This is a genomic window from Psychrobacter sp. 5A.1, from assembly GCF_030407455.1.
Lineage (GTDB): Bacteria > Pseudomonadota > Gammaproteobacteria > Pseudomonadales > Moraxellaceae > Psychrobacter.
Genome location: NZ_JASDDJ010000015.1, coordinates 1 through 57,671 on the forward strand (window position 1 = coordinate 1; position 57,671 = coordinate 57,671).

47 protein-coding genes and 1 tRNA gene (1 of these 48 running past the window's edge) are annotated in these 57,671 nt (G+C 42.5%); 28 read left to right on the forward strand and 20 right to left on the reverse strand.

Annotated features, from left to right (window positions below; genetic code table 11):
* The coding region (locus QL982_RS05035; protein WP_290190191.1) for a hypothetical protein at positions 1-841 on the forward strand (841 nt) is incomplete at its 5' end.
* A 191-nt stretch (positions 842-1,032) separates the two neighbouring features.
* Here QL982_RS05035 and metH read toward each other — a convergent pair.
* Positions 1,033-4,827 carry a methionine synthase gene (gene metH, locus QL982_RS05040; protein ID WP_290165647.1) on the reverse strand — a complete coding sequence of 1,265 codons (3,795 nt, stop codon included), beginning with the start codon at positions 4,825-4,827 and terminating at the stop codon, positions 1,033-1,035.
* Between the two features lie 542 nt (positions 4,828-5,369).
* Here metH and QL982_RS05045 point away from each other — a divergent pair.
* Positions 5,370-5,927: a fasciclin domain-containing protein gene (locus QL982_RS05045; RefSeq protein WP_290165645.1), complete on the forward strand. Its 558-nt coding sequence runs from the start codon at positions 5,370-5,372 to the stop codon at positions 5,925-5,927.
* A gap of 518 nt (positions 5,928-6,445) precedes the next feature.
* Positions 6,446-7,051, forward strand: a complete 606-nt coding sequence (locus QL982_RS05050) for a fasciclin domain-containing protein (protein WP_290190192.1) — start codon at positions 6,446-6,448, stop codon at positions 7,049-7,051.
* Between the two features lie 284 nt (positions 7,052-7,335).
* On the opposite strand, the gene QL982_RS05055 is transcribed toward QL982_RS05050, so the two are convergent.
* Positions 7,336-8,883, reverse strand: coding sequence for an alanine/glycine:cation symporter family protein (locus QL982_RS05055; RefSeq protein WP_290162093.1), 1,548 nt, complete (start codon positions 8,881-8,883; stop codon positions 7,336-7,338).
* 999 nt (positions 8,884-9,882) lie between these two features.
* Between QL982_RS05055 and QL982_RS05060 the strand changes: the two genes are divergently transcribed.
* The 4 genes from QL982_RS05060 (at position 9,883) to QL982_RS05075 (ending at position 13,809) form a co-directional block, all read left to right on the forward strand.
* A complete protein-coding gene (locus QL982_RS05060; RefSeq protein WP_290162091.1) occupies positions 9,883-10,512 on the forward strand; it encodes a LemA family protein in 630 nt (209 codons plus the stop codon).
* 143 nt (positions 10,513-10,655) lie between these two features.
* Positions 10,656-11,837 carry a TPM domain-containing protein gene (locus QL982_RS05065; protein WP_290162089.1) on the forward strand — a complete coding sequence of 394 codons (1,182 nt, stop codon included), beginning with the start codon at positions 10,656-10,658 and terminating at the stop codon, positions 11,835-11,837.
* 242 nt (positions 11,838-12,079) lie between these two features.
* Entirely contained in the window at positions 12,080-12,604 is a 525-nt protein-coding gene (locus tag QL982_RS05070; protein WP_290162087.1) for a TPM domain-containing protein, read from the forward strand.
* Positions 12,605-12,810: 206 nt separating this feature from the next.
* Positions 12,811-13,809 carry an adenosine deaminase gene (locus QL982_RS05075; RefSeq protein ID WP_290162086.1) on the forward strand — a complete coding sequence of 333 codons (999 nt, stop codon included), beginning with the start codon at positions 12,811-12,813 and terminating at the stop codon, positions 13,807-13,809.
* Positions 13,810-13,915: 106 nt separating this feature from the next.
* Here QL982_RS05075 and QL982_RS05080 read toward each other — a convergent pair whose 3' ends face one another.
* Positions 13,916-14,713, reverse strand: a complete 798-nt coding sequence (locus tag QL982_RS05080) for an NAD-dependent deacylase (RefSeq protein ID WP_290162085.1) — start codon at positions 14,711-14,713, stop codon at positions 13,916-13,918.
* A 35-nt stretch (positions 14,714-14,748) separates the two neighbouring features.
* Here QL982_RS05080 and QL982_RS05085 point away from each other — a divergent pair, with 35 nt between their 5' ends.
* The 9 genes from QL982_RS05085 (at position 14,749) to QL982_RS05125 (ending at position 27,298) form a co-directional block, all read left to right on the forward strand.
* Positions 14,749-15,111: a hypothetical protein gene (locus QL982_RS05085; protein WP_290162084.1), complete on the forward strand. Its 363-nt coding sequence runs from the start codon at positions 14,749-14,751 to the stop codon at positions 15,109-15,111.
* Positions 15,112-15,972: 861 nt separating this feature from the next.
* Positions 15,973-16,362 carry a hypothetical protein gene (locus QL982_RS05090; RefSeq protein WP_290190193.1) on the forward strand — a complete coding sequence of 130 codons (390 nt, stop codon included), beginning with the start codon at positions 15,973-15,975 and terminating at the stop codon, positions 16,360-16,362.
* 49 nt (positions 16,363-16,411) lie between these two features.
* Positions 16,412-17,395: a hypothetical protein gene (locus tag QL982_RS05095; RefSeq protein ID WP_290190194.1), complete on the forward strand. Its 984-nt coding sequence runs from the start codon at positions 16,412-16,414 to the stop codon at positions 17,393-17,395.
* Positions 17,388-17,915, forward strand: a complete 528-nt coding sequence (locus tag QL982_RS05100; protein WP_290190195.1) for a hypothetical protein — start codon at positions 17,388-17,390, stop codon at positions 17,913-17,915. Before QL982_RS05095 ends, QL982_RS05100 begins: the two co-directional genes overlap by 8 nt.
* Positions 17,916-18,321: 406 nt before the next feature.
* Positions 18,322-20,688: a class I SAM-dependent DNA methyltransferase gene (locus QL982_RS05105; RefSeq protein WP_290190196.1), complete on the forward strand. Its 2,367-nt coding sequence runs from the start codon at positions 18,322-18,324 to the stop codon at positions 20,686-20,688.
* On the forward strand, positions 20,688-22,073 hold the full coding sequence (locus tag QL982_RS05110; RefSeq protein ID WP_201601828.1) for a restriction endonuclease subunit S: 1,386 nt from the start codon (positions 20,688-20,690) through the stop codon (positions 22,071-22,073). The genes QL982_RS05105 and QL982_RS05110 overlap by 1 nt, the downstream gene beginning before the upstream one ends.
* A 63-nt stretch (positions 22,074-22,136) precedes the next feature.
* Positions 22,137-22,898, forward strand: a complete 762-nt coding sequence (locus QL982_RS05115; RefSeq protein ID WP_290190197.1) for a hypothetical protein — start codon at positions 22,137-22,139, stop codon at positions 22,896-22,898.
* 167 nt (positions 22,899-23,065) lie between these two features.
* Positions 23,066-23,788, forward strand: a complete 723-nt coding sequence (locus QL982_RS05120) for a hypothetical protein (protein ID WP_201579079.1) — start codon at positions 23,066-23,068, stop codon at positions 23,786-23,788.
* Between the two features lie 216 nt (positions 23,789-24,004).
* Positions 24,005-27,298, forward strand: a complete 3,294-nt coding sequence (locus QL982_RS05125) for a DEAD/DEAH box helicase family protein (RefSeq protein WP_290190198.1) — start codon at positions 24,005-24,007, stop codon at positions 27,296-27,298.
* 999 nt (positions 27,299-28,297) lie between these two features.
* On the opposite strand, the gene QL982_RS05130 is transcribed toward QL982_RS05125, so the two are convergent.
* The 15 genes from QL982_RS05130 to QL982_RS05200 form a co-directional block, all read right to left on the reverse strand.
* Complete coding sequence (locus QL982_RS05130; protein ID WP_290190199.1) at positions 28,298-30,817, reverse strand: DUF927 domain-containing protein; 2,520 nt, start codon at positions 30,815-30,817, stop codon at positions 28,298-28,300.
* Positions 30,818-30,820: 3 nt separating this feature from the next.
* Positions 30,821-31,099 (reverse strand): AlpA family phage regulatory protein, encoded by a 279-nt coding sequence (locus QL982_RS05135; RefSeq protein WP_290190200.1) that lies wholly within the window; start codon positions 31,097-31,099, stop codon positions 30,821-30,823.
* Between the two features lie 123 nt (positions 31,100-31,222).
* Positions 31,223-32,182, reverse strand: a complete 960-nt coding sequence (locus QL982_RS05140; RefSeq protein ID WP_290190201.1) for a hypothetical protein — start codon at positions 32,180-32,182, stop codon at positions 31,223-31,225.
* A 188-nt stretch (positions 32,183-32,370) separates the two neighbouring features.
* Positions 32,371-33,831 carry a tyrosine-type recombinase/integrase gene (locus QL982_RS05145; protein ID WP_290190202.1) on the reverse strand — a complete coding sequence of 487 codons (1,461 nt, stop codon included), beginning with the start codon at positions 33,829-33,831 and terminating at the stop codon, positions 32,371-32,373.
* A gap of 252 nt (positions 33,832-34,083) precedes the next feature.
* Complete coding sequence (locus QL982_RS05150) at positions 34,084-34,905, reverse strand: site-specific integrase (protein WP_290162083.1); 822 nt, start codon at positions 34,903-34,905, stop codon at positions 34,084-34,086.
* Between the two features lie 29 nt (positions 34,906-34,934).
* Complete coding sequence (locus QL982_RS05155) at positions 34,935-36,086, reverse strand: zonular occludens toxin domain-containing protein (protein WP_290162082.1); 1,152 nt, start codon at positions 36,084-36,086, stop codon at positions 34,935-34,937.
* Positions 36,087-36,143: 57 nt separating this feature from the next.
* Positions 36,144-36,422 carry a DUF2523 family protein gene (locus QL982_RS05160; protein ID WP_290162080.1) on the reverse strand — a complete coding sequence of 93 codons (279 nt, stop codon included), beginning with the start codon at positions 36,420-36,422 and terminating at the stop codon, positions 36,144-36,146.
* A gap of 1 nt (position 36,423) precedes the next feature.
* Positions 36,424-37,782, reverse strand: coding sequence for a virulence factor TspB C-terminal domain-related protein (locus tag QL982_RS05165; protein ID WP_290162078.1), 1,359 nt, complete (start codon positions 37,780-37,782; stop codon positions 36,424-36,426).
* A 144-nt stretch (positions 37,783-37,926) separates the two neighbouring features.
* Positions 37,927-38,172, reverse strand: a complete 246-nt coding sequence (locus QL982_RS05170; RefSeq protein WP_290162077.1) for a major capsid protein — start codon at positions 38,170-38,172, stop codon at positions 37,927-37,929.
* 16 nt (positions 38,173-38,188) lie between these two features.
* Positions 38,189-38,395 (reverse strand): hypothetical protein, encoded by a 207-nt coding sequence (locus QL982_RS05175; RefSeq protein WP_290162076.1) that lies wholly within the window; start codon positions 38,393-38,395, stop codon positions 38,189-38,191.
* 6 nt (positions 38,396-38,401) lie between these two features.
* A complete protein-coding gene (locus QL982_RS05180) occupies positions 38,402-38,707 on the reverse strand; it encodes a hypothetical protein (RefSeq protein ID WP_290162074.1) in 306 nt (101 codons plus the stop codon).
* Positions 38,697-39,905, reverse strand: a complete 1,209-nt coding sequence (locus tag QL982_RS05185) for a replication initiation factor domain-containing protein (RefSeq protein ID WP_290162072.1) — start codon at positions 39,903-39,905, stop codon at positions 38,697-38,699. The genes QL982_RS05180 and QL982_RS05185 overlap by 11 nt, the downstream gene beginning before the upstream one ends.
* A gap of 62 nt (positions 39,906-39,967) precedes the next feature.
* Positions 39,968-40,231, reverse strand: coding sequence for a hypothetical protein (locus tag QL982_RS05190; protein WP_290162071.1), 264 nt, complete (start codon positions 40,229-40,231; stop codon positions 39,968-39,970).
* 465 nt (positions 40,232-40,696) lie between these two features.
* Positions 40,697-40,921: a hypothetical protein gene (locus QL982_RS05195; protein WP_290162070.1), complete on the reverse strand. Its 225-nt coding sequence runs from the start codon at positions 40,919-40,921 to the stop codon at positions 40,697-40,699.
* A 333-nt stretch (positions 40,922-41,254) separates the two neighbouring features.
* Positions 41,255-41,331 (reverse strand) — tRNA-Arg (locus QL982_RS05200).
* A 360-nt stretch (positions 41,332-41,691) separates the two neighbouring features.
* On the opposite strand from QL982_RS05200, the gene QL982_RS05205 reads away from it, so the two are divergent.
* The 4 genes from QL982_RS05205 to queF all read left to right on the forward strand — a co-directional run bounded on the left by QL982_RS05205 (position 41,692) and on the right by queF (position 45,470).
* The gene (locus QL982_RS05205) at positions 41,692-42,333 is read left to right on the forward strand and encodes a c-type cytochrome (protein WP_290162069.1); all 642 of its coding nucleotides are present in this window, start codon (positions 41,692-41,694) and stop codon (positions 42,331-42,333) included.
* Positions 42,334-42,564: 231 nt separating this feature from the next.
* Positions 42,565-43,527 carry an ABC transporter ATP-binding protein gene (locus tag QL982_RS05210; RefSeq protein ID WP_290162068.1) on the forward strand — a complete coding sequence of 321 codons (963 nt, stop codon included), beginning with the start codon at positions 42,565-42,567 and terminating at the stop codon, positions 43,525-43,527.
* A 29-nt stretch (positions 43,528-43,556) separates the two neighbouring features.
* The gene (locus QL982_RS05215; protein WP_290162103.1) at positions 43,557-44,330 is read left to right on the forward strand and encodes an ABC transporter permease; all 774 of its coding nucleotides are present in this window, start codon (positions 43,557-43,559) and stop codon (positions 44,328-44,330) included.
* Positions 44,331-44,585: 255 nt separating this feature from the next.
* On the forward strand, positions 44,586-45,470 hold the full coding sequence (queF, locus tag QL982_RS05220) for an NADPH-dependent 7-cyano-7-deazaguanine reductase QueF (protein WP_290162066.1): 885 nt from the start codon (positions 44,586-44,588) through the stop codon (positions 45,468-45,470).
* Between the two features lie 104 nt (positions 45,471-45,574).
* Here the strand turns inward: queF and QL982_RS05225 are convergent, their stop codons facing one another.
* Entirely contained in the window at positions 45,575-47,293 is a 1,719-nt protein-coding gene (locus QL982_RS05225) for a proline--tRNA ligase (protein ID WP_290162064.1), read from the reverse strand.
* Between the two features lie 754 nt (positions 47,294-48,047).
* Here QL982_RS05225 and QL982_RS05230 point away from each other — a divergent pair.
* Positions 48,048-48,797, forward strand: a complete 750-nt coding sequence (locus QL982_RS05230) for a DUF4230 domain-containing protein (RefSeq protein ID WP_290162062.1) — start codon at positions 48,048-48,050, stop codon at positions 48,795-48,797.
* Between the two features lie 23 nt (positions 48,798-48,820).
* Here the strand turns inward: QL982_RS05230 and QL982_RS05235 are convergent, their stop codons facing one another.
* A complete protein-coding gene (locus tag QL982_RS05235) occupies positions 48,821-50,455 on the reverse strand; it encodes an FAD-binding domain-containing protein (protein ID WP_290162060.1) in 1,635 nt (544 codons plus the stop codon).
* A 214-nt stretch (positions 50,456-50,669) separates the two neighbouring features.
* On the opposite strand from QL982_RS05235, the gene QL982_RS05240 reads away from it, so the two are divergent.
* The 7 genes from QL982_RS05240 to QL982_RS05270 form a co-directional block, all read left to right on the forward strand.
* Positions 50,670-51,353 carry a phosphoribosylanthranilate isomerase gene (locus tag QL982_RS05240; RefSeq protein ID WP_290162059.1) on the forward strand — a complete coding sequence of 228 codons (684 nt, stop codon included), beginning with the start codon at positions 50,670-50,672 and terminating at the stop codon, positions 51,351-51,353.
* An 86-nt stretch (positions 51,354-51,439) separates the two neighbouring features.
* Complete coding sequence (trpB, locus tag QL982_RS05245; protein WP_290162057.1) at positions 51,440-52,714, forward strand: tryptophan synthase subunit beta; 1,275 nt, start codon at positions 51,440-51,442, stop codon at positions 52,712-52,714.
* A 31-nt stretch (positions 52,715-52,745) separates the two neighbouring features.
* Positions 52,746-53,681, forward strand: a complete 936-nt coding sequence (locus QL982_RS05250; protein ID WP_290162055.1) for a hypothetical protein — start codon at positions 52,746-52,748, stop codon at positions 53,679-53,681.
* A 61-nt stretch (positions 53,682-53,742) separates the two neighbouring features.
* On the forward strand, positions 53,743-54,585 hold the full coding sequence (trpA, locus tag QL982_RS05255; RefSeq protein WP_290162053.1) for a tryptophan synthase subunit alpha: 843 nt from the start codon (positions 53,743-53,745) through the stop codon (positions 54,583-54,585).
* A 313-nt stretch (positions 54,586-54,898) separates the two neighbouring features.
* The gene (gene accD / locus QL982_RS05260) at positions 54,899-55,807 is read left to right on the forward strand and encodes an acetyl-CoA carboxylase, carboxyltransferase subunit beta (RefSeq protein WP_290162101.1); all 909 of its coding nucleotides are present in this window, start codon (positions 54,899-54,901) and stop codon (positions 55,805-55,807) included.
* A gap of 184 nt (positions 55,808-55,991) precedes the next feature.
* Positions 55,992-57,350, forward strand: a complete 1,359-nt coding sequence (locus QL982_RS05265; protein WP_290162051.1) for a folylpolyglutamate synthase/dihydrofolate synthase family protein — start codon at positions 55,992-55,994, stop codon at positions 57,348-57,350.
* Between the two features lie 248 nt (positions 57,351-57,598).
* Positions 57,599-57,671, forward strand: partial view of a LysM peptidoglycan-binding domain-containing protein gene (locus tag QL982_RS05270; RefSeq protein WP_290162048.1) — the 5' portion only. 1,169 nt of this gene lie beyond the right edge of the window; 73 of the gene's 1,242 nt are visible here — the first part of the coding sequence; it begins with the start codon at positions 57,599-57,601; its stop codon lies off the right edge, out of view.

The following is a 57,671-nucleotide window of genomic DNA, read 5'->3' on the forward strand; positions in this document are numbered from 1 at the left end:
CAAGGCTGGATGGAGAATAATTTACCTAAACTGTTCTATGATATGGGTTGTACTAGTTTTATTGTGGATTGACTATATACAGTTTGATAATCACCAGGAAATTGTTCAAAAGGGCTGGGTTTATGAAATGAATTTTTCTTATGCTCGCTCGAGTTTAATACGCATTGTCACTACAGTCGCTTCTGTTTTAATGATTAGTAGCTTTCCGTTTGCGCTCTACTTAATGTTTACTTTCGAAACCTTCATACCCATATTAATTATCTTAATAATCACTATTATATTTTTAGCACAGCTAACTGAAAAGCCTCAGACTATTTTGAAAAATATTAATTGGATAGAGCAAGGTACTGTTCAAATACAAGAAGGTCAATTAGATTTCACGCTAAGTAATAAATTACATAGCATATCTTTAGCAGATGTAAAAAGATATCAATGTCATCAATGCATTGGTACTAGGACTTCTGTTTTTGCTAAAGCTGTTAAAATTATTATAAAAATGAAAGACAGTTCTGAACTTTATTTTTATCAATCTACTAAGCTTGATGCAGATGTAGGTCCTTTATTTAATATGGGTCATGTGATTATCGCTGCCTTACCAGATAGTTTCGAAAAAATTAATAGAGGTGCATGGCTACATACTAGAAAGACAACTCATTATGCAAATATATCAACTGTACTCACTGTGTTATTTCTTATAGCTCTTGTAATCTGTTCTAAGATAGAGGTTGGTATGGCATTCGTATTATTACCCATTGTGACTACGCCCCGTTTAATGCTTTTTGTACTAAAATCTGAAAAAAACTTAAACACAAACATTGTTTATGTCAATAAAGATAAATAGTTCTTAGAGTTGTTAAATTGATTTATCATAATATCTATACTCATAATTTAAAATTTACTCCAAAATCACATCGTAACCATAAAATCACTTATATAAAGTAAATTATAACTCTATAAAAAACAGCTTACCCATATTAAGTGAGTAAGCCAAAAAATAACTATTAGGTGTCTATAATTGCATTAGCTAATCCACTACAAATTCGGATTCAGCCACTTCTCAGCAGTTTTTATATCCCAGCCTTTACGCTCAGCATAACTCTCTAACTGGTCACGACTGATTTTACCGACGTTGAAGTATTCACTATCAGGATGCGAGTAATAGAATCCGCTGACCGATGATGCAGGCCACATCGCATAGCTTTCAGTCAAAGTCGTACCGATTGCATCTACCGTACCGAGCCAGTCAAACAATTTGCCTTTTTCCGTATGCTCAGGACAAGCAGGGTAGCCAGGTGCAGGGCGGATACCGACGTATTTTTCTTTAATCATCTCATCATTAGTGAGTGACTCAGTCGGCTGATAGCCCCAATACTCTTTACGGATGAGCTGATGCAGATGCTCGGCAAATGCTTCAGCTAAACGGTCAGACAGTGCCTGTACCATGATGGCATTATAGTCATCACCTGCCGCTTTATATTGTTCAGCGAGTGTTTCTGTACCAACGATAGAGACGGTAAAGCCGCCCAAGTGATCGGTATGGGTGTCCGATGGCGAGATGAAGTCTGCCAAGCTAAAGTTCGGCTTGCCACTGGCTTTGTCGCTTTGCTGACGTAAGTGTTCAAACTGATAGGTCGGTTTGCCACCATCAGCAGGCGTATTGTCATAGACCGTAACCGTATCGGCACCAGTACGGCGCGCTGGCATCAGTTTAAAGACGCCTTTGGCCACGAGTGATTTCTCATCGATCATTTTTTGCATCAGCTCATTGGCATTATCAAATAAATCTCGTGCCGCTTCGCCAACCACATCGTCTTGCAAGATTTTCGGATACTTACCGACCAGTCCCCAAGAGATAAAGAACGGCGTCCAATCGATATATGGCAGTAGGTTGGTGATAGGGTAATCATCCAATATCACTTGGCCTAACTTATTAGGCACTGGTGGCACGTAGTTTTCCCAATCATATTGAAAGCCAATCTTGACCGAGTTCGCATAAGAGATCTTAGCCGCTTTTGGCTGACGCTTGGCCAGACGCTCACGTACCTTGGCATAATCTTCGCGTGTCTCATCGATTAGCGCTTGACGATGCTCTTTTGATAGCAGCTTGGTGACCACCCCGACCGAGCGTGAGGCGTCTGTGACGTAGATGACACCATCGTTTTGATATTGCGGCTCAACCTTGACCGCAGTATGCGCTTTAGACGTCGTTGCACCGCCGATCATGAGTGGTAGCGTCATGCCGCGCTCTTGCATTTGCTTGGCGACATAGACCATTTCATCGAGACTTGGGGTAATCAAGCCAGACAGGCCGATGATATCGACTTTTTCTGCAATGGCGGTATCGAGGATTTTTTCACAAGGGACCATCACACCCAAATCGACAATGTCGTAGCCATTACAGCCAAGTACCACGCCGACGATGTTTTTACCGATATCATGCACGTCACCTTTGACGGTCGCCATCAGGATTTTACCTTTGACTTCGCCTTCGACTTTTTCGGCTTCGATATACGGGTTTAGCCACGCAACAGATTGTTTCATCACGCGGGCAGATTTCACGACTTGCGGTAAGAACATTTTACCAGCACCGAATAAATCACCGACGATATTCATACCGTCCATGAGTGGGCCTTCGATGACTTCTAGCGGCTTGGGATATTTCTCCCACGCTTCTTTGGTATCGGCTTCGATAAAGGTGGTAATACCTTTTACTAGCGCATGGGCAATACGGGCTTCGACGGTGCCTTCACGCCAGCTCATGTCGACCGTGCTTTCTTTTTTCTTGCCACCGTCTTGATAGTTTTCAGCCGCTGTCATTAGGCGTTCAGTCGCGTCTTGACCTGTTTCGCCTTGATTGCGGTTGAGCATGACATCTTCGATAGCGTCACGCGCTTCCTTTGGAATATCATCATATAGCTCAAGCATGGCAGGGTTGACGATACCCATGGTCAGGCCATTGGTAATCGCATGAAATAGGAAAACGGAGTTGATGGCTTCACGAATCGGGTTACCACGGAAACTAAACGACACGTTAGACACACCGCCCGACACCATAGCATTGGGTAAGTTATCTGTAATCCACTTAGTGGCATTGATGAAATCAGCACCGTAGTTGTTGTGCTCAGTGATACCAGTGGCAACGGCAAAAATGTTCGGGTCAAAGATAATATCTTCAGAAGGGAAACCGACTTCGTTAACCAACACATCATAGCTGCGCTGACAGATTTGGATTTTACGCTCATAAGTATCTGCTTGACCATCTTCATCAAATGCCATGACGATAACGGCGGCACCATAGCGCATACACAGTTTGGCGCGCTCGACAAACTCAGCATGACCTTCTTTTAGTGATATAGAGTTGACGACAGATTTGCCCTGCGTGCGTTTTAGGCCTTCTTCGATGATGTCCCATTTAGAAGAGTCAATCATGAGCGGTACGCGGCTGATATCTGGCTCGCCTGATACCAAGTTGATGAAATGAATCATCGCTTGCTTGGAGTCGAGCATGCCCTCATCCATGTTGATATCGACGATCTGCGCGCCGCCTTCAACCTGATCGCGAGCGACATCGAGCGCTTCGGTATAGGCTTCCGTTTTAATCAAGCGTAAGAACTTTTTAGAGCCTGTCACGTTGGTACGTTCACCCACGTTGACGAATAAGCTGTCTGCTGTGATGGTAAATGGCTCAAGTCCAGACAAGCGGCAGGCAGGGGCGATTTCAGGAATCACACGCGGCGCATAGTTTTTCACCATATTCGCGATTTGACGGATATGTTCTGGTGTCGTACCACAACAGCCGCCTACGATGTTTAAGATACCTGCCTTTGCAAAGCCTTCTAGTAATGCTGTCGTCTCATCAGCCGTTTCATCATATTCACCAAACTCATTGGGTAGACCTGCGTTTGGATGCGCTGACACATAAGTATTGGCAATATTAGATAGCGTTTGAATGTGTGGACGCAGCGCATCGGCACCAAGCGCACAGTTGAAGCCAACCGATAATGGTTTGGCGTGGCGAATTGAGTTATAAAATGCTTCAGCCGTTTGCCCTGATAAGGTACGACCTGACGCATCAGTAATCGTACCCGAAATCATAATCGGTAATTCAAAGCCGATATCTTCAAACACGCCAGTAATGGCAAAAATCGCTGCTTTGGCATTGAGTGTATCAAAAATCGTCTCGATTAGGATAAGATCGACACCGCCTTCTATCAAGCACAAGGTCGCTTCACGATAGTTGAGTACTAATTCATCAAAGGTGATATTACGAAACGCAGGATCATTGACATCAGGTGATAGCGAGCAAGTACGTGAGGTAGGGCCTACGACACCAGCGACGAAACGAGGCTTATCAGGTGTCTTGGCAGTGAACGCATCTGCTGCACTGCGGGCAAGTTGAGCTGCCGTTTTATTTAGCTCAGGTACCAAATACTGCATATCGTAGTCGGCCATGGATAGACGCGTACCGTTGAAGCTATTGGTCTCGATGATATCCGCGCCAGCAGTCAAATGGTCGTTATGGATGTCTATAATCATTTGTGGTTGCGAGAGTACGAGCAAGTCATTATTGCCGCGCACATCTTGGTCTATATCCGCAAAACGCTCACCACGATAATCTGCTTCTTCTAATTTATAGGTTTGAATCTGCGTACCCATCGCCCCGTCTAACATCAAAATTCTTGAGGCCATTTGCTCAGTGATACGTGCTCGCGCAGTTCGTTGCTGCTCTTCAAAAGGGAATACAGCAGGTGGCGTCAGTATAAAGTCATCAGCAGATTGTGATGAGTGAGAAGTGGCATCAGTGTTTGAAGTCATTGTTTGAGTCATAGGTGTGCTGCTTATATCGTAATTATTAAAAAAAGAAGGAATAACAAACAAGTAGGGTGCAGCGTCTCATAAAGAGACCCGCAAATTCACTTTATTTTAGCATGAAACGTTTGCCATATAGGGATACTGCATATTCCTCTTTGGCAATAGATAAACCAGAGACGTGCTAAGTAACAAATTAGAATATGAGAGTCTATTTCATAAAATAGATTGGCACAAATGAATATCATTTCGCTCATCGATTACATAAAGCTTTTCTTTTGCAAATGAAAGCCAACGCTTATGCTCAGAAGTCAGACAGAATTTACACCCATACCACAAAAAGTTGCGCAAAGGCCAATTGATAAAGATTACTCACATGTTAATTTAATTTTAGAAATACAAAGGCTTTGTAAGACTTACTTATAAATATAGGCTCATTTATTAGGGCGTGTTCTGGTTCAAATAAACGGCATGTCCTAGCAGGCAGACGGCTCTGTAAAACAGCAATATTATTATCGAAAATACCATCATTGAAAAACATCATCATTAAGGAAAACACTATGAAACTTACTAAGATTGCTACCATCGGTACACTGGCGATTTCAATTGCGGGACTAAGTGCTTGTAATAATATGATGCCAGCAAAAAGCGCAGATATGAAGGCGCCGACCCACAGCCAAAAGAGTATGGCTAAGATGAATGTCGTACAGGTTGCCCAAAGCAACCCTGATTTTTCGGTGTTGGTAGAAGCCGTGCAAGCCGCTGGTTTAGCAGGTATGTTGTCTGATCCTAACGCTCACTATACGGTGTTTGCACCAACCAATGCAGCCTTTATGGAGGCATTGCAAGAGACCGGCATGACCAAAGCGCAACTGTTTGCGAATAAGCCGTTATTGACCAAAGTATTGGGATATCACGTGATCAGCAGTGATATGGCCATATATGCCAAAGATGTTAAGCCTGGTAACGTCATGACCGCTAGCAAAGACACGTTAATGGTAACTAAAGAAGGCAAGTTGATGGATGAAAACGGCCGCACAGCAAGTATCTTGAAGACCGATATCGCCGCTAATAATGGCGTTGTCCATGTCATCGATAAAGTCTTGTTGCCTAAATAAGTATTAACTGAGATTGCAAGACTAAGCAGCCATTGTTTGTAATAATTTCATTATCAGGCAATGGCTGTTTTAGGGTTTGGAGTCTTAGCAACTCAATCGTTGATTGGTCTGGCATTCATTATACAAGCAAACAATAGTATATACGTGATAGATACAGTGTCGCTACCTAAGTAAATACCAATTAAAAACTAAATAGTTAGACTGAGAGCTATCAATATAACGGGATTAAATACCATTACTAGGGCGTGTCCTCATTTTAAACGAGTGTCCTCTAAATGGGCTAAAAACAGCTAAATTTTGCCAAATATCGTCAAATAGTTGGTCAATATCTCGATATTATCTGCACTATTTTCCTCGTTTGACGGCAATTTATCTCATTTTTATCACCATTTTTAAAATGAGAACACGCCCTAAATAATTGATAAATTTATCACTAATCGGTCGCCATTATATTTATTAACAGTTATTGGTATTAAGTAAACCTCTTAATCGATTATTTATCTCATAAGGAATTACCTATGTTAAAGAAAAACTTATTGTCTATCGCAGTCGTAACCGCAGCCATGTCATTAGCGGCATGTAACGACACTGAAACCGTGGCAGAGCCAACCGAGCCTGAAGCTACTGAAGAGATGGCAGTTGAGCCAGTCGCTGAGACTGACGCCGTCGAAGCAGAGCCAGTGGCCGAGATGGACATGGAAGCGACGCAAACCATCACTGAAATAGCCGCTGCCAATGAAAATCTAACTATCTTAACGGCTGCGCTAAAAGCCGCTGGTCTAAATACCATGCTAATGGAAGAAACCAAGCATACGGTGTTTGCCCCAACTGATGATGCCTTTGCGCCTGCATTAGAAAAGCTTGGCGTGACCAAAGAAGAGCTATTAGCAAATACAGAGTTGCTAAAGAAAGTCCTTCCTTATCATGTATTGGCCATGGAAGTGAACGCTGCTGATATCCCTTACGGTACTGAGATCGAAACAGCGAACGGCAAAACCATCACTATCAGTGAAGACAACGTAATTACTGATGCGACTGGTAACACGGCTAACATCACTGGCACAGATATCATGGCAACGAATGGTGTGGTTCATACTATCGATGCAGTATTAATGCCTGAGTAATTTATAATAATCTATCGTCTATAGTTGATAGATCAGATCGAAGAGGCCTAGCCAGTGAGCTGGGCTTTTTTGTGTCTGTGATTGTGTCTGTGACTTAATGGCTTTTAGGTCGATGGGTGAAACCTGTAAAATCGCTATTGGTAGGGTACTTGGGTTGTCCGCGGTATTCTTATAAAATTGTACGCACTATATAAACAGGCGCCACATAAAAAAGCCCGAGACGATGGTCTCGGGCTTTTCGCATTCAATTAGTAAGATTGAGCAAGCATCACATTAAAAATATATTACACATTATCTTTATGTAGTGGATCTGCTTTCATGCTTTTTTGCTGTGCTAAATGACGCTCTTCCCAATACGGTGCGTTTTTGATACCGAATTTAGCAGGATCAAAGCTATAGCGTGTTACACCAGCTTTACGCTGAGCTTCATAGTCTTTAAGCATGGTAAGTGTTGGACGAGCCACGATGAAGATGACCAAGATACCAACAATGTTAAGCCAAGCCATAAGACCAACACCGATATCACCGATTGCCCAGATGTAACCAGCTGAGTTTAGACCACCGTAAGCAACCATCGCCATGATCAATATTTTTACTAAGAATAGCCCTGTTTTATTTGCACCGCGACCGAGGAAGCGAGTCAAGTAAGCCACGTTTACTTCAGCGATGTAGTAGTAAGCCAAAATCGTCGTAAAGGCAAAGAAGAATACAGCGATTGCGATAAAGACATTACCAAACGTACCGTATACAGATTCCATTGCCATTTGCGTAAAGGCAGGGGCATTGATTTCAGTAGCAGCGGCGACGTTCTGTACGATGAACTGACCATCTGGTAATGTACCTTGAATGTTGTACATGCCAGTAGACAAAATCATGAATGCAGTCGCAGAACAAACCAGTAATGTATCAACATATACTGAGAATGCCTGAACCAGACCTTGCTGTGATGGATGCTCAACTTCAGCAGCAGCAGCAGCGTGAGGACCTGTACCCTGACCAGCTTCGTTAGAGTAAATACCACGTTTTACACCCCAACCGATTGCCGCACCAAAACCTGCTTGTGCAGTGAATGCATCACCAACGATCATACCAAATACATCTGGGATCAAACTGAAGTTGCTGAACATGATAATTAAGGCTAAAGCAATATAGCCTAATGCCATGAAAGGTACGGCAAACTCAGTAAAGGTTGCAATACGCTTAATACCACCAAAGATGATGATACCTAGCACGACTAGGATGATGGCTAAGCCGACCAAACGCATAGAGCCAACTTCTAGGCCTGCAACGTTCATGATAGTACCTTCGCCCATTACCTGTGCGAATGCATTGATAACACCGTTTGCCTGTACACCTGGTAAGAACATACCACATGATAAAATAGAAGCGATTGCGAAGAGGATGCCGTACCACTTTTGGCCAAGTGCGCGCTCAAAGTAGTAAGCAGGGCCGCCGCGATATTCGCCAGTCACCACATCTTTTTCTTTATAGATCTGTGCAAGAGTAGACTCAACGTAGGCAGTAGATGCACCTAGGAAGGCCACGATCCACATCCAGAATACAGCACCTGGGCCACCGAAGCCGATAGCAGCAGCTACCCCAGCGATGTTACCCATACCCACACGACCTGCGAGTGAGACGGCAAGTGCCTGAAATGATGAGATACCTTGAGCACTAGACTTACCAGTGAATAGTAATTTGACCATCTCACCGAATAGGCGTACTTGTACGAAGCGCGTCATAATGGAATAGAACAGACCAGCTCCCAAGCAAAGATAGATCAGTGCTGGGCTCCATATAATTCCATTTACTAAGTTAACTAAACTTTCCATATTTATATCCCTAGTACTGTCTCAAGGTGGCGCTGTCTGCTAAAAGTAAACTAACTGGTTAACTTACTGATTTAAGTTAAGCAGTTAAATTCTCTGTATCGACCCATGTGTACCTTTTGAGTCTCATACGTGCTTGGCCACCAAGAATGGACTGTTGTTGTCTGTATTTATCCGCCTGAGTCCGTCAGTAATGTCGACTATTTGCACAGTGCTTATCATTGACAATATTCAGATCAGTTGCGTTTACTATTATTCTACAACCTCAATGACTGCGGTCTTCTATCATCCTATGATAAGTTCAGATGAATCGTAAGTTGACCCGCGGATAAAACAGGCGGTTATATAATTAAATGTCCATCACTATGATGGCATTCAATTTGCTATAAGCTGTCTTGAATGAAAGCATAATTGGTATGACGAGTTGAAGCTATTGAGCGAATATTTGACAGTTGATTGATGTTTTCATGTAGAAATCAACGGTTCGCTAATACTAATCAAACTATAAGTCCACTACCAAATGTATTCAAACCGTACGGCTACGTAACTGCAATTTGCCATATTTTTGTACTAATTACTAGAAATTTCTTTATCAGCGATAGATATATTCATATTTTATTCAGCATATAGGTGTGCAATACTTAGAAAACCTATAAATAATTGTTTGCAATTACACAATATTTTAGATAACTGCACTGTCTGGTTCGATTTTTGTTTCATTTTTATAGTGATATAAACAAGTTACCGTTTAGGCGGTGCGGTTGTGTTTTGGTAACGTTCAATTGTAAAAGAGCGCCTATCACGCCATTATTAGCACAAGATTTTTTAGGTCATATTCTTCATGATACAAGCAATGTCATGCATTTGGTATCATATTAATAGAAGTAAGCCTAGATATAAGGTATATAGAGTGCATGACTGGCGTATGAATACTGAACGAGAAAAGCTAAAAATTATTAAAAACGTGTTACTAGATATTTATCATTATTAGGAGAAACAACGATGACGCGTAAATCTATTATCAAGCCGATGTTGCTAGCCGCTTTATTGACAACTTCTACCGTTGGTCTAAGCGGCTGTGGATACAACAACCTGCAGGCACAAGATGAGCAAGTGACGGCTTCATGGTCAGAAGTGGTCAACCAATATCAGCGTCGTTCTGATTTGGTGCCAAACTTGGTCAAAGTCGTACAGCAATATGCCGAGCAAGAGCAGGAGGTCTTCACCCAAGTGGCGGAGGCTCGCTCACGTGCTGGCGGTATCACCGTGACAGCAGAGGTGCTCAATGATCCAGAAGCGATGGAACGTTATGCGGCAGCGCAAGAGCAAATGACAGGCGCACTGTCACGTTTGATGGCGGTGTCTGAGCGTTATCCCGATCTAAAATCAGATGGACTGTTTCAGGATTTGCAAGCGCAGTTAGAAGGTACTGAAAACCGTATCGCTGTTGCGCGTAACCGCTATATCCAAGAAGTGCAGGGATACAACACAACAGTGCGCCAGTTCCCAACCAATATCACAGCCAAAGTATTTGGCATGGATACCAAGCCAAACTTTAGTGTGGCCAATGAAGCCGCGATTTCAACCGCACCAAGTGTTGATTTTGGTGACTCTAAAGAAGCGGCAGAGTAGAGCTTGTTGGAGATATACAAAAATAGAGTGGTATATGCCGCTCTATATATTTAGCGGATGACGTAATGAAGGTTGGTTAGCGCCTATAAATTAGTTAGCGCCTATAAATTTGTAAAAATGTCATTTAAGGTGGTATAGATTAGATGAATCATTCAAAAGCAGTCTTATCAGCATTACTATTTACACTCAGTGTCAGTGGCGCGTCAGTGCTGCATGCTGCGTCCAATGTCGATGATGAAAGTAGTGCTATTGCGACAGATAGCCCCTCGAATCTACAAAATCGTAGTGTCGAAGAGTTGGTGGCGATTGCCAAGGCAGGTGAGTCCAATGAAACAATCAAGGATGCCGTATTAAATAACGATGCTATCAATGGCGCAATCCTAGGCAATGATGCAATCAACCAAAGCACCGCCAATTATAAAACTGAGGCCAATGTTCAAGCAACAGCACAGCCACCTGTACGCTCAAGTGCCGAGGGTGTCGATGCTGATAAATTGATACTTAACGAACCCGTGGTTGATCAGGCCAATATTCTAAATCCACAAGAAAAGCTACGTTTAGAGTCGCAGCTGAGAGGCATTTATCAGCAAGGCTTAGCACAAGCAGCAGTGGTTATCGTTCCGACCACTAATGGTGTACCAATATTTGATTATGCATTGCAAGTTGCAGAGAAGTGGGAATTGGGCGATGAAGCTATCGATGATGGCCTACTGATGGTGGTCGCGGTCAATGACCGTGATATGTATATCTTAACGGGTTACGGGCTAGAAGGGGTGTTGCCAGATGCTGCGCTCAACCGTATCATTCGTGAAGATATCACGCCGTTATTCAAACAAAACAACTATGGTGCTGGAATACTGGCTGGCATTGGTGCGCTCAACACGCGTCTGACCGCTGATCCTGAGGTCTTGGCTCGTGCTGATGAGCAAGCTGCAGAGCGCACTGCTCAACAAGGCTCAAATGAGCTACCATCACCTACTTTCTTATTTATTATGGCATTGGTATTTGGTGGTGTTATTACCAGTATCTTTGGGCGCGTGTTTGGTTCTACTATAACCGCTGGTGGTTTTTTTGTGGGATCATTAGCCTTGGGTGGCAGCTTCATTATGACATCTATTATGACGATATTTATATGGCTGTTTTTGATATTTGCTAGTGGTGGCGGAGGCGGTAAAGGCGGCGGTAAACGTAGACGCAGAGGCGGCATGGTATTCTTGCCGGGTATGGGCGGAGGCAGCAGCAGTGGCGGTGGTGGTTTCGGAGGTGGTGGCTTTGGCGGCGGTGGCGGTGGTTTTGGTGGTGGCGGCGCAGGTGGATCGTGGTAAACGCTCAATAGGCCCTAGGGCGTGTCCTCATTTTAAAAATGGTGATAAAAATGAGATAAATTGCCGTCAAACGAGGAAAATAGTGCAGATAATATCGGGATATTGACCAACTATTTGACGATGTTTGGCAAGATTTAGCTATTTTTAGCCCATTTAGATAACTATCGATTGAATTGAGGACACGCCCTAATAAAATAACTCTAAATAACCATCGAACATGACGTACTTGAGGAAATAATACAATGGTAGAAAACAACGCTTCAAACCCCAGTTTTGCCCGCTGGTGGCGTCAGGTTTTGTTTGTCCCTTTATTGCATAGTAAGTGGCTGACATCAGAATCCAAGGCACGATTAACAGACGCCGTGACACGAGCCGAGCGTGGGCACCGTGGTGAGGTGTTTTTGATCGTAGAAAACCATCTGCCTATCCAAGCAGCCTATCGCATGGACTGCCGTGAGCGTGCGATTGATTTGTTTAGTGAATATCGCGTTTGGGATACTGAAGAAAACACAGGTGTCTTGATTTATGTCAATGTATGCGAGCGTAAACTAGAGATTGTCGCAGACCGAGGTATCAGCGCTCACGTTAGTCCCACGGTATGGAATGCAATGTGCGAAAAAGCCGTATCTGGTATCGCTACCCAAAAGACAGAAGCGAGCTTGGCTGAACTGCTGGATGAAGTAGGGCAGGTTATGCGCCAGTATTATCATCTTGAGCATGACCCAGAAGGCAATGAGCTGTCTGATACGGTGGTGTTTCTCAAGTAGTGTTAGCCATCGTCATCACCCCCTAATAATAAGATTATCTCCCAAAGAACGCCTTATACGGTCGCAGGGTTTTGTTTTAGGCGGTATGGTTTTGGTGTTAAAATAATGCCTTTGGAATAGACCGCACCTCATATATGCCTGGTTTTACTATCCTACTGTGCAACATTCACTAGGGCTCGTCTCGATACCACCATTATTGGAATACTATGATTGATTTGATAAAGAAGCTACCGAAGGCTGAATTGCACCTACACATTGAAGGGTCGTTAGAGCCTGAGCTCATGTTTAGATTGGCCAAAAAAAACAATGTAGAGATACCTTATAAAGACATAGAAGATGTACGTAATGCCTATAATTTCACCAATCTTCAGACCTTTTTAGATATCTACTATGCAGGTGCAAACGTCCTACTCACCAAAGATGACTTCTATGATTTAACATGGGAATACATTCTTAAGTGTGTTGAAGACAATGTCATTCATACAGAGATATTTTTTGATCCACAAACCCATACCGAACGTGGTGTACCTTTTGAAGCGGTAATCACAGGTATCAAAGAAGCGCTCGCAGATGCCAAGGAAAAATACGGCATCACTTCTTGCATTATCATGTGCTTCTTGCGTCATTTATCACAAGAAGAAGCCTTTAAAACGCTAGAAGAAGCAATGGCGTTCAAAGACGATATCATTGGTATCGGTCTTGATTCATCAGAATTGGGCAATCCGCCATCGAAATTTAAAGAGGTCTTCAAAAAAGCCAAAGACAAAGGCTTTAAATTGGTCGCTCATGCAGGCGAAGAGGCAGACTTTTCATATATCTACGAAGCATTGGATTTGTTGAATATCAATAGAATAGATCATGGTGTACAGTCTATAAAAAGCCCAGAGTTGATGCAAAGACTCAAAGATGAGCAAATGCCACTGACGGTTTGTCCAAACTCAAATATCGAGCTAAAAGTCTTTGAGACTTATAAAGAGCACAATATCAAAGAACTTCTGGATTATGGTCTAAATATCAGCGTTAACTCAGACGACCCAGCGTACTTCAAAGGGTATGTGAATCAAAACTTCATCAACCTATATGAAAACCTACCGATTACGGAAGACGATATTATTACGTTGGTAAAAAACTCATTTAGATCGGCATTTATAGATGATGAGTTAAAAGAAGCTTACTTGGCGAGAGTTGATCTTGCACTGAAATAAGCTTTAACGAGTCTGTTGTTAGTAGCAAAGGCTTAACGGTTTATATAAACCGTTAAGCCTTTTTTATTGTCTATCATCCCATAACACGTATCAGCAGTAGCCATTATCAAGCAGTCATTTCTTGTATAAGTAGCGGCAGTATCATTCCAGCCTTTTCTGCTAATGTGATATCGACAATGGTATTCGGTGTTGGATCGGGATTAATCTCAATGACTTGAGCGCCATTTTGCTTGGCCAGCTGTGCCAATCCAGCAGCAGGATAGACGAGGCTTGATGTACCAATACTAATAAAGACCTCGCAGTTAGTCGCAGCGGCTTCTGCTGTCTGCCACTCATTTACAGGCAACGCTTCACCAAACCATACAATATCTGGTCTGATATAGCCGTCGCAATGCGGGCAGGTAAGCAATGCCTCATCAAAGCTCATGGCGTTTTGGTTGTCATAGGAGGCTCTTGATTGATCTTGATAGGGTGCCTCACATTGACCGCAACGGTTACGCCACAGATGACCATGCAAATGCGTCACCGAGCTGCCAGCCTGTTCATGTAAGTCATCGACATTTTGGGTGATGAGTGTCACTTGCTGATCAGAAGTTTGTGCATGATACTGCCACTCAGCCAACGCATGATGGGCTAGATTTGGTGCTTTATCTACCACCACCTGTCTGCGCCACTGATACCATGACCACACCAGTTTGGGATCGCGAACGAAAGCCTCAGGTGTGGCCAAGTCTTCGACGCCGTAGTTTTCCCACAACCCTGTCTGCTTATCTCGAAACGTTGGGATACCGCTTTCTGCTGAAATGCCCGCCCCAGTCAAAATGCAAATACGTCGTTTTGATGCCAACAGTTTTGCGGCAAGTTTTACTTCTGCTATTAACGCTGGTGATAATTCTGCTAACATGAGCCAACCCTTGCTAATAATGGATATTTTTTCTTATGATAGACGGAATTTGGTGGCTTGTCATATTGTTTACCGTCATCGCGGCTTTATGGTTCGTGGCAAAATCACGCGGGGCAAAAGCAGGCGAAAAGCATCGTAGTGCAAAATCAAAAAAAGCAACACCGAATGATGCGCTGCAAAAAACATCAGCGTTATTAGCGCAGTATTTTCCTGATTATCGCGCCACACGCAAAACAAATCACTTGCTCGTCCGTAAGCAAGGTAAGAAAATTGCAATGATTACGATTGATAAGAAGGTTGCCGAGAGTCAGCGCCGCTTGGGCGATGTACCTGTCATTAATTACCACCGGGTACCCAGCCGTGCTCAGTTGACTGCCAATTTGCAAGAGGCAGAGTAAATTTTGTTATATAGTCAATCCTCTATAAATTGGGTACGGTGTCAGTCTCGCTCAGTCTACTGTTTGTAGTCCTTTCACTCGGCTTCCTTGTATCCAAATTATACCGAACCAACTATAGGTGAGAGCCTCAGAAGTATACGGGCACAGAAAAACCGCAAACATTTGGACATGTAGGTTTGATGAGTATGGGCAGTTTAGGGTAGTGCTAAGGAAGGGTGGAGCGAGGCTGTAAATATAATGATTGGTGCGCTCGGCGGGAGTCAATCATATCGCTGCAAGCCTTTATATAGATAGCTTAGATCGATTACTGGAATATATTTAACAACAAATTTAACAACATTTTCCTATTGCTAGCCAAGACATAAGTATTTTAAACGTAAAAAAAGAAGCCTCGGCAGCTCTAGGGGATAATGACATAAACGAAACGTTTAATGCGTTCTCCGTATCTAGCCAATACCAAGGCTCCTTAAATAAACTTTATCAAATAGATAGGACAAAGGTCAATTAATAATCTAGTCTCTTCGCTGATCTAACAAATCTCACATTCAGACTTGCTGAGTAATGCTGATACCCTTAAGATGGCTAAATCATAAATATGATGGGATAACGGCTAACAACCTAATCGATAACAGGTTGTCTTGTCATACCATCCTTGTCTAACAAACAATAAGATAACTCAATAACCAAAAATTTCTCTCAAAAAGCAGCCTTTATCTGGTCTGTCGCTGATCTATTGGGTATTGCGCCACCTAGAGTGCGTATCAGAAGAGAGCAAAGCAAACGCCGTTGCTGAGATGGAGAAGTAAAATAAGCGTTCAAGTGTGGTAGTACTAGATTAAATCGAGACAAGGATGAAGTACCATGCGAATCAATATGTTCAGGTGGTTAATCATTTCAACAGCCCTATTGTTAGCTGCATGCTCTCCTACTCAAGATGATAGCTACGCTCGTCAATTTGTTTCTGGTACTGTTACAGTGCATGAAGCTTTCTGGCCCGCTGATCATAATACGCTCTACCCGTTCACTACAGATGGCGAGATCTCCTGTGTTTATTATCCAGATTTTGGCATTGAAGTGTATTTTCAACCTTTTGACTACATTGAAGACTCTGCTATCGGTACGCCGCTTAATAAGGCTGCTGCAGAATCTCTAAAAAAAGACGGTTTGACCCCAAACGTGCCTTATAGCCTTAAGAAGGGGACTGACTTGAGTGAGGCTGTAGAAGTTGGGTTGAAGGCGTGTAATGTGTAAAATCTTTGGGCCGCGTTGGTAGTAACTAAATATTTATCGGAGAATTAAAATGAAGGAAAGTATAACTAAAAACAAAACTATACGTTATAAAAAAGTTGATTTAAAAGGTGAAAAAACACTCTATGACTATATTAAAGAAGTCGTTATAGACGACTCATCAAGTTATTATAAGGTCAAAAATAGACAGCAATCAGTATCTAACGAATCTGATGATTCTATTTTCATAAATCATGTTAGTGAATATAAAAACATGATTTATGGAGAGCTAGTCATAGTTGAAATCGACAAATCACAACAATACATAGACCTAGAGGATGAAGCTAGTGAATATAAAATCAGCTCTCTATCCACGTCTCAAATAGCATCAATAAACAATGAAAACGCTGAAGAGCTCAAAAGAGAATTCGTTGATTCAGTTTTGTATTTTGGCGTTATTAAGAACCATATGGCTATTATTCAATCCAGAACTTTAACAGCCAGAACGCTTGAATCTTATCTCGATTGGTTATTGGGAGAGGCGTCAGAAGCTATGGCAGACGATTATGCTGTAATTCTAAAAGACACTCCAAATCTGGAAATAGAGCAAAAACTAAACTCTACGCCAGCTAAAACTCTAGTAATGAGTACGGATATTGACTCTGAGATCAATCAAGATAGTACTGAAAAAGCTTCTGCAAGCTACACACTTTCAGATAAAGTAGTACAAGTTTTTAAGGCAATGTTAGATGATGACCTATCAACAATGCGCTTGGAAGACGACTTAGAAGACGCCAATTTAAAAATGAAGATTGAAATGACTTATGATAGAAAGACGTCAGAAAGTGGTCAGCGGGTCATCGACAGTGTCGCAGCATCACTTAGACACTCCGATGACTATAAGATATATTTGACTGATGGTTCCTCAATTACTGCTGACCAAATGAAACTATCTGGTACAATAAGCATGCAAATTATCAAAGGAAACGTGTATCAAGCTGGGTTAAAATCTCAAATACACACATGGCTGATAGATAATGTTGATTTCAGTGAATAGTAAGAATAAAGACTTACAAGAGTTTAAAATAAATAACTCACCAAAACTGACAGTGCTTGCGCTGTCAGTACTGTCACTTGCCTCTTTAATTATAGCAATGAAAGTTAACTTTAGTTTTGATGCACCAATTTATTTCTTATTAACAGTAATGTTATTCCCTATGTCTCACCTCTTTAACTCTTATAATGCTATATTGCAAGTGAGAGCAATTGAAGGATTGAAGCCAAGTGAAATTAAGCGACTGAATCACACCATTCAGGTAAGGTCTAATAGTATTGTTAAAATCATGATGATTTATATCTCCGTTATATCAATGGTTGTTACATTAGGTGTTACAGGGTTTTTATCCTCTACGCAATCATTATTTTTGAGTTTGTCAATTATAATTTCTTCTTTATTCGATACTAAGTTCGCATGGGACACACTCGCCGAAATTAGAGATTTTGAGCAAAAGTTATTATTAAGACTGAAGAAGAAATCTGCTCATGAAGACATCATGAAAGAGGCAAACGGTAAGTGACTTGCAATACGTAATTCAAATAGCTGCTAGGAAAGATCTAAACCCGCCTCACGGTGGGTTTTTTATTCTTCTAATTTTACTAAAAAATGCTGAGTGCAATATCTGCACCACGCAGCAACTCAATAAATATTACCGCAGATTAGCCGCCTCATAACAACATTAAAATGACCTAGAACCCAACCTATTCCATCACCCTGACTCACCATTGAGCGGGTTTTTATTATTGAGCTTTTATGCCATTAAACTCATTCTTTTATCCCTAGAATGCACATTCAGACTTGCCGAGTAATGTCGATACCCTTAAGATGGCTAAATCATAGCTATGATGGGACAACGGTTAATAATCTAATCAATAACAGGTTATCTTGTCACATCATCCTCGCCCAACAAAAAATAAGACGAACCCATGACTAAGAACTTCTCTCAAACAGCGGCTTTCATCTGGTCTGTCGCTGACCTATTACGCGGTGACTTTAAGCAATCGCAATACGGCCGCATAATCTTGCCATTCACGCTACTTCGCCGCCTAGAGTGTGTGTTAGAAGAGACCAAAGCCGCTGTCGTCACTGAAAACCAGCGTATCGCTGATATAGGTCTGCCAGAGGAAGCGCAAGAGAAGTTCATCATTCGTGCCAGCAAGCGACCGTTCTACAATACCTCGCCAATGGATCTTAGCAAGATGGGTCAAAGCGATATTAAGGATAACCTCAATACCTATGTGCAATCTTTCTCTAAAGACGCGCGTGAGATATTTGAGCATTTCAAATTTGAAGAGTTTGTCGGTCAGCTGGCCGATGCCAACTTGCTGTATAAAGTCGTGCGGATGTTCGCCACTACTGATCTTAGTCCTGAGACGATATCTAACCATGAAATGGGCTTTGTCTTTGAAGAGTTGATCCGCCGCTTTGCTGAAAGCTCAAACGAGACCGCAGGGGAGCATTTTACCCCGCGCGATATTGTGCGCCTGACTACCTCATTGGTATTTATGGAAGATGATGACGCGCTGACCAAGGACGGCATTATTCGCACTATTTATGACCCTACAGCGGGCACAGGTGGCTTCTTATCCTCTGGTATGGAGTACGTGCTAGAGCTGAACCCTGACGCGGTCATGCGTACCTATGGGCAAGAGCTCAACCCTGAGTCTTATGCCATCTGTAAAGCTGACATGCTGATCAAAGGCCAAGAGGTTAATAACATTAAGCTAGGCAATACTTTATCCAGCGATCAGCTGGCAGGTGAGCAGTTTGACTACATGCTGTCTAATCCGCCGTTTGGAGTGGACTGGAAAAAGATATCAGGTGAGATCAAAGATGAGCATGAGCAAAAAGGCTTTGACGGTCGCTTTGGCGCGGGCTTGCCGCGCGTGTCTGATGGTTCGCTATTATTCCTGATGCACTTACTGAGCAAGATGCGTCCGATTACTGGTGATGATAAAGCTACAGATAGCAGCAGCATTCAAAATAGCAATCAAGGCAGCCGTATCGGTATTATTTTAAATGGATCACCGCTATTCACAGGCGGCGCAGGTAGTGGCGAGAGTGAGATTCGCCGTTATATCCTTGAGGCCGATTTACTAGAAGCCATTATCGCTCTGCCTACCGATATGTTCTATAACACGGGTATCGCGACCTATGTCTGGGTACTCAGCAATAAAAAAGCAGATGAGCGCCGCGGCAAAGTGCAATTAATCGATGGTAGTAATCTATACAGCAAGATGCGTAAATCACTTGGCTCAAAGCGTAATGAGATGAGCGATGAGGATATCAAAACCATTATTCGCAGCTTTGGTGACTTTGAAGTGGTTGATGCGCGTGTGTTAGATAAGCCTGAAGAGGTGAAGTCTAACCGTGGCCGTCAGTCTGCCAATCCTAAAGCTGAGCCTGCTAAAACTTTCGCCAGTAAGATATTTGCCACCCATGAGTTTGGCTATCGCCGTATCACAATCGAGCGTCCGCTACGTCTATCCGCTCAGCTGTCTGATGATGCCATCGAAACCTTACGTTATGCGCCTAAGCCGTTTGATATGGTCATGCCAGCGCTGTATGAGGCATTTGGTAGTGAGTGGACGACTGACAGCTACGGCGACTTATCGGCGGTCACCTTAGAAGCGCGTGCAATGATTAAGGCAGACTTTAGCGAGCTAAAAGAAAAGCAAATTAAAGATGTGCTCGATGCCAAGCTCTGGCAGGATCAGCTTGAGATCATGAATAAAGCCAAAGCCTTGCAAGCGTCGATTGGTGAAAATCAATTCGATGATTTCAATGAGTTTGAGAAGGTGCTCAAACAAGCGCTAAAAGATACTGATGTGAATTTGGACGCCAAAGAGAAAAAGCAGCTGATGGATGCCATCACTTGGAAAAACCCTGACGCCGAACCCGTTATCAAAAAAGCGGTCAAGGTTGCCAATCCGCTTTATGGTGCATTTAGCTATAAGCCGACCAATTCAGACAAGCCAGCCAAAATCGTAGAGTTCCAAACAGACAGCGATTTGCGCGATTATGAAAACGTACCGCTTAATCCTGAAGTGACAACGACGGAGCTGATTGAAAGTTATTTCGCGCGTGAAGTACAGCCGCATGTGCCTGATGCGTGGATCAATGCCGATAAGACAGATGCCATCGATGAAGATATCGGCATTGTCGGCTTTGAGATTCCGTTTAATCGTCACTTCTATGTGTATGAGCCACCGCGTCCGCTAGCTGAAATTGATGCAGACTTGGATGCGGTTAGCACTGAGATTATGCAGTTATTGGGTGAGGTGCATTCATAATGGCGAAATACGAGCAGTATGAAGAGTATAAACCTACAGGTGTAATCTGGATCCCTGAAATGCCTCAAGGTTGGCAGGTGACTAAGCTCAAGTATTTAATAAAAAATCTTGAGTCAGGTGTTAGTGTAAATGCTGCTGATTACCCTAAATCGGAAGGAGAGTTTGGTGTTCTAAAAACAAGTTGCGTTTACACTAGAGAGTTTCGTGCCGAAGAAAACAAGACTGTGTTTGAAGAAGAGTTGAGTAGAGTTAAGTGCCCAGTAAGAGCAGGCTCAATAATAATAAGTCGAATGAATACGCCTGATCTTGTTGGTGCTGCTGTTTACGTCAAAGAGGACTACAGCAACCTCTATCTTCCCGATCGTTTATGGCAAACTGTCTATAACGATGAGGAAACTCAAAGCTCAAAATATCTTCATTATTTTATGTACCTCAAAGGCTTTAGAGATCAAATTTCAAATTTTGCAGAGGGTGCTAGTAGCAGCATGCAAAGTATTGCTAAGGAAGATTTTTTATCAATTAATATTTTACTACCTACGCGAGTTGAGCAAGAGGGAATCGCTAATTTCCTCGACTACGAAACTGCCCAAATCGACACCTTAATCGAAAAACAGCAAACCCTTATCCAACTGTTAAAAGAGAAGCGCCAAGCCGTGATCAGTCATGCGGTGACCAAAGGCTTAAACCCTGATGTGCCGATGAAAGATTCAGGTGTTGAATGGTTGGGGGAAGTACCTGAGCATTGGACAGTTAGCTTCGTAAAATACATAGTGCTTGGAGCAAAAGACTCAATGGTAGACGGGCCTTTTGGTTCGAGCGTAAACACTAGTGAAGATTATGTAGATGATGGTATTCCTGTCATTAGAACTGTAAATATCACTAACAATGGTTTTTCTTCCGATAACTTAAAGTTTATGCGCCAGCAAAAATTTGAACAGTTAAAGCGACATTCTGTAAAGCCTGGCGATGTTTTATTCTCAAAAGTTGGGACAATAGGTAATGCATGTTTATTACCGAGCGATATACCAGAAGCTATATTATCGACAACAGGTAGTTGTAAAGTTTCGGTTGATCAGAATAAGATTGAGGGAGAGTATTTAGTATTGATGTTTCATTTAATGAATCAGACTCTTATGGAAATGGCTAATTCTAACGTTCAACCTTTTCTTAACATGAGTAATATTAAAAACTTAAAAATATCACTACCGAGTATTGAAGAGCAAAAAAACATTCTAACTTATCTTGAAGAGAAGCTAGAGGGTATTGATGACTTAATCTCTAAATCCCTTAGTTTTGACAAACTAATCCGTGAACGCCGTACCGCTTTAATATCCGCCGCCGTCACAGGCAAGATCGATGTGCGGGGCTGGCAAGCGCCTGAGTAGCTGTAAATAGAGATTAAGCGCATATTGCGTTTGATAAACAAGAAAATCAATAAAAGGAGTTATATGATGAAAGCAGTTACCGTAGCAGCTCTATTGGCATCAATGGCCGTGACCACCATCGCCCAAGCACAGACCTATAAATGGCAAGATGATTTTTGCAGTATGCAGGGTGACTTTGATAGTAAAAAATATACCGCTAAGCAAATCAAGAATTCACATTTAGTATTAGAAAGCTTAACCAGATCAAATCTAGAAAGCTTTTTTCCACCGATGGATATTGATGCACTAGACAAGTTATCGATGAAAGACTTAGACAAGCTTACTGAAGAATATATAAAAGTTAAGAATAATATTGAACGACTTGATGTGGTGCCTGAAGCAAAAGGTTATAAGCAAGAGTTGGTCAAGTCTATTGACGGCGAATATAAACAAAATAAATTGACGATTTTGGGATATCTGAATCCCAGTGAGGCACTCAAGCAAAGCCCGCAAATGTGTAAAACTTATATTGAGCCGTTATTAAAGAATGAAACGGCTGTGCAAAATAGATGGAAGCAGTTTGTTGAAGAGCAAATTCAAGAACAAGCAGATATCACAGACGATGGGGGTCAATATTATCGCAATTTGGCGACCAAGCGCTATCAGGAAGAAAAAGCCAGCAACCCTACTAAGTACGCCAAGATAAACTTGGTTACTTTTGGTTTTGGTAATTGCGTCAATGATCAGGTCTATCATGCCGACTCTGATGAAGTGTTTAGTAATCAGCAAAAACTGAATAAAGCGTTATTTGGTAAAAGCTTTAAGCAGATGTGCGATGAGCCGTAAAACTTGGATTACGTTTTTTAATGAAGCCGAATAAACCGCCCAACTCGTGCAAGTATGCCGCACCGCTTTAATATCTGCTGCTGTTACGGGTAAGATTGATGTGAGGGGTTGGGTTGCGCCCAAAAGCCGTTAAAATAAATACAGAAAACAATAAAAGGAATTATAGGGTGAAAAAGTTTACCGTAGCAGCTTTATTAGGCGCAATAGCGGTTACCACTAGCGCCCAAGCCGAAGTCTATCACTGGCAAGATGAGCTATGCGATAACCGAGGCGAGTTTGATAATACAAAGTATAGCGCTAAGCAAATCGAAAACTCACATTTTGTCTTCGACCATTTAAATAGCTCAAATCTAAATAGCTTTTTTCCACCGATGGATATTAATGACTTAGATACGCTATCTATGACCGACCTAGAAACACTGACTGAAGAGTATAAACAAGTTAAGCATAATGTTGAACGACTGGACGTGGTACCCGAAGCACAGCGCTACAAGCAACAGCTCATTAAGTCTATTGATGGGGAGTATAAACACAATAAGCTAACTATTTTGGCTTATTTAGAACCCATACAAGCTATGCGGCAGAGTCCATTGATGTGCAAGCAATACATCGAACCCTTTTTTCGTAACGAAACCGCCGTACAGGATAAATGGCAGCAGCTGGTTGAAAAACGCGCGTTAACAAATAGCTATGCCATGTCCCGTTATCAAGATGAGAAAGCCAGTAATCCTGCCAAGTATGCCAAAATTGACTTGATTACCTTTGGCTTTGGCAATTGCGTCAATGATCAGGTCTATCATGCCGACTCCGAAAAAACCTATATCTATCGGCAACAACTGAATAAAATAGTGTTTGGTGAGAGTTTGACCAAGGTTTGTGCTGAGCCTTAGTTTGCGTAGGCTGCGGCTTTAGCCCAGCAGTCAGGTTTTTTGCTAGGCTAAAGCCTAGTAGAGTGCATGTCATGCACCCACAAGATATAGGCTAAAAGTAAGATGAATCCTAATCAACAACTTAGTCAAAATTAAATACCGTATTGACGAGGCTTATCTAAAAGTTCGGTGCTTAAAAACCCTCTACACCAATAAACTAATAATAAGAACCATGCCATGACTCAAACTAGCACTGCTACTAACGCACACAACGTCACTTACGAATCTGTCTTCCAAGCCGATATCGTCCGCCAAATGCAAACGCAAGGCTGGCAAGTAGGTTATGCCAGCGGCTATACGGCTGAGACTGCATTATATGAGCAAGACGTGCTCGACTTTGTGCAGACCACCCAGCCGCAGGAATGGGAGAAGTTCTGCCGCACTTTTCCTGTCGACTCTGAGCGCCACTTTATCACCGCATTGGTAAAGCAGCTTAATAAGGCTGACGCGCACGCCACCGATAGAGCCTCGCGCACCTATGGCACATTGGGCGTACTGCGTCATGGTCTAAAGATTCGTAACGCACGCTTCTCACTTTGTCAGTTTAAGCCTGAGCATAGCTTGAACCCTGAAACCATGGCACGCTATGAAGCCAATATCTGCCGCGTCGTACCTGAAGTAGTGTATAGCCCTTATACCAGTCTTAAAGACGGCGCTGACGCTAATAGCAAGGTCGCTAAGCGTAATCGTATCGATATCGTGCTATTCGTCAATGGCTTGCCTGTCACCACGATGGAGCTAAAGTCTGAGTTTAAACAAGCGGTACAAAACGCCATTACTCAGTATAAGAAGACACGCCTGCCAAAAGATCCTGATACTAAGAAACCTGAGCCGCTACTGACGTTTAAGCGTGGCGCACTGGTTCACTTCGCGGTCAGTCAGTATGAAGTCTATATGACCACGAAGCTGGCAGGTGACAGTACCTACTTCTTACCTTTTAACAAAGGTACCAGCGAGGGCGGTGCGGGTAATGACGTGCCAGCCGATAGCAGCCGCTATGCCACCGATTACCTATGGAATGAAGTGCTCACGCCTGATAACTTGCTGGCCATCCTCGGTCACTTTATGCACTTGCAGATAGACGAGGAAGAAGACGCGATTGGCCGCAAGTCTAAAAAAGAAACCATGATGTTCCCACGCTATCATCAGTGGGATGTGGTGACCAAGTTGGTTAATGCCGCTGTGTCTGAAGGCGCTGGTCAAAAGTACCTTATTCAACACAGTGCAGGCTCAGGAAAGTCTAACTCTATTGCATGGACGGCTCATCAGCTATCTACCTTATACAACAGCGACGGCGATAAGCAGTTTGACTCGGTCATTGTCATCACCGACCGTACCGTGCTTGATGACCAACTACAGGACACCATTTATCAGTTTGAACATGCCGATGGCGTAGTTGGTAAAATCAACCGTAAAGAAAGTGACGGCTCAAAGTCTGAGCAGCTTGCCGAAGCACTGGTAAAATCGCAGCCCATTATTATCGTCACTATTCAAACCTTCCCCTTTGTACTCAAAGCGATTGAAGATTCTAGCGTTTTAAAATCACGCCGCTATGCCATTATTGCCGATGAAGCACACTCTTCACAGACAGGCTCTACCGCACGCCAGCTCAAAGAAGTGCTGGTCTCAGGCGATATAGAGAGTAATACAGATGATGATAAGCCGCTCTCTAGTGAGGATGTTTTAGACGCCACGCTTGCCGCACGCCGTAGCAGTCCCAACCTCAGCTACTATGCCTTTACCGCCACACCTAAGCCAAAAACCATCGAGCTGTTTGGACGCTTACCTAATCCTGACTTGCCAGCTGCTAGCGATAACCTGCCAGCTGCTTATCACGTCTATTCTATGCGCCAAGCGATAGAGGAAGGCTTTATCTTAGATGTGCTAAAGAACTACACCAACTATAAAGTGGTCTATCAGCTTAAGCAAAAGATGGCCGCTGCTGATGATGAGGTCGATGCTCGCCGCGCCAAGATTAAGCTTAATAGCTGGGTGAGACTGCATGAGCATAATATCGCGCAGAAAGTTAAGATCATTATTGAGCACTTTAACGACAACATCAAAGGCTTACTCGGCGGGCAAGCCAAAGCGATGGTGGTGACAGGTTCGCGTAAAGAAGCGGTACGTTACAAAATCGCTTTTGATAACTATATTGCTGAGCATGGCTATCATCGTATCAATGCGATGGTCGCGTTCTCAGGGGAGGTCACCTTTAATGACAATGACCCTGATAGCGGCGCATTACTTGGCGAGAAGTTCACCGAGCACAATATGAATATCGGGTTAAAAGGCCGTGATATGCGTAAAGCCTTTGACAGCGATGACTATCAAGTGATGCTAGTGGCTAACAAGTTCCAGACAGGCTTTGACCAACCTAAGCTGTGCGCCATGTACGTGGATAAGAAACTCACAGGTGTGGACTGCGTACAGACCCTCTCACGGCTGAACCGTACTTATAAAGGTAAAGCAGAGAGCGGTACGTTTGTGCTCGACTTCTTTAATGATCCTTACGATATTTTAGAGGCCTTTCAACCATACTATGAGACTGCAACCTTAGCGGATGTGTCTGACCCTGATCAGGTGTTTGACCTTTATGAGAAGTTGCGTGCCAGCGGTATCTTCTTGTGGCATGAGGTAGAACAATTTGTTGAGGCCTTCTATAGTAAGAACAAATCTAATGCTGCCATCAGTAATATCTGCAAGCCAGCGGTCGAGCGTTGGCAGAAGCGCTACAGCCAAGCACGTGAACAAGCTAAGTACGCCAAAGACATGCTTGAGCGTACCAAAGCAACGGGCGACGTGGTACTGATGACCAATGCCGAGAATGACTACAAAGGTTTTAAAGCCGATCAAGATGCGCTGGAAATCTTTAAAAAGGACTTAGGCACCTTTACCCGTCAGTATGAGTTTATGTCGCAGATTGTGGACTATGACGACAAAGAGTTAGAGAAATTAAGCCTATACGCGCGTAACCTACAGCCGATGCTACGTGAAAGCGTGGACAATGAAGATGATATCGATCTAACCAACATCGTCATGAGTCATTACCGTGTCTCAAAGCTGCACCAGCAAGATCTAAAGCTACAAGAGGGCAGTGGTGAGCTGGAAGCTGGCGGCGGCGCTGGTACGGCCAAACCTAAAGATAAAGAAGAAGAGCTGTTATCAAAAGTCATTAACCGGTTAAATGAGGTGTTCGCTGGCGAGGACTTTACCGATAAAGACATGATTAACTTTCAGAATACCATTTGGGATAAGGTCACAGAAAACGAGATCGTGGTAAAGCAGTTCACTAATAACAGTACCGACCAGATTATGCTGGGTGGCTATCCCGATGCGGCTATGGATGCGTTATTTGAAAGCCAAGAAGCCTATGAAGGTATGACCATGCACCTATTGTCTAATCCTGATCAGTTTAAGAAATTTATTCGTTTGATGCTTGATACGAAGTTGGGTAATGAGGTTTCAGGATAGGCTATACAGAGAATAAAAGGTAACAAGGGTGGTATCGGTCTAGATAGATATCACTCTTTCTTTGCTTCCTCTTGATTCCTTTTTTCTCCTCTGATTCCGCTCTACCCATTATGCAATAAGAGATTGCCGTGATTCCAATATTTCAAAAAATACGTTTTTTGATTCCAAATCTTCTTAATTCCATGGTTTTGATTCCAGTTCTATTGTAGATTGAATCGTCCAGACTTTATCAGAGATAGATTTACTTGAGTCGGTTATTTGGTGGTGTTCTAAAAAGTATGCTGGTGATAAAAGTCAATAAGAAATCTATGCTAAGTTCTCTGATTCTATAGGGCTTTCAAGGCTTCAAAAATTGTTCAAATTTTAATCAGCATACTTTTTGACACACCACCGGTTATTTTATTAGTGTACAGAATAGATAAACATCAGAACCTTCTATAACTATGATGGATCATATCTTATGGTCATACATTTCTCAGAATGTTAAGTCTTCGGCAATCCTAGGGTGCTCCCATTGTAAGTAATATATATTTAGGTAATTAAATCCTTTTTTTCTGCTTCCTCTTGCTTCCATACTCCTCCTTTGATTCCGCTGTATCTATTGCATATTAAGCGATTGCTGTGATCCCAATATTCCAAAAAATTCACTTCTTGCTTCCTAAATTTCTTGCTTCCACGGTTTTGCTTCCTGATTTATGGGGTCAGAGATAGTAAATAAAGACTGTTAAGAGGGGTAATCCAAGTTTGGATTAGGGTCTGATTGTCAATAAGCTTTTATGCTGATAAATATATTGCTCTCAAGAGAAAAGGCAGACGATACACGCCTACCTTTGATTATTTTTGCTGTACTTGAGTTTTTTGCACGGGACAAGCGGGACAGACGGGACAGCCCCCGTACTTATTAGTTTTCAGCCGTCCCGTTATCGTTTTTTGCAAAGGGACAAGCGGGACAGAAAAGCTAAAACGTAAAATCCTGTCCCGTTCGTCCCGTTACGGTTTCTAGCAATGGGACAGCGCAATCCCTTGCTGCATATAGTCTGTCCCGTTTGTCCCGCCTGTCCTGCCCTTTTCCAGAGGGTCATAAGAAAGTATGTTAGCAGTAACTGCATAAACAGATGGACGTTGCCTGTCACTAAATAAAGTATCAGGCAATTTGTAGGTTTTACGGTCACGTTGATTGAGTAGCAACAAGTTGGCTTCCTCTAACACTTGTAAGACTTTCTTTTTGCTAAAAGGCGCACATACGCTATCAAAAGTTTCTTGAGAAAAATAATAATCCCCTTTTTCCATATTACGATAGCCCACACGGTTGAAGGTTTTTTCCTCAAAGTCTAAGCGCGTGTTTCTGTGGCAAGGTTGAAAGCGACTACTTCCATGCTGTTCAATAAACACCTTGATATGCTCTATGATTTGGCGCTGCTCATGTTCACCATCACGCCCGTAGTTATCGAGCCAGTTATCTAAGCATGTCATTACGGCTGTGGTTGCTTGTCCTGTTTGCCAGCCTGTTATACCTGCCAGTGTTGCCATCTCTCCAGCTGCCGCTACAATAGCGAACCTTCTAGCCACTCTATGCGCTTGCGGTGCAAGGTCGCTATACTTGCTCATAAAGTCATCTACAAGCTGCTTAGCGGTGGCGGTGGTCGCTGCTTTGTCAGTGGTGATATGTTCTAGCCACGCTATGCCAGCTGATCCATAGTAAGCTTGTGATAGCTCATTGATCTTGTCGGCTTGCGCTGCGCCCGTGTCTGCCAGTACCAAACTATCAAACATTCTTAAATCATTGCCAGCACCAGCGTCAGCATCTATATGTGCCATTCGAACTTCAATACCTGCATTGGTTTTTTGTCCTGCTTCTATCATTTGTTGCTTTATCGTCTTTTCACCAGTTGATAAAAAGATAATGCGCCATGTTTTGGCTATGCGGTTATGTCCTGTGGTGGTACTTCTGCCTTTGCCTGTACCATTACCTAACATGTAAACGACTTTACCTACTATTTTGGGATCACATTCGCTGATCTCATCAAGCGGTAAAAAGCTGTCGTTATACTCACTTGCTGTGCCCTCTAAGGCGTTGTCAGTGCTGCGCCATGTCTTAGTGTAGCTTTCAGGCTTGCCCCATACACTAGACGCTACTTTAAGCGACAACGACTTACCCATAGTGCTTGAGCCTATAATATGAAAACCGCCCCCATCACTGCCTAATAGCTCCAGTAATTGACCTGCAAACGCACAAGCAATAGAGAACACAAAACGGCTTTGTTCTGCCAGTGGTTTGCATAACTCATCACGCCACTGTGCTAGCTCTCCTTTCTGATCTAGTGTGCTATTAATGCTGTTTGCAGACTGATAGACGATAAGCTGCTTACCATCACCGCCTATAGTTCTATCAGGTAATATATATTGCTCACCATGCCAGCCTAGTTTATCCACGCATAACGCCCGTTTGTGAATAGGGTAGTTTTGAATATAGGTATCTAAGTAGCTGCGCTGTTTGGGATTGGTGGTAATGTTCAAGCCTTGACTAGCCAGCTCTTTGCGGTACTCCCTTGCATCACCTTGCAGTAGTGCTAACGGCATTGACCATGTATGCATTACGCTGTCATCATCACGCCATTGCAATAACCGCCCCCATGTAGTGCTGCCTGTGTCCCGTGTCTTAGCGATAACCTCTATCGGTGAACAAACAAACGCCTTAGACTTGAAAGTAATGTTTGCTGGATCATCATCGTTATACTTCACTAAAAACAGTCCATCGTGATAAAGCTCAAAACGTCCATCACTGTAGGTCATCGGTTCATTCAGCTGGGGATCATCACGCCATTCAGGATAATAAGCAGTGTCTTGTAAATTAACTAGCTGGGTGTCATCAGCTGCCAGTATCGCTTCGTAGCTGTCATTTTGTAGCATGGTGACGATATGAGCCACTGTGACCAATGCTTGCGCCTTTACACCTGCCAATAGGTTTATTAAGCCCTTGTCATCAAGCGTCATAGGTACAGTAACCTGTGATCCGCTGCTCCAGTGCTGCACCATCTTTTTAAGGCATTGCTTTGTCTTGTGAGGGCTGACAATGATTGTCTTATCACTGCTCATTAGATAGCTGTAAACATCAATACCATCATCTAAATCATTAAAGGCTATCACCTCATTGGCTTTGTTTGGCTCACCAATGACGATAGCGCCATAGCCTGTAGGATCAATGACAATAGGTTTTGCTTTGCTGTTTGGCGTGTAGAACACTGCGCCTACTGTATCGCCTTGTTTGTCGGTCAAACGTAAGGCAATCGTGCCAGCGGTGGGTTCAGTTTTGCCAGTCTCATCCCCATGATGTATAGTAGTACTGTCTGTAACAGATAGCAGCCGTTCAGGTTCTAGCATGTCATAGAGTTTAATTAACAAGGGATCGCCTGCCAGCTGCTCCCTTGTGCTTGGTTTATAGCCTTGCAAGATAGTATCAGCACCCGTGTTCACAGCACGGGCTTTTTCTTGGCTATTAGTTTGTTTTGAAGTAGTCATAACTTATACCTCACTACTTTTAGTAGTATTATGACTTTCTAACCACTGATTGATATCAGACAAACGCCACAAGCTGGCACGTCCGATTTTAATGGGTGCTGGAAATTTGCCCTCATTGATTAGATGGTAGATGTGCTTAGCGCTAAAACCAGTAATACCGCGTTTAGCGGATTTGGCTGTGACAGTGCGCTGTTGTCCTGAACGATTAATATAAGTCTTGGCTTTACGCTCAGGTTGATTGGCAAGGTCTGTCATTCTTAAATATTGATCGACTAAGGTCATAATAATTCACTCCATAGCGGTTAAAGGAATGGGCGGTAATGCCCTGCTATGAGGTGATATTAAGTGATGGTAGTGGGGTTACTGCAAAGGGTAACCCTTTAAATAATGGGTAACGGTCATGGTTTACCCTTTGGGGTTACTGTTATCTAAGTCCTTTATATTTAACTCTTTAATGATTTTTAAGTTTTCAATATCACTTTTCTGTTTATTAATTTGAGGATTAGTTATTTTACTTAATCTACTTATTAAAGCTCCGCCATGAATAGCTTTATCTAATCCTATCTTTTCAGCAATAATATTAAAGCGTTGAGAGTGGTCTGTTATATGTCGGTTGCTTATCTCATTTAAGATATAGCTCTTTTCCCATATTAAAATTGCTAGATGAAGCTCGGGCGGATAGTTGTATTGGTTCATTGCTTGCCAGTCATACAAGTGTTTATCATTTGGTATATCTGCATCCGCTATAAGTTCGTTAATTTTAACTTCCGACTGCTCAACCTGTTCTGTGAGTCTGTCTATCTCACTTTTTTGCCCTTTAAAAACTTCTTTAGCATTATCTAATCTATTAATAAGTTTTTTGTTTTCCTGCTCAAGTTCTAAATTATTGGTATTCCCTATTTTATTTAACTCTGCTGTTTCTGCCCTAGTAGTGAGCTGGTCAATAGTAATTTTTGCATCTGCTAGCTGCTCAATAAGATCAGCTAAACTTTCGTTCCTGTTACTTAAATAATTTTCTTTTTCGACCTCTGTTTCCTGCGCACGCAATAATTCAGATTTCTTAAAATAAAGGTGTGAGTTATTTTTTTTAAATTCATCTAAAACGTATTTTTCATCAGTATGCATATCAATTGCATTATTAAAAAATAATAAATACGCTGGGCTATCAGTATAAGACGGTATTACATAATTGCCGCGCTCTTGACAGTAGATGTCACTAAACCCTGTGAACGGGTCAAGGTGCAATAAATAGTGAGCTGTAGCTCTTATAGTACTATTATGTTCTTTCGCTAGTTGCTCTAAATATTCAGGTGCTTTTATATAGCCTCTGTCTTGTTGGTTTTGTAAGTCGTCAAAAAAACCCATAATGCGCACCCTCACACCCTTAAAGAAAAATAGGAGCAAGGCGCTGACAGCTAAGGGTGCGGTGGCTGTCGTTCGGGTAATTAGTCCTAGCCTTGCAATCGGTTATGATAGCGATTGACGATATCAATATCGGCTTGCCAGCCCAATGCTGACGATAATCAGTAAAGCGGTGTTATTAAATGCTGTTGTTAAAGCTGCTCGGCAAGTTTGGCTAGTACCTCTTGCGATACCCCTTGTGCCCGTAAGCTCTTAATCAGTATGTCTTTATCATGCAGCGCTATATCGGTGGCTTGCTCACTTCTACTATCCATTTCTTTAGCCAGTTCATCAGGAGTCAGTAAATCAAAGCTGATCGCCTTGCCAGCACGTAGGTCATCAAGATAGTTTGCCCATCGGTACATCATCATTTGGCGCTCAGCTAGATGCTCTGATAAGTCGTAGCGCCTTCTTACGCTCGATTGCTCTAAGTGGGCAAGTTGTATCTCTATGAGGCTTTCAGAGAATTGCAGCTCATACAGTCCTGTGCTGGCAAGCTGCCTAAAGCCGTGGCCTGTCATCTTAGGGTAGGGAGCACCTGTATAGCCCATGCGTTGGAGTGCCTGATTAAACCATGCTTCACTATAGGGTTTGTTTGATTCAAAGTTATAGAACACATAGCCTGTCTCCTCTGTTAAAGGACGCATACGCTCAATGATAGCCATTGCTTGCGGTGATAGCGGAATAATATGATCTTGGCGCATTTTCATCTTATGCGCTGGAATACGCCATACGCTTTTATGATAATCAATCTCTGACCATTCAAAGTGCCTTAGCTCTTTGGTACGCACAAAGCACAGCGTCATCAGCTGTAAACCTGCTACGGTCTGCTCATGAGCGTTTGGGTGATTATTAATATATTGGTCAATATTGCGAAGTAGGTCGGGGAATTGGTGCTGCTCTACCGCTTTCATACGTTCGGCTTTATGCGGTCTGAGTGCCTTGTTACGTCCAATGGCGATATTGGTAATATCATAGCCTAGCGTATTAATAGCATACTCAAAGATGGCGCTAATCAACCCCATGCACTTATGCGCGGTCTCTGAGGTGTGTTTGCCTTGCTGCTCAAAAGTGGCTTGAATGGAAAGCCCTGTCTTAATAATATCTTGCGCGGTGATGGAACCAATAGGGTAGTCACCTAGATGTTTTAGGATGTGGTTGTCTAAGAACCCTTGCAACTTTTGCACGTTCTTTGCAGTGGTCTTGGATTTTTCATCGAGATATCTTTTAGCAATGACTTTAAATAAGTCCTTTTGCTCAAAGTTGTTGTTCTTCTTAACGCTTTTGTGTTCGGTGGGATCGATACCATCAGCCAATAATGCTTTTGCCTTATCACGCTCGTTACGTGCTTGCTTTAGCGATACTTGCGGCTTGAATGATGAATCGATCACTTGCTTTGATGATTTATAGATACCAATTTGGTAGGTTTTTTGTTTGGGCTTAATATCTTTATCCGATTGATAGCGGTAAGCCATTTGCCAAAATAATGAACCGTTAGGATGTTGTATTAGAGATAGACTATTACCATCACTGTGACGGGTTACTTTGTCAGGTGTTGACTGCTTAGCTATGGACTTCACACCGTTGTCAGTTAATCGATAATCTTTTCTCATAATCAGGGCAGCCATAAAAGATGTTAAATGTTTTAACAACAAATTTAACAACATTCTATAGGTGCTACTAGGTAATGACAAGTAATATTGAAAGACTTGATATGATACTATCAAAGGGTTGTAGAGGTTTTAGGTAATGCTGGGGAAGGGTAAAATACGATGATTGGTGCGCTCGGCGGGAATCGAACCCACGACCCTCGGCTTCGGAGGTCGTGGGCCTACAATTTATAGTTACATTTATTTACAAAGTAATTATCCTATCAAAGATAAAGAGTCTACATATTGGGCGTAATCAAGGTGAGCATAGCGCATTGTTGAATCAATATCCCCATGCCCTAACAAATCCTTAATCGTATAAATACCGACACCTTTTTGTATTAACCAGCTTGCGTAAGTGTGCCGTAAATCATACATAGTACAATTCACACCAGCCCTTTTTTTACATAGTTGAAAACCTTTCGAGAAACTTTTAAACCGCTGCCCCGTTCTGGGGTTAGTAAAAACATATCTTCCCTTGGCTTGTGTTTGTCTCTCCAATAGCAACGAATAAGACGTGTTATTCAGATATTTGTACATTGTGCGTTTACTTTTGGAATAGAAATTCCTAACGACAAACTGATGTTTATCAAGATGAACATTAGACCATTCAAGGGTTAAAAGCTCGATAGGACGGCAACCAGTCATAGTAAGCAGAATAATAAAGTCATGCAAATCATAGTTTTGTGTGTGTAAAGCAGAAAGCAATAATCGGTCATATTGGTCACGGCTAAGATAATTAGCGATGTAATCATCTTCGACAAACTTCACTTTCTCAAACGGGTTATTTAATACTATTTCATAGTCATCAATAACCCGATTGATCGCAGCACGAGCAAAAGACAATTCACGGTTAATGGTGGCATTGGAGACAGTGACACGCCTAAACTGTGCGTACTGTTTGACGTGTTTTTTTCGTATATCGGAGAGATTGAAGGTATCAAAGAAAAGCAAATTATCAGAGCGGTACTGATACTTGTTTTTTGTGAGGTGGTAGTTTTGGTAATACTCAATAACTTGTGATAATTTGTGAAACATTGTGGATTCCTAATAGGCAAAATTGCCAATTAGGAGCCTGTAACAAAGCGGTCATTGGGTTCAATATACTCAACATTCATACCATTATCTTGATTAGAAAAGGGGTTGTCTGTTATGCCTTCATTGTCATTCAAATGGGAGACCTGTTTTGCTTGCCGTGACTTTGGTATAAGGGCTGGGGATTCATTCATCATATAGCAAAGGCTATCCGATATAAGAAGAGGTTCTCCGTAGGTATTGTAAGCGACGCAAGAGCTAGACGACGCAATTATCATTGCTGGTCTAACGTCTTCATGTTCAGCCATTATTGCGATATGTTTTGGTAAATATTTTGCTTTTAGTTCTTCAAGCTCAAAGCGTATATTGTTTATTTCTTCTAACTGTTGTTGGTTCTGTGCCTTCATTTGTTCTAATTGTTCTGTGGTTTGTTCTTGATCTTCTTCTTTGTCAGGTGCAAACATAGAATCCTTGCCAACGTACCAAAGCGCAAAAATCAATAAAGGTATGATGATTAGAAAAGGGATCAGCTTTGCTGGTATCTTAAATTTAATCTTACTATGTGCAGATGCAGACTGATAAGCGTCTTGGTATTTTTTCTTAAAGAAGAACTTTTCGGTTTCAAAAGCGTCAGTAATAGCCGACTTTGTGCGAGGTGAAAGCTGGAAATCGTCCCATTTATAGACCCAAGCGAATTTAGAACCGTGGACGCGCTTCACATGGAAGTGTTGTTGTGTCAAACCTCTAATGTGAGTGTGAATATAATTGGGAAACTGAGTAATTAGTTTTATGTCATGACCAATGTGACCATGCTCATTCAAAGAGATAGTGGTGGGATTTTTGGATAAAGTACCAGAAACTTCTTTAACCCATTCGATTTTGTGACATTCATCAAAATAGAAGATAGAACCAGCAGGAGGACACCAATAGCCGTCGGGAACTTCTTCAGGGGCGGTCAGGTAATCACCAAACCAAATAGGGCGGTCAGTTGGTATTGGTTTAACGTCAGGTAGTTTAGTGGGCGTATCAGGGGCATTAATACCAGCAATATCAGCAAAGATTGGTCGTGTTTCTTTGCCTTCCTTTTCTAATTTATCGTTATCTTTTATATCGTCAAAGATAAGCTTCAAGGCATATTGGCTTTTGCCGTTTCGCGGTTGTCCTGTTATTACGTCAATTGCCATAATGATTTATTACGCCTTCGGTCAGGCGCTCCTTTAGTCGCTTCTTCCCTTGGCGTTTTATATTTTTGCCAGTAGGGTACGCATAGACACGATAAATGCACGTATAGACATAGCACCAATGACAATGCTTATTGCATGGTCTATATGGGCGATTCCGATCAAATAAGACAGGTCAGCAGGTAATCCGCCAATCTGTGCTAGACCAGCATTAATATATTTATCAAAGAAAAATTGCACAATGGCATAGCTACCAATACCAACACCCAAATAAAATAGGGCTTTAAATATTAAGTATTTAGTGAACCAACCAAGTATTAAAATAATAACAGCAGGCATATTAATCACCAGACCTTAAAATAATCATCGCACCTTGGAAATAAGCGAGAGCCAAAAAGATAGGGGCAAGGTAACCGAGATAAGTACACATTGGAGTCATAGGAATAGAGAAAGTAGCACCCATAACAGTGAAAGACTTGTCAGCAGGACATTGACGAGATGCGTTAATGATATTATTACTAATATCAAAACCTTTTATCGCAGCCCACGGATCAAATTCGCTTTGTTCAACTTCTGGTAGATTTAGGTCAGGATCACCAGCCTCATTGGTGGGAAGTAAGAGCCGTTTTATATCTTCTAATAATGATGTTTGCTCATCTTGGCGGTCTGTTATTTCGGAAAGGTCTTTGTTTATTAGTTCATCAATTTTTTCTTTTAGTTCTGTGTCATCGTATTTGTTATCAATGATTGACTGATTCAATTCATCGAGTTTTAAAAGTAGTTCAGTTAAATCCAATTCTATGTTTGCAACGTCTACAGTCCAATCCTTATCTATTAGCTGTTGGAGCTTTGCTTCAATGGCTGATGTGTCAAAGTCAGGTTTATTATCTTGTATGGTTGTAATGATATTTTCTATGCTTTCATTAATGGTGGTTAAGTTATTGTTAACATTGCTTATATTGTTATTGACGTTGTTGATGCTGGTATTTACGTTATTAATATTATTATTGGTTGTATTCATTGTGGTGACTATATTTTCAGTCAAAGAAATAATGCGGTTATCATTGTTAATTTGGGTATTGGTAAGATTAACTAGTTGCTGGAGAGAGCCACAGCAATCACAAACAGGTTCACCATTTTCGTCACATTCTTGAATTGTAGGGTCGCAATCTTCGGGCATGTCATCTTTTACACAGTTACCGCCTAACATCTTATAGCCAGCAGGACATTGCCAAATACAGGCATCACCGTCTTTAGAATAACCAGCAGGACATTTTAGCTCGGTAACACAAGAAGTACCGTTCCAAACTTGACCAACAGGACAAGAAGGGGGTTCTTCACAAACATAAGTACCACCATAATTACCATCTGGATGAGCATCAGCGGATACTGAACAGGAAAAAGAAATAACGCCATCAGAATGAGAAAGATTAAAAATACTTAAAGAATCACTACGAAGTTTACAATGCTCAAATTCAACAGCATCAAGACTATCAAAAGAGCGACCACGAATGGAATAAGAACATTGGTCAGACCAAGAACCACCAGCACCACCACCACCAGTTGAACCACCATTCCCACCAAAACCACTGTCATTATCCCAAGAGCCACCAGCACCACCAGCAGCATGAGCAGAGACATTAAAAAAGAAAGAAATAGCAATCAGAATGAAGGCTGTAATATAGAATAGTTTTTTCATACTTTAGCCAACATAATACGGACGGCAGTGACGAGAGTCCAAACGACAAGCCAATTGATGATATGTGATTCAGACATAACGCCCCCTATTTACTTTGTTCAATCGACTAGCCGTAGCTAATCGACTGTGCAAAATAAGCAGGTACTAGCGTACTACTCGACGTAGTAGGCCGATGCCAGCAATCACCACCAATACACCCAAAATGGCAATACCGATTGTTTCGACATTGGCAGTTTGTGCGCTGATAGCCGTGACAGTTTCTGTCATGTCCATTGCAGCGTGTGCGCCACTGGTGGCAACACCAAAGGTTAACGCAGCAGCTAAAGCAGCCATACCGCCTTTCTTTTTGTTCTTAACAAGAACAAGACCGTTTACAGTGTTTTGAGACATGGTTACTACTCCTTTTTTACCCGAACGGATTGTTCGAGTTTTTAATTAAGCGCCCCAATTCCCCGATTGCCCAGCCAGTAACAAGGACTAGGATAATTGCGGCACTGATTTTCCCTGCTTGTGCAGGTGTGATAGCTAATGCATCTAATACATTCGTTTGGATCGCCCAATTAACACAGGTGTTATTTTGCAATTCAACGCATACATAAGATTCATTAGCCATTTCGGTTTAAGCCTTTTGTGTGTTTGGTTTAACATCAATAACAACGAGCTTGGAATTATTACCAGTGGTCTGATTTTCCCAAGTCACTTCACCCACAAATTCTTTGGTGATGTTGTGAGTACGCATAAAATCATGATAATTATCTGACGTACCCCAGTTGTATTGAATAGACGGATTGCCCCAGCCTTCGGCATCACTTGAAAACTGAGTTTCAATATAGACTTTGGTAGAGTCATAAGGGCGACCAGTATCTTCAATAACGCCTTTACTAGGCTTCATGGCTTTAATGACTGATTGTGTTTTAAATTGCATAGATAGATTCCTTTAGTACGTTTTCATAAGGTGAACTTTCAATCATTGGAGCACCGAAAGGAGTCCAATGCGGAGCGCGGAAAATCATTTTTTCAAACAAGCGTAAACGCTTAGGGTAATAATCGGTTTTTTCAGTGATAAGCATTTCTAGTATTTCGCTGTCATCTTGGTATATGTCGCGGAATACTTTCATGTAACGCCCAAACTGGTGTTTAACAACCTGTACAGACTTGTGAAAGCTGATGGTCATGGTTTTTTTGATTGTCTCTATACGTGTAGGGCAAAAATTTTCTTTGTCGGTGGCGTATTGTGCAATCTCTGTCATATAGGGATACGTACCAGCAAAATACTCGCTGGGGTGTAGCAATATATCTAAAGGAATAATGCGAGACTTGTTACCAAGCTCAACTTCATGGCGAAACCAAGGTGATTCAGGATTGCCGAGCTGCTTACCCTTTTCATAACCTCTGTATAGCTTGCCATTGGAACGGCTGCCAACTTGGAGAGTACGACCGCGACCTTCATGACGTTTCCAGTCGCCTAACTGTTGAACTTTAGGTAACTTATTTGTAAGGGCAAAACCACCGTTTGTGTCTGATTCATCGGCTAATTCGGCAGAGCTGTAAAGACCTTCTATATCATCGTGTGCAAGGTCACAGCGTGATATTTTTGGATCTATAACCTTAGGGTTACCATCGGAATCTATTGCAGTGAGCCACTGATATAAGCCAAACTCCCACCACGTTTCAGCGACGTGAGTACCTTCACCGTAAATCATGATTAAGATGCTAGGATTATCAGCGTTAAAATTATGAATACCGATCAAGCCCAAAGGCATAGAAGGGTCACCAATGCGAAAGGTGTAATGATAACGGTTACGGCTTACGCCTGTGTCATGTATGTCGGCAAAGTCATCACCCATGATTACCCTAAGAACGTTACCTATGTGATAGGCGGTTTCGGTTGCTAGCTTGCGCTTTTTGTCGTTGTCTAAATCTGGGTTAATCATGTTCTGGTGTAGCTGTGTATCGAATGTGCTTGGGTGTACTACAAGGTTAAGAGCATCAATAACGGCTATTTCTCCGTTTACAGGGATACGAAGGGATACTTCTTGGGGTTTGCCATTTTTGCCCATGACAACTGTTGTTGTATGTTGCGAGATTTGACGAACACCGTCTAAAGTCGTAGTTTTGTGCATTTGCATAATCCGTTACCCCCGTGTTACTACTTGGGGGTTTCGCTCCCCCGAAAATTATCGTTCTATTGACCTTTACCGAAAGATACGCGCATTAGGTCGTTTTCTTCTTGTACCAAGTTTGCGTAAATACCAATGGCGTTCTTTGTTCCAATGTCAAAAGATTTTGAACGAGCTATTTCGATCAACTCAAAAAGTGCTACTTCTTCGGCTTGGGCAATGTTGCCGTCAGAAATTAAATTACCTGCTGACTCATTTAAGGACATGGCGACAAAGACAAGAGCTGCTTGCTGGAACTGTTTTTCAGTTTCATAAAATGCGTATGTCATAAGAAAAGCCTTCAAAATTTAGCCTAAGTACAGCCCAATAGAGTTCAAGAAATGAAATAGATTGGGCGTGGGCTGTGGGTCAGTCATTAACTTTAAATAACTAAAAAGCCAGTTATCTAAAGTTAATAACTCGACCATCTGTGAATGATGGTGAGTTATTGATTAAATTATTCAATTAATGAAAAAGCGTAAAAAGCCACATAAACAGGAAAGAGAACGCAAGCAGCAATTGATATAACTAAAAATATAATGCCGAAAGCGTTAACAGACCAAAGCAAAAACATATCAATCACTCCGAAATTGGCTTGCAATATTTGCTATCTATTTGAAGCATTTCAGGGCAGTGAATTGCTTCAAACTCTGCATTATTTTTAGTTTCTTTAGAATCAAAGTGGTCAATGAAAGGAAGGCTAAGAATAAGAAAAAGCATAAGACCAAAAATAAGATTAATGGGATTCATGACAATTACTCCGCTGTTTCATCAGGTAAAAATACAACCTCAGAGCGCAAAGGATCATCAATAGTATGTTGCGTATAAACACGAATAAAGATGCCCCCATCCACATCGTCATTGCTACTTAAAGCAGTATCGGAAGTTTCTGGAGGACAGGGGCAAAGGGTTAAGACTTCGACAGGACTATCAGAGATAGGCTGGAAGGACTCAGAAAGGCTTTTATATAATTGATACATAGTAAACACTCCAGAATAGTGTAGAATTAATTTAACGAAAATACGATAAATCTTCGTTATGAAGATAATATTTTAATTATTAAGATTTAGCAAGCAAAGGAGAACGTCATGAAACTAGAAATGCTAGTTGCAAGAGCAAAATTTTATGAAAAAACGCAGAAAGCAATAGCTGAAAAGCTGGAAATATCAGAAAGCAAATTTAGCGATTGGAAAAAAGGAAGGACAAAGCCAACGCCTTTTGAAATATACCGGATAGCAGAACTGGCAAGGCTTGAGCCTGAAATTGCGTTTTATGAAGTGATGGCAGAAATTGATAAAGAGAATGCAGATTATTGGTGCGCTCGGCGGGAATCGAACCCACGACCCTCGGCTTCGGAGACCGATACTCTATCCAACTGAGCTACGAGCGCATATGATAACAATATACTGTCTATGATAAATACCATGCTTAGGTACGCATAATGACCAGCATAAGGTGTCAAAAAATAAAGACCGCCTAGTCTAACAAATAAAAACCATAAAGCCAATAAATGACAGCCATGATTGATGTTTTTTAAGAAAAAACAGACAAGTCATTAAACAAGCATGGCAATTTACCTGCCTTTTCCCTTATAATGTTAGGGAGAATTCATATTTATAATCACCGATTGCAAGTGCGCTGGCATGCGGGATGGCTGTTTGCTATTGAGGACTTAGAGGTCGTCAAAGGAGGACAGACAGAATGTCCGAGCCATGCTAGCCTTTGTATACGTAATAAGAGAACGTGACGAATGAGAAAAGTAGTTATGTTATCGGCAGCTGCCATTCTAGGAATCGCTAGTATCGCGGTGAGCCAAGCTGAAAGTGTTGTAGACACACCTGTAACAGTATCTGACGTCGCAGAAGGCCAAGAGGTCGTAGAGAACGCACCTCAAAAGCTAGGCGATGATACCCAAGCTGCAGCAGATACGACAGATGGTGCTGCTCCAGTAGAGGGCGAAGAAGCAACCGCTGCTGTAGCGCCTGCCGCGGACGAAGAGCCAATTCCAAAAGATACGCCGCAAGTAGAAAAGCTGATTGCATTGTATCCGAACCTGATTGCTCGTATTCAGCCAGTTGCCAATGTGTGCTTTGAAGACGATGAAGTTTGTGATGTGACGGCACGTTCATCTGGCCCATCGGCTGGTGATGGTCCTCGCGATGGTAAAGCGGTATACAATGCTGTGTGTCAAACTTGTCACTCAGCTGGCTTACTTGGGTCTCCTATTTTTGGTGACGCTGGTGCTTGGGGTCCACGTATAGCAAAAGGTAAAGATACACTTTATACCCATGCTATTAATGGTTTCAATGCAATGCCTGCTAAAGGTGGTGCAGATATCCCTGATGAAGAAGTTCAAAATGCCGTAGATTATATGGTTGAAGCTGCAAGCTAATCTTTATCCCGTGTTTTGCTAAGCTTTTACGGTAGTTATCTATAAAGCGCCTATTTCAGTGATGAGATAGGCGCTTTTTTCATCATAAATATTATCAATATGAGACTTCAGTTGCATTGCAGTTGAAATCCGTCAACAGTAGCCTCATTTTATGACATTACAACATCTCTTCTAGCCATTCGTCGTCTCAAAATATTTTTACATACATTTATAACAAACAAAGAGGTCTTCATGTCAGAAGTACCAGCACTTACGATAAAAAACTTATCCAAGACTTATGACAATGGGTTTTCGGCTCTAAAAGGGGTTGATTTAACCGTACCACAAGGTGGTTTTTTTGCGTTACTTGGTCCAAATGGGGCAGGTAAATCCACCATGATTGGTATCATCAGTTCGCTGTTTAAACCAACCACGGGCAGTGTACATATTTTTGGTAATGATTTATTAGAAAACCCTTCGATTGCTAAGCAATACCTTGGGATTGTGCCACAAGAATTTAATTTTAATATGTTCGAAAAAGTCGAAGATATTTTGATTACCCAAGCGGGATATTTTGGTATTTCTGCCAAAGAAGCTAAACCACGAGCAAAACGACTACTGACAGCGCTTGGTCTATGGGATAAGCGTGATAGTAAATCGCGTGAGCTATCAGGTGGTATGAAACGCCGTTTGATGATTGCCCGTGCATTGATTCATAAACCAAAATTATTGATTTTGGATGAGCCAACGGCTGGGGTCGATATTGAGCTACGTCGCTCTATGTGGGAGTTCATGCAGCAGATTAATATCGAAGAAAAGACCACTATTATTCTGACGACTCACTATCTCGAAGAGGCTGAGCAACTGTGTAAGCGCATTGCTATCTTGGATCATGGTGAGATTCGTATCAATACAGAAATGAAAGATTTGTTGGCGCAGCTGTCCGTTGAGACGTTTGTCTTTGATTTGGAAGTACCGTTTACCAGTCAATTGGTGTTGACAGGGGTGACAGGGACATCCCAACCAGATGATCAGACGCTTGAGGTGACGCTCACAGAAGGTGAGTCTTTGAACAGCGTCTTTGCGCAGTTGTCAGAGCAAGGCGTCACGGTAGGAAGTATGCGTAACAAAGCGAATCGATTAGAAGAGTTGTTTATGCGCTTGGTAGACAAAAATATTCAAAGTGAAGACAGCATGAAGGAGGCGGGATTGTGAGTCAAGAAATGATAGATCCTAATAAAACCATGTCATGGAGCAAAAAGTGGATTGCTTTTCGCACCATATTGTTAAAAGAAGTTCGCCGAATTTTGCGTATTTGGCCACAGACATTGCTGCCACCAGTCATCACCATGAGTCTTTATTTTGTCATCTTTGGTAAAATGATTGGCTCGCGTGTGGGTGAGATGGGCGGGGTGCCATACATGCAGTTTATCGTGCCTGGCCTCATTATGATGTCGATTATCACCAACAGTTATTCAAATGTTGTCTCAAGCTTCTTTAGTGCTAAATTCACCTCTAGTATTGAGGAGTTGCTCGTTTCACCCGTATCCAAACATGCGATTCTGATGGGGTATATCAGCGGTGGTATCTTTCGTGGACTGGCCATTGGTGTCATCGTCTCAATAGTCGCGCTGTTTTTTACCGACTTGGGCATTGAGCATATATTTGTGACGATATTTACAGTGCTTGGCACGTCTATCTTATTTTCGCTTGGTGGCTTTATCAATGCTGTTTTTGCTCGCTCATTTGATGATATCTCTATCATTCCAAGCTTTGTATTGACGCCGCTTACCTATCTTGGTGGTGTGTTTTATTCGATGGAAAATCTGTCACCATTTTGGCAAAATATCTCATTATTGAACCCCATTGTTTATATGGTCAATTCATTCCGTTACGGTATTCTTGGCTACTCTGATGTCAATGTTTGGTATTCGATGGCGGCTATTTTTGTATTCTGTGCGGTATTTTATACCATTGCTTATCGCTTACTCAGTAATGGCTCACGTGTGCGCTTATAGTCAAAATTGTTATAAATAAACAAACCGTTTTACTATCAAAGCCTGACATTGTTGGGCTTTTTTATGGCAAAAGTTTAGCGATATGTTTGGGTAATAATACTTAGATAGTAATTTGGGCATTGGCATATTGCTATAGTCAGAGGTTAGTTTTTTAGTGAGCAGGTTATTAGCTAAATTGGTCATCAGCTGACCAGTTATTACTGTAAAATAACCCCTTTATGATTTGAATATATTCTATAGCTTAGAAGGTAATTTATGAGTATCCACGGTATTTTAGGTGAGCAAACCACTGATTATCCAACTGAGTATAGCCCAGAGACGCTATATTCTATCGCTCGAAGCATGGGACGTGATGCGATTGGCTGGCAAGATGATAAGTTAACGGTTGGCGTTGATTGGTGGCAGGCATTTGAGATATCTTGGTTGAATACGCAAGGTATTTCGCAAGTGGCTATCGCGCGCTTTGCGATTCCCGCTAGCTCAGCATTTATCGTTGAGTCAAAGTCGCTTAAGCTATATTTAAACAGTATCAATTTTACCGAATTTGCCATTTGGGCAGAGGTGCAAGCGCTGATTGCCAAAGACTTATCAGCCTGCGTACAAGCGGAAGTCACTGTTGAGCTATTTGGCTTAGATGATGAGCAAGGCAATGAGCAGTCGGGATTATTAATTGCACAGCCTGAAGGGATTTGTATTGATGATGCCTTGGCAAACAGCAGTGAGAAAATTGCATTGTGTGAGCATCCTGATGCGTCATTGCTACATGATAATAGAGCAGAAACGAGTAGCGAGAGCGTGATAAGTGGCAGCACTCAACCTTATACTTTTTATTCTAATTTGCTGCGTAGTAACTGTCCGGTGACCAATCAGCCAGATTGGGGAACGTTGGCCGTATCGATTACGACGGATAAGCCCGTTAATGCGGCTAATATATTGCGCTATATTTTAAGTTTCCGTCAGCATAATGGTTTTCATGAGCAATGTGTCGAGCAGATATTTGCTGATTTGAGTCGATATTATGAGCCAAGCGCCTTGATGGTTCGCGCATGGTACACGCGCCGAGGCGGTATCGATATCAATCCTTGCCGTGTCAGTGATATAACTCTCCTGCCACAGCCAAGCCGTTTAATTCGACAGTAGGCTAAGAGTGCTGTGTCTTTAGAGTTTTCTCAATTATTAAAAAAAAGCGCCTATCTCATTCAATGAAATAGGCGCTTTTTATGGCACAGTTTTTAAGATTAAAACTATTTACCGCTTACTTTTGCCATGACTTCTTCACGGCTTAGCATTTGCTTTTCTGCTTCACGGCGATTGACGTATTCGTACTTGCCTTCAGCCAAGTTACGGTCTGAAACCACGATACGATGTGGAATACCAATCAATTCGAGATCAGCAAACTTAACGCCTGGACGTTCATTACGATCATCTAGCAACACGTTAATGCCTTGCGCTTTTAATTCTTCATACAACGCTGTGGCAGTCTGCATGACGGTCTCTTCTTTTGACTTCATCGGTATGATAGCGACTTCAAAAGGAGCGATTGAATCATTAACCGTTGGCGTCTTCGGCCACATGATACCGTTTTCATCATTATTCTGCTCGATAGCAGCAGCGATGATACGGCTTACACCAATACCGTAGCAACCCATCATTAGCGTGACGGGTTTGCCATCTTCACCAGAAACGCGGCAATTCATGGCTTGCGAGTATTTATCACCCAACTGGAAGATGTGACCGACTTCGATACCACGTTTGATTTTCAGCGTGCCTTTACCGTCAGGAGATGGATCGCCTTCTTGCACGTTGCGAACATCGACGATGCGAGTAATACGTATATCACGTGCCCAGTTCATACCGATGGTATGTTTGTTCACTTCATTGGCACCGCAGACAAAGTCTGACAACGTAGCTGCTGAACGATCGACAAAGACAGGCATGTCTAGGTCAACACCGATGTAACCTTTGTGCAAACCAGCTGCTTTTAGCTCTTCATCAGAGGCTAGCGTCAGTGGTACATTGGCTTCTTCGATTTTTTCAGCTTTAATGGTATTGAGCTGATGATCACCGCGCAACACGATAGCTATCAGTTGTGGCTCATCGTCTTCAGTATGACCGTGGACGATTAAGGTTTTGACTGTGGTTTCTAACGGCACATCTAGGTGCTCAGCTACCATTTTACAGCTGGTCATATCTTCTGTTAAGACGTCTTCGCGCTCCATTTTTGGCGGTTGACGCTCTGCAGTGCTTACCGATTCAGCCAGCTCAACGTTGGCCGCATAATCAGAAGAATCTGAGAACGCGATATCGTCTTCACCACTGTCTGCCAATACATGGAACTCATGAGAAGCAAAACCACCGATAGAACCTGTATCCGCTTGTACTGCACGGAAATCCAAACCCAAACGGGTAAAGATGCGCGTATAAGCGTCATACATATCATGGTACGTTTTGGCCAATGAGGCTTGATCCACATGGAATGAATAAGCATCTTTCATCGTAAATTCACGTGCGCGCATCACACCAAAGCGTGGACGAATCTCATCACGGAATTTGTTTTGAATTTGAAAGAAAGTAATCGGTAGCTGTTTATAACTACGTAGCTCACCTTGGGCAAGATTGGTGATGACTTCTTCATGCGTTGGACCAAGCACAAAATCACGATCATGACGGTCTTTGAAACGCAAAAGCTCAGGACCATAATCGTCAAAACGACCGGTCGTTTGCCAGAGTTCGGCAGGCTGAGTCATCGGCATGAGCACTTCTTGGGCACCAACTTCTTGCATCTCTTCACGAACAATACGTTCGACCTTTTGCAAGATGCGTAGCCCCATGGGCAGCCAAATATACAACCCAGAAGCAATCTTTCGGATAAGACCAGCACGCACCATCAATTGGCTTGAGGCGATGTCGGCATCACTTGGGGTTTCTTTTAGTGTGGCAAATAAAAATTGACTGGCTTTCATAAATAAAGCGTAACCTTATCAACGATAAAAAATAAGAAGAAATAGTAGGATGTTGAGCGTGTGGCTAATCGTTTCATGGCCGCCGCAAGCTTACCTTTATTACTTAGCAATAATCTAGGGTACTTCCTAGTGACTAACATTCAGCGACTAACATGCTCATATAAAAAGCATATCAGTAAAAACCACTCTTATAAAAGAGAGGCAAATTTGGATTGATGTATCAAGATGCCGAAACACAAAATATTCAGGCCAAAAGCCTGATAAATACTTTGATACTGACATTTTATTCATACAATCTGACTATGTTAGGTAAAGTTTGCCTAAGACGCAATGACTTTCTGTTTTTTAAGACCGAACATTGCATAAAGGTAGCGATGAGGTTGTTATAACTCGATTATTTACCAGTTTTGAGCCTATTTTTAGCAAATCTTGACGAATTTTTTGACTAGGGCGTGTCCTCATTTTAAAAATGGTGATAAAAATGAGATAAATTGCAGTCAAACAAGGAAAATGGCGCAGATAATATCGAGATATTAGTCAGCTATTTGACACCGTTTGGCAAGATTTAGCCATTTTTAACCCATTTAGATAACTATCGATTGAATTGAGGACACGCCCTAACAACGCATCAGTAATTATGTAGGGTATTGGTAGCTATTACTTGAAGTTACTGCACAAAAGTAGCATTTACTATTTAGAACGTGATTTTTCGTATGGTGATAAAAATAAACGACAAAACTTTGAGGATACTTAGATGAATAGCCCTGATAATCGATCTTCTGTTAATGCTAATAAGACCAATCCACAAGGCAAAAAACCCATCGCAATGATGTCGTGGGTTGTGTTGCTTATCGGTTTAATAGCTATCGTTTTTGCGATTTATAGTGTTCAAAACAGCACCAAAGAAGCGCCGATAGAAACCATCACTCGTGAAGGCGTGGTTACTCAAATCCAGCAGCTTAATCGCTTACATACAGTGGCATTCAGTGTCGATACGGTGATTACGAGCGAACGATCAGGCAGCTGGATGAAGCTGTGGCAAGATGAGCAAAAAGGATTATTTATTGCGCATGGACGTGTTGAGGCAGGGGTTGACCTGAGTGCATTGACGCCTGAGATGGTACGAGTGGTTCAACCTGTTGCTCCTGATGTAAATGATGACCAAACATCGGAAGCTAACACGATGGCATCGACCATGCCACAGATTAATATCACCTTACCACCATCAGAGATATTTTCGGTGTATTTAGACGATATTGAGATTTATGATTGGCAGACTGGTGCGTTTGGTATGATGCAAGTCGATCCAAAGATATTTGACCAAGCGCAGAGTATGGCCAAAAAAGAAGTCCTCGAACGCGCCTGCCGCGGTGATGTGATGACGATGGCTCTACAAAATGCGCAGACGCAGTTGCAGCAACTGTTTGCGCTGACAGGTGCGGTCGTTACGGTGACCACACAAGGTGCAGGTGCATGTCAGTTTCCATCGGTTACAAATGGCTAATCTACTGTTTATTTTCCCTCAAATTAGCTTTCTTTCTTAAACTCAGCAATGGTTAATAGGCGTGCTGCTTTATGCTCAACCATTGGCACAGGGTAGTCTGTATCGGCGAAGTCTCCTTTTTTACCGAGTGCTTTACGCATTTTCTCTTCTGAGTGCAGGATAGTAGCAGGTATGTCTTTTAGCTCAGGTAGCCAAGTCTTAATAAACTCGCCCTTTGCATCATGGGTTTTGGCTTGGCTAAAAGGGTTCATAATGCGGAAGTAGGGCGCTGAGTCAGTACCCGTAGAAGCGCTCCATTGCCAGCCGCCATTGTTAGACGCAAAGTCTCCATCTATCAGCTGCTGCATAAAGTAGCGCTCGCCCCAGCGCCAATCAATCAGTAAGTCTTTGGTCAAAAACATCGCCGTCACCATCCGCAGGCGATTGTGCATAAACCCTGTTGCATTTAGACAGCGCATCGCGGCATCAACCAACGGTACACCTGTCATGCCTTTGCACCATGCATTAAAGTCATCAGTGTTGTATGACCAATTAATCTTAGTATCAGTCTCATGCTTATACGCTTGATGGCGAATCAGCTCTGGCTTATAGTCCAAGACATGACGATAAAAATCGCGCCATGCTAGCTCACTTATCCAGCGATTGATGTCATTGTTGTCGCTATCATTACCGTGCAATTTTTCTTGGGCTTTATGTGCTTGTAGATAGCAAAGTCTGGGGCTGATTGCGCCAATAGTGAGGTAAGCCGATAACTGACTGGTCGCATGCAAGCTAGGCACATCACGACTCACATCATAATTGTTGATATCCTCAGCGATAAAGTCCTCTAAACGCTGGCAAGCTGCTGTTTCGCCAGCAGGATAGTCATTATGAGCATTTTCGAGTTGGGTGCTTGCATCTGTATTATTATCAGTTTCATTGCTGTTTAACTGTTTTTGATAGGCGTTGACCGTTTTTGTGCTGAGACTTTCTATCTCTGCCACCGTCTTTGCCGCGTTTTCTGTCGGCTCTAAAGTCACGTTATTATTGTCACTAACAGCGGGTGCTTCATGCATTTGTATATCACTAACCTCCAAGGTGTGTCGCCATTTTTTATAGAACGGCGTAAACACTTGATACATGCTGTCGCCATCGTTGGTCGTAATGGTTTGCGGTGGCAAGATACATTGATCATGCCAGCGTACAAACTCAATATCGCTTTTTGCCAGTTGCTCAGTTAATTGTTCATCACGATCGATTTCGTTACCTTCATACTCATGATTGGCCATGATAGCACTGATATTATTGGCATTGCAGATAGTTAATAGCGCATCAATAGAGTCAGAGAAACTTGGACAAACTTGGACTGTTAATTTTATATTTAATTGTTCTTGTAAGGCTTTTGCGAGGATAGGCAAGGTACGGGCGATGTGATCGACTTGCACAAGCGACGTATCATGCGCTTGCCATTGCTTAGGTGTGAGAAAGAATATGGCACTGACTCGTGCATTATCTTCGTTTGCCCGTTCACAAATAGCTGCCAAGGCGGTATTATCATGAACTCGTAGGTCACGACGAAACCACATCAAGTAATGTGGCGGATTTGCACTAGTTGCCGTACCACCATCACTGTCGTTGCAGTCAGTTGGATTGGCCGTTGCCGATGCAGTCTGAGACATTCAAGTATTCCTATATTAATCAATCGCAATCATAAACAAAACTGAGAATAAAAGTATGCTAGGATAAGTTTTTGGATGCAATTCATTTGCAGTCTGATTAACAAATCACCCTATTTAATCGTTAGCGTTGGCAATTGACATTTGCGCGCCGTCAATTTAGCCAATGTTAGTAGAGCTCAGTCATACTAATAAGTATCATGTTTAAGGTCACGAAATGCACGTCAAGTTCTGCGGTTTTACTCAGCTTAGTGATATACAGACTGCGACACAGTTAGGTGTTGATGCGGTCGGCTTGGTGTTTTATCCGCCCAGTCCGCGTGCCGTGACGCTAGCGCAAGCCCAAGTATTAAGTACTGCTTTGCCTGCTTTTGTGAGCGTGGTGGCTTTGGTGGTCAATATGCCTCAAGATGAATTGGTCGAGCTGGCAGACACTGTGCCTTTTGATATCATACAATTCCACGGTGATGAAAGTCCTGAGCAATGTCAGCAGCTGGCGAGCACAGTCAATAAACGCTGGATTAAAGCGTTGCGCGTCAATGCCGATACGGACAGTGCTGCTAGCGTGCACGCTCAGATTGACGAGTTTGCCCAAGCAGGAGCGAGCAGTATTTTATTAGATGCCTACCATCAGCATAAATACGGTGGTACTGGCGCACGCTTTGATTGGAGTCTCATACCCCAAGACAGCTCGCTACCAATTATCTTAGCGGGTGGACTGGATGCCGAAAATATCGCGGCGACTTTAGAGCTGCCTATTTATGCAGTCGATGTCAGCGGTGGTATTGAGGTAGATAAAGGTAAAAAAGATCCTGCAAAAATGCGTGCCTTTATGAAAGCGGTAAAACGCGACCGATGGCAAAACGCGACGCCTAGCGAACCTTCGAACACAAGTAGCTAGTTTTATATCAGCTCAACAGCTCGCTGCTTAAACTATTTCTCCCTTATTTATTCTAAAAAATACCACTTATTACAGTAGGAATTACCATGAGTCATGTCGATAACAATAATTTATCTGCTACCGCACAAGCTATCAATACCTTTACCAATCCAGCGGACGTACAGGATTTTAATCAATACCCTGATGCCCGTGGACATTTTGGCGTACATGGCGGTCGCTTTGTCTCTGAAACGTTGATGGCCGCCCTAGAAGAGCTAGAGGCGCTATACACCAAAGTAAAAGCCGATCCTGCATTCTGGGAAGAGTATCACAATGATTTGGTCAATTATGTCGGTCGCCCAACGCCGCTTTATCATGCTAAACGCCTGAGTGATGAGATTGGTGGGGCTCAGATTTATTTTAAACGTGAAGATTTAAACCATACTGGCGCACACAAAGTTAATAACACCATCGGACAAGCACTGCTTGCCAAAATGTGTGGCAAGAAACGTATCATCGCTGAGACTGGCGCAGGACAGCATGGTGTAGCGACAGCGACGATTGCAGCCCGTTTAGGTCTTGAGTGTATCGTTTATATGGGTGCGGACGATGTTGAGCGTCAAAAGATGAACGTCTATCGCATGCGCTTGCTCGGTGCGACAGTTGTGCCGGTGACTTCTGGCTCACGTACGCTCAAAGACGCGATGAACGAAGCCATGCGCGACTGGGTCACCAACGTCGATAGCACGTATTACATCATCGGTACGGTTGCAGGCCCACATCCTTATCCGCTACTGGTGCGTGATTTCCAAGCAATCATTGGTAAAGAAGCCCGCATCCAGCATCTAGAAAAAACAGGCAAATTACCAGATGCATTGGTTGCTTGTGTCGGTGGTGGCTCAAACGCGATTGGTCTGTTCTTTGACTTCCTAAATGATACTGAGGTCAAAATGTATGGCGTCGAAGCAACCGGTGATGGCATCGAAACCGGTCGCCACTCAGCACCACTAGCGGCTGGTCGTATCGGCGTGCTACATGGCAACCGTACTTACTTAATGGCAGATGATGATGGTCAAATCCAAGAGACGCATTCTATCTCAGCCGGACTGGATTATCCTGGTGTTGGCCCTGAGCATAGCTTCCTAAAAGACATGAAGCGTGTTGAATATGTCGGCTGTACGGACAAAGAATCGTTAGAAGGTTTCCATGAAGCCACGCGCAAAGAAGGCATCATTCCTGCGCTTGAGTCTGCCCATGCTGTCGCTTATGCACTGAAGCTGGCTAAAACCATGACCCCTGATCAGACGATTATCGTCAATATGTCAGGTCGCGGTGATAAGGATTTGCATTCAGTGATGAAGGCAGAAGGGATTGAACTGTAAAAGCTGTCTTATGATGGAAAAGGATACTCAAATGTCTTCAAGAAAAATACCATACGCAATGTATTCTGATAACTGGACTTACTCGATAGAAAACTATGCCGAGCTGTTAAAAAAACATGAGGCAGTTACTTCAAATGAGTATATTCATGATGTTATGTATGAGAAAATATTTTGTCCAATGTGTTTCACACCTTTAACAAGAACACCCTTGGTAGAATCTCGTTCAAGAAATAACGTATTAGCATATTTTAAACATCTGCCCTCGTATTCACATATTAATTGTATGTATAGGGCAAATAAAGGTGAAGGTCTAAATTATGTCAATGAAGAAGAGGCTAAAGAAGCTGTAGATAATGAACAATTAGTCGTTATAGATAGCTTTATGAAGGAAGTCCCTGAAGTTAACAATGTTGACGATGATGAAGATTGCTACGACTCTTTGATAGAGGATATAGATGGTCCTACTACGGATGTCTCAATAAGTAGACATACAGGAGAAAAATTTTCCTTACCCTCCAAGGTAACATCCGTTAGAGCCATATGTAGAAATTTTTCAAAAAATTTATATAAAGGCTACTACCTGCCCAATTCTAATATAGCTCTACCGTTGAGTGATTTACTAAATGATGTGAGTGATATCAAAGCAGAAGATAATGATAGCAAACTCTATATAGGAAAGATTACAAGATCTGATCATCAGGGCAAAGAAAAACGAGATAATAACATAAGAATGACTTTTCTATCTTTCAAAAAAGGTGGAGGTTATGCAGATTTTTGTATTAAAGAAGAGCATTCATTACAAGCTAAACATGGAATTGATGATAACTCTGTTGGTAGATACGTCATCTTTTATGGCAAGATAGAAGAGAGCGGCGTTGGTTTATGTGTCACCGACCTGAGTTACGGTGAACTGTCCTTGTTACCTAAAAAATATAACACTATAGTTCAAGAGCTATACGATTTATAAAATTCTTTTATGGCAACATTCATTAATACCTACAAAATGAGTATAACTTTTGGATTTTGATATGAGCACTATCAACAATAGCACCAGAATTGAAAGCACTTTTGAAACCTTAAAATCACAAAACAAAAAAGCCCTTATTCCCTATGTAATGGCAGGTGATCCTAATCCGACCACGACAGTCGGCTTGCTACATGACTTAGTGAAGCATGGCGCAGATATGATCGAAGTTGGCTTGCCATTCTCTGATCCGATGGCAGATGGTCCTGTGGTTGCGTTGGCAGGCGAACGCGCATTAGCAGCAGGGACGAGTACTCGTGATGCACTAAAAATGGTCGAAGAGTTTCGTCAAACAGACACGCAGACGCCAATTATCCTGATGGGTTATCTCAATCCAGTTGAAATCATTGGTTATGATAACTTCGTGGCGCTATGTGAGCAGTCAGGTGTTGACGGTATTTTGATGGTTGATTTGCCACCAGCCGAGGCAGGTAGTTTCACGCAGCACTTGACCGATCATTCGATGAATGAGATTTTCTTATTATCGCCGACGACTTTGCCCGAGCGCCGTGAGCAAGTATTGACGCATTGTGGCGGTTATATCTATTATGTGTCGCTAAAGGGCGTAACTGGTTCAGCCACGCTCGATACTGATGCTGTCGCGACTCAAGTTCAAGCCATCAAAGCTGAGACGGATTTGCCAGTATGCGTCGGTTTCGGTATCCGTGATGGTGCCTCTGCCAAAGCGATTGGTACACATGCAGATGGCGTGATTGTTGGCAGTGCGCTGGTACAGAACTTTGCTGATATAGATGCCAATGATGCCGATGCTGTTGCAGCCGCACAGCGAAAAATCATGGCTAAAATGGACGAACTCCGCGGTGCACTTGACAGTTTGAGTGCCTGAGGTAGATAGAGTTAAGTTATTGCTATTTAAGTTATCGCCCATTGCTAATAACGTTGTTTATAAACAGTAAGGTCCATAAATAACAATGTTTATAAAGACGTTGTCAAATGACTTTGCTAAAGTTAGTTTACGTGTGTAAACTAACATCACAATATAAATTGTTACAGTTTCGCGCAAGCGTGCCTTATAACTGCTCATGTTATGACTGTATGTGACTTTTAAATTTACTCTTAGGGACAAGTGAATGAGCCGACTTGTCGATAAGCCTTTGATAATGGCGAATAATATGACTGATACGATAACAAAATCTGATATGACTACTAATAACGCTGAGCCAAAAACCAACAAGTCTGGTCAATCGTGGTTTGATCGCCCGATACCAGGTGTCAAGCAGCACTTGACGGCACCATTGAGTGCGGTAGAGACCGAACCATCAACGAAATGCAGCAACTGCCATTCGATGATTACCAATACGGCGCTGATTTTTAACTGTTATGTGTGCCCACATTGTGATCATCATTTACCGATGAGTGCTCGTGAGCGCTTGAATTGGCTGCTGGATCAAGTCGATGGTGAGACAGGGCAAGAATTCACCGCAAAAGATCCGCTGCGTTTTGTGGATAGTAAGCCATATCCTACACGTATGAGTGAAGCCCAAGAAAAAACGGGTGAAAGCGAGGCGTTGGTTGCTATGTATGGAAAATTACGTAACCTCGATATCGTCGCTTGCGCGTTTGACTTCCGCTTTATGGGTGGCTCTATGGGGTCAGTCGTTGGTGATCGATTCGTCCAAGCGGCCGAAAAAGCGCTAGAAGATAAAGTACCTTTAGTGTGTTTTGCAGCTTCTGGTGGCGCACGTATGCAAGAAGGCCTATTGTCATTGATGCAAATGGCACGAACGGCTGCTGCGATTGAGCGTTTGAGAATCGCTGGCGTGCCTTATATCGTGGTATTGACCAATCCTGTTTATGGCGGTGTGACCGCATCACTTGCGATGCTTGGTGATATTCATTTAGCAGAGCCAAAAGCGATGATCGGCTTTGCGGGCAAGCGTGTGATTGAGCAGACCGTACGTGAGACGTTAGAAGAACCGTTCCAACGTGCAGAATTTTTGTTAGAGCATGGCGTGGTAGATGAGGTGGTGCATCGTCATCAACTGATCGATACGATCTACCGTTTGCTCGCAAAACTATGCCGCGTACCCAATGTAGATGCTCAATAAGTTGAATGGCTCAGTATAACGAGTCATTTATTGAGTGCATAATGGCTTAGCTGCGTGCTAACATCTACTGTATATGCAAGACCCTCAAATAGCATTTATCGTCATTGCACGGTAAATGCTATTTTTGGTTTTAGCTAACACATATATTTTTATCTCTTATTAAAATTTTATATAGGTTTTATTCATGTCTGACCTTTTATCACCCAACCTTCCTAGCCCTAATGACAACGCCAGCTTGACCGAATGGCTAGATTATATGCAGCAGATACATGTGTCTGCGATAGACATGGGGCTGTCGCGTGTATTGCCCGTCGCTGAGGCGCTAGGCGTGGTACAGTCAGCCAAAGACGATGCTTATGTATTCACAGTGGCGGGCACCAACGGTAAAGGCTCGACGACCGCTGTCATCGCGCAAATGTGCCAAGCGGCAGGCCACAAGACGGCATTGTATCAGTCGCCACATCTTAGCGCCTTTAACGAGCGTGTACGTGTCAATGGCGAGATGGTGAGTGACCAGACACTGATTGAGGCTTTTAGCAAAGTAGAGGCAGCGCGCTTGCAGTGTGACTTGACGTTATCGTTCTTTGAGATGACAACACTAGCAGCATTGCTGATATTTGCTGAAGCGGACTGTGATGTGTGGGTGTTAGAGGTCGGGCTAGGTGGTCGTCTAGATGTGGTCAATATTATTGATCCTGATATGGCGGTGATTACCAATATCTGTATCGATCATGTCGACTGGTTGGGTGACAATGTGGAAGATATCGGCGCAGAAAAAGCAGGTATATTGCGTGATAATATTAGTCTAATCTATGGTGCTATCGAAATGCCGAACAGCGTTCAGCAAGCGATTGATAAGCATCAAGCAAACTGTTATCAAGTAGGGCAAGACTTCAGCCATCGTGATATTGATTCAACGACTTGGCAATATAGCAATGCAGCTGTCACCTTGCAACTGCCACGTCCTGCGCTATCATTGACCAACACTGCCAATGCGCTATCAGCGGTACTGGCAAGCCCATTGACTGTCGATATCGATGCCATCGAGCAAGCGCTACAAACGGTCAAACTGGCAGGACGCTTTGACTACCGTGAGAGTCACAACCGCCATTGGTTGTTTGATGTGGCGCATAATGACCAAGGCGTCGAGTTTTTATTGGCACAGTTATTACCGCTTTGGCAGCAGCAGGTGGTCAATCAAAGTCGCCAAAACAGCCAGACTGCTATAGACGTTCCGAAGATAAACATGCTGTTTTCTATGTTGGGCGATAAAGATATCGATAAAGTGGTGCAGCGTTTGACCGAGGCTGGCTTGCCGATCAATGATTGGTTCATTGCGGAGATTGATTACCCACGCGCCGCGAGTACCGAGCAGCTTCGAGGTATCTTAGAAAAACATATTGATAGCGCTCACATACATGAGTTCGATGGTCTACCTGCAGCCACCCACGCGGTGATAGATGCGAGCCAACCACAAGACCTCATCGTGGTGTGTGGCTCGTTTCATACGATTGGCGAGGCATTGAGTGCACTTACCGTATGAGGATTTAAGTTAAAGTAGTGCCTGTTTAGTGTTAATCTTAGTCGTAGCCTGATAGCAGACAGCGCGAAAAATATGCTTTATAATCAAAATGATTTGAAAGACTGGTATAAAAAGGTCGGCTTAAATTTTGAATACTGATGGCAGTAACTGGCGGTAAGAGATAATGATTGAAGCAATTTGCCACATTGCTTTGAGATAATCGCTGCACCGCTCAATCAACCTTATTACCAACCAAGAGACGTAAACGGATGAATTTTTCGAGACAAGCCTTATTGGGCATTGGGATGATTATTGGCGGTAGCGTGATGCTATACGCCATGG

What these genes read in the sequence shown, in the direction of transcription:
- QL982_RS05045 (WP_290165645.1), top strand. Translation starts at nt 5,370, where the DNA reads ATGAAACTTACTAAGATTGCTACCATCGGTACACTGGCGATTTCAATT.
- QL982_RS05065 (WP_290162089.1), top strand. Translation starts at nt 10,656, where the DNA reads ATGAATCATTCAAAAGCAGTCTTATCAGCATTACTATTTACACTCAGT.
- queF (WP_290162066.1), top strand. Translation starts at nt 44,586, where the DNA reads ATGAGTATCCACGGTATTTTAGGTGAGCAAACCACTGATTATCCAACT.
- QL982_RS05195 (WP_290162070.1), bottom strand. Translation starts at nt 40,921, where the DNA reads ATGTATCAATTATATAAAAGCCTTTCTGAGTCCTTCCAGCCTATCTCT.
- QL982_RS05190 (WP_290162071.1), bottom strand. Translation starts at nt 40,231, where the DNA reads ATGACATACGCATTTTATGAAACTGAAAAACAGTTCCAGCAAGCAGCT.
- metH (WP_290165647.1), bottom strand. Translation starts at nt 4,827, where the DNA reads ATGACTCAAACAATGACTTCAAACACTGATGCCACTTCTCACTCATCA.
- QL982_RS05180 (WP_290162074.1), bottom strand. Translation starts at nt 38,707, where the DNA reads ATGCAATTTAAAACACAATCAGTCATTAAAGCCATGAAGCCTAGTAAA.
- QL982_RS05080 (WP_290162085.1), bottom strand. Translation starts at nt 14,713, where the DNA reads ATGTTAGCAGAATTATCACCAGCGTTAATAGCAGAAGTAAAACTTGCC.
- QL982_RS05055 (WP_290162093.1), bottom strand. Translation starts at nt 8,883, where the DNA reads ATGGAAAGTTTAGTTAACTTAGTAAATGGAATTATATGGAGCCCAGCA.
- QL982_RS05095 (WP_290190194.1), top strand. Translation starts at nt 16,412, where the DNA reads ATGAAGGAAAGTATAACTAAAAACAAAACTATACGTTATAAAAAAGTT.
- QL982_RS05060 (WP_290162091.1), top strand. Translation starts at nt 9,883, where the DNA reads ATGACGCGTAAATCTATTATCAAGCCGATGTTGCTAGCCGCTTTATTG.
- QL982_RS05160 (WP_290162080.1), bottom strand. Translation starts at nt 36,422, where the DNA reads ATGCCTGCTGTTATTATTTTAATACTTGGTTGGTTCACTAAATACTTA.
- QL982_RS05170 (WP_290162077.1), bottom strand. Translation starts at nt 38,172, where the DNA reads ATGTCTCAAAACACTGTAAACGGTCTTGTTCTTGTTAAGAACAAAAAG.
- QL982_RS05240 (WP_290162059.1), top strand. Translation starts at nt 50,670, where the DNA reads ATGCACGTCAAGTTCTGCGGTTTTACTCAGCTTAGTGATATACAGACT.
- QL982_RS05135 (WP_290190200.1), bottom strand. Translation starts at nt 31,099, where the DNA reads ATGACCTTAGTCGATCAATATTTAAGAATGACAGACCTTGCCAATCAA.
- QL982_RS05205 (WP_290162069.1), top strand. Translation starts at nt 41,692, where the DNA reads ATGAGAAAAGTAGTTATGTTATCGGCAGCTGCCATTCTAGGAATCGCT.
- QL982_RS05230 (WP_290162062.1), top strand. Translation starts at nt 48,048, where the DNA reads ATGAATAGCCCTGATAATCGATCTTCTGTTAATGCTAATAAGACCAAT.
- QL982_RS05140 (WP_290190201.1), bottom strand. Translation starts at nt 32,182, where the DNA reads ATGGGTTTTTTTGACGACTTACAAAACCAACAAGACAGAGGCTATATA.
- QL982_RS05150 (WP_290162083.1), bottom strand. Translation starts at nt 34,905, where the DNA reads ATGTTTCACAAATTATCACAAGTTATTGAGTATTACCAAAACTACCAC.
- accD (WP_290162101.1), top strand. Translation starts at nt 54,899, where the DNA reads ATGACTACTAATAACGCTGAGCCAAAAACCAACAAGTCTGGTCAATCG.
- QL982_RS05165 (WP_290162078.1), bottom strand. Translation starts at nt 37,782, where the DNA reads ATGAAAAAACTATTCTATATTACAGCCTTCATTCTGATTGCTATTTCT.
- QL982_RS05115 (WP_290190197.1), top strand. Translation starts at nt 22,137, where the DNA reads ATGATGAAAGCAGTTACCGTAGCAGCTCTATTGGCATCAATGGCCGTG.
- QL982_RS05265 (WP_290162051.1), top strand. Translation starts at nt 55,992, where the DNA reads ATGTCTGACCTTTTATCACCCAACCTTCCTAGCCCTAATGACAACGCC.
- trpB (WP_290162057.1), top strand. Translation starts at nt 51,440, where the DNA reads ATGAGTCATGTCGATAACAATAATTTATCTGCTACCGCACAAGCTATC.
- QL982_RS05185 (WP_290162072.1), bottom strand. Translation starts at nt 39,905, where the DNA reads ATGCACAAAACTACGACTTTAGACGGTGTTCGTCAAATCTCGCAACAT.
- QL982_RS05085 (WP_290162084.1), top strand. Translation starts at nt 14,749, where the DNA reads ATGATAGACGGAATTTGGTGGCTTGTCATATTGTTTACCGTCATCGCG.
- QL982_RS05210 (WP_290162068.1), top strand. Translation starts at nt 42,565, where the DNA reads ATGTCAGAAGTACCAGCACTTACGATAAAAAACTTATCCAAGACTTAT.
- QL982_RS05090 (WP_290190193.1), top strand. Translation starts at nt 15,973, where the DNA reads ATGCGAATCAATATGTTCAGGTGGTTAATCATTTCAACAGCCCTATTG.
- QL982_RS05125 (WP_290190198.1), top strand. Translation starts at nt 24,005, where the DNA reads ATGACTCAAACTAGCACTGCTACTAACGCACACAACGTCACTTACGAA.
- QL982_RS05175 (WP_290162076.1), bottom strand. Translation starts at nt 38,395, where the DNA reads ATGGCTAATGAATCTTATGTATGCGTTGAATTGCAAAATAACACCTGT.
- QL982_RS05110 (WP_201601828.1), top strand. Translation starts at nt 20,688, where the DNA reads ATGGCGAAATACGAGCAGTATGAAGAGTATAAACCTACAGGTGTAATC.
- QL982_RS05215 (WP_290162103.1), top strand. Translation starts at nt 43,557, where the DNA reads ATGTCATGGAGCAAAAAGTGGATTGCTTTTCGCACCATATTGTTAAAA.
- QL982_RS05050 (WP_290190192.1), top strand. Translation starts at nt 6,446, where the DNA reads ATGTTAAAGAAAAACTTATTGTCTATCGCAGTCGTAACCGCAGCCATG.
- trpA (WP_290162053.1), top strand. Translation starts at nt 53,743, where the DNA reads ATGAGCACTATCAACAATAGCACCAGAATTGAAAGCACTTTTGAAACC.
- QL982_RS05235 (WP_290162060.1), bottom strand. Translation starts at nt 50,455, where the DNA reads ATGTCTCAGACTGCATCGGCAACGGCCAATCCAACTGACTGCAACGAC.
- QL982_RS05145 (WP_290190202.1), bottom strand. Translation starts at nt 33,831, where the DNA reads ATGAGAAAAGATTATCGATTAACTGACAACGGTGTGAAGTCCATAGCT.
- QL982_RS05070 (WP_290162087.1), top strand. Translation starts at nt 12,080, where the DNA reads ATGGTAGAAAACAACGCTTCAAACCCCAGTTTTGCCCGCTGGTGGCGT.
- QL982_RS05130 (WP_290190199.1), bottom strand. Translation starts at nt 30,817, where the DNA reads ATGACTACTTCAAAACAAACTAATAGCCAAGAAAAAGCCCGTGCTGTG.
- QL982_RS05075 (WP_290162086.1), top strand. Translation starts at nt 12,811, where the DNA reads ATGATTGATTTGATAAAGAAGCTACCGAAGGCTGAATTGCACCTACAC.
- QL982_RS05155 (WP_290162082.1), bottom strand. Translation starts at nt 36,086, where the DNA reads ATGGCAATTGACGTAATAACAGGACAACCGCGAAACGGCAAAAGCCAA.
- QL982_RS05105 (WP_290190196.1), top strand. Translation starts at nt 18,322, where the DNA reads ATGACTAAGAACTTCTCTCAAACAGCGGCTTTCATCTGGTCTGTCGCT.
- QL982_RS05225 (WP_290162064.1), bottom strand. Translation starts at nt 47,293, where the DNA reads ATGAAAGCCAGTCAATTTTTATTTGCCACACTAAAAGAAACCCCAAGT.
- QL982_RS05250 (WP_290162055.1), top strand. Translation starts at nt 52,746, where the DNA reads ATGTCTTCAAGAAAAATACCATACGCAATGTATTCTGATAACTGGACT.